Annotated in this window: 50 protein-coding genes and 3 pseudogenes; 39 read left to right on the top strand and 14 right to left on the bottom strand. The window is 47.5% G+C overall.

Translation table 11 applies throughout. The annotated features are described in order from the left end of the window. Positions 1-768 (top strand): MBL fold metallo-hydrolase (locus tag B2751_RS01775; protein ID WP_290772398.1); only part of this gene is annotated, 768 nt, incomplete at its 5' end. 166 nt (positions 769-934) lie between these two features. Here the strand turns inward: B2751_RS01775 and B2751_RS01770 are convergent. Continuing rightward, entirely contained in the window at positions 935-2,173 is a 1,239-nt protein-coding gene (locus tag B2751_RS01770) for a purine/pyrimidine permease (protein WP_290772396.1), read from the bottom strand. A gap of 107 nt (positions 2,174-2,280) precedes the next feature. On the opposite strand from B2751_RS01770, the gene B2751_RS01765 reads away from it, so the two are divergent. The 3 genes from B2751_RS01765 to B2751_RS01755 are packed head-to-tail and all read left to right on the top strand — an operon-like array spanning position 2,281 to position 4,950. Then, positions 2,281-3,102, top strand: a complete 822-nt coding sequence (locus tag B2751_RS01765) for a LysR family transcriptional regulator (protein WP_035408665.1) — start codon at positions 2,281-2,283, stop codon at positions 3,100-3,102. A gap of 27 nt (positions 3,103-3,129) precedes the next feature. After that, the gene (locus B2751_RS01760; protein ID WP_035408663.1) at positions 3,130-4,314 is read left to right on the top strand and encodes an RtcB family protein; all 1,185 of its coding nucleotides are present in this window, start codon (positions 3,130-3,132) and stop codon (positions 4,312-4,314) included. Between the two features lie 33 nt (positions 4,315-4,347). Further along, positions 4,348-4,950: a hypothetical protein gene (locus B2751_RS01755; protein ID WP_290772392.1), complete on the top strand. Its 603-nt coding sequence runs from the start codon at positions 4,348-4,350 to the stop codon at positions 4,948-4,950. Between the two features lie 32 nt (positions 4,951-4,982). Here B2751_RS01755 and B2751_RS01750 read toward each other — a convergent pair whose 3' ends face one another. After that, the gene (locus tag B2751_RS01750) at positions 4,983-5,477 is read right to left on the bottom strand and encodes a hypothetical protein (protein ID WP_035408657.1); all 495 of its coding nucleotides are present in this window, start codon (positions 5,475-5,477) and stop codon (positions 4,983-4,985) included. Between the two features lie 257 nt (positions 5,478-5,734). On the opposite strand from B2751_RS01750, the gene acnA reads away from it, so the two are divergent. The 10 genes from acnA to B2751_RS01700 all read left to right on the top strand — a co-directional run bounded on the left by acnA (position 5,735) and on the right by B2751_RS01700 (position 17,021). Beyond that, on the top strand, positions 5,735-8,461 hold the full coding sequence (gene acnA / locus B2751_RS01745) for an aconitate hydratase AcnA (protein ID WP_035408655.1): 2,727 nt from the start codon (positions 5,735-5,737) through the stop codon (positions 8,459-8,461). 57 nt (positions 8,462-8,518) lie between these two features. After that, a complete protein-coding gene (locus B2751_RS01740; protein ID WP_035408653.1) occupies positions 8,519-8,983 on the top strand; it encodes a DUF3939 domain-containing protein in 465 nt (154 codons plus the stop codon). Positions 8,984-9,173: 190 nt separating this feature from the next. After that, positions 9,174-9,881 carry a hypothetical protein gene (locus B2751_RS01735; RefSeq protein ID WP_214855415.1) on the top strand — a complete coding sequence of 236 codons (708 nt, stop codon included), beginning with the start codon at positions 9,174-9,176 and terminating at the stop codon, positions 9,879-9,881. A gap of 76 nt (positions 9,882-9,957) precedes the next feature. Continuing rightward, on the top strand, positions 9,958-12,201 hold the full coding sequence (locus tag B2751_RS01730) for an AAA family ATPase (protein WP_290772388.1): 2,244 nt from the start codon (positions 9,958-9,960) through the stop codon (positions 12,199-12,201). A 12-nt stretch (positions 12,202-12,213) separates the two neighbouring features. After that, positions 12,214-12,651 carry an acyl-CoA thioesterase gene (locus B2751_RS01725; RefSeq protein ID WP_035408645.1) on the top strand — a complete coding sequence of 146 codons (438 nt, stop codon included), beginning with the start codon at positions 12,214-12,216 and terminating at the stop codon, positions 12,649-12,651. Positions 12,652-12,869: 218 nt separating this feature from the next. Continuing rightward, the gene (locus tag B2751_RS01720; protein ID WP_290772385.1) at positions 12,870-13,928 is read left to right on the top strand and encodes a D-alanyl-D-alanine carboxypeptidase family protein; all 1,059 of its coding nucleotides are present in this window, start codon (positions 12,870-12,872) and stop codon (positions 13,926-13,928) included. Between the two features lie 17 nt (positions 13,929-13,945). Then, positions 13,946-14,560 carry a glycerol-3-phosphate 1-O-acyltransferase PlsY gene (plsY, locus tag B2751_RS01715; RefSeq protein WP_035408639.1) on the top strand — a complete coding sequence of 205 codons (615 nt, stop codon included), beginning with the start codon at positions 13,946-13,948 and terminating at the stop codon, positions 14,558-14,560. A gap of 192 nt (positions 14,561-14,752) precedes the next feature. Next, the gene (locus B2751_RS01710) at positions 14,753-15,517 is read left to right on the top strand and encodes a DeoR/GlpR family DNA-binding transcription regulator (protein WP_056060593.1); all 765 of its coding nucleotides are present in this window, start codon (positions 14,753-14,755) and stop codon (positions 15,515-15,517) included. Between the two features lie 25 nt (positions 15,518-15,542). Beyond that, positions 15,543-16,205 (top strand): copper homeostasis protein CutC, encoded by a 663-nt coding sequence (locus B2751_RS01705; RefSeq protein WP_035408634.1) that lies wholly within the window; start codon positions 15,543-15,545, stop codon positions 16,203-16,205. A gap of 186 nt (positions 16,206-16,391) precedes the next feature. Next, a complete protein-coding gene (locus B2751_RS01700) occupies positions 16,392-17,021 on the top strand; it encodes a DUF975 family protein (protein ID WP_035408632.1) in 630 nt (209 codons plus the stop codon). A gap of 52 nt (positions 17,022-17,073) precedes the next feature. Here B2751_RS01700 and B2751_RS01695 read toward each other — a convergent pair whose 3' ends face one another. Beyond that, positions 17,074-17,955, bottom strand: coding sequence for an NAD(P)-dependent oxidoreductase (locus B2751_RS01695; RefSeq protein WP_290772382.1), 882 nt, complete (start codon positions 17,953-17,955; stop codon positions 17,074-17,076). Then, positions 17,952-19,697: an ABC transporter ATP-binding protein gene (locus B2751_RS01690; RefSeq protein ID WP_290772378.1), complete on the bottom strand. Its 1,746-nt coding sequence runs from the start codon at positions 19,695-19,697 to the stop codon at positions 17,952-17,954. The genes B2751_RS01695 and B2751_RS01690 overlap by 4 nt, the downstream gene beginning before the upstream one ends. 124 nt (positions 19,698-19,821) lie before the next feature. Between B2751_RS01690 and B2751_RS01685 the strand changes: the two genes are divergently transcribed. The 4 genes from B2751_RS01685 to B2751_RS01670 all read left to right on the top strand — a co-directional run bounded on the left by B2751_RS01685 (position 19,822) and on the right by B2751_RS01670 (position 24,089). Beyond that, positions 19,822-20,253: a YaiI/YqxD family protein gene (locus B2751_RS01685; RefSeq protein WP_290772375.1), complete on the top strand. Its 432-nt coding sequence runs from the start codon at positions 19,822-19,824 to the stop codon at positions 20,251-20,253. 83 nt (positions 20,254-20,336) lie between these two features. Then, positions 20,337-21,971, top strand: coding sequence for a sensor histidine kinase (locus B2751_RS01680; RefSeq protein ID WP_231496873.1), 1,635 nt, complete (start codon positions 20,337-20,339; stop codon positions 21,969-21,971). Positions 21,972-22,003: 32 nt separating this feature from the next. Next, complete coding sequence (locus B2751_RS01675) at positions 22,004-23,758, top strand: EAL domain-containing protein (protein ID WP_235513991.1); 1,755 nt, start codon at positions 22,004-22,006, stop codon at positions 23,756-23,758. 61 nt (positions 23,759-23,819) lie between these two features. Further along, positions 23,820-24,089 (top strand): hypothetical protein, encoded by a 270-nt coding sequence (locus B2751_RS01670; RefSeq protein ID WP_035408622.1) that lies wholly within the window; start codon positions 23,820-23,822, stop codon positions 24,087-24,089. Between the two features lie 83 nt (positions 24,090-24,172). On the opposite strand, the gene B2751_RS01665 is transcribed toward B2751_RS01670, so the two are convergent. Together B2751_RS01665 and B2751_RS01660 are read right to left on the bottom strand one after the other, a co-directional pair. Further along, entirely contained in the window at positions 24,173-25,138 is a 966-nt protein-coding gene (locus B2751_RS01665; protein WP_035408619.1) for a DUF4003 family protein, read from the bottom strand. A 54-nt stretch (positions 25,139-25,192) separates the two neighbouring features. Further along, positions 25,193-25,708, bottom strand: a complete 516-nt coding sequence (locus tag B2751_RS01660) for a DUF1836 domain-containing protein (RefSeq protein WP_035408615.1) — start codon at positions 25,706-25,708, stop codon at positions 25,193-25,195. A 112-nt stretch (positions 25,709-25,820) separates the two neighbouring features. On the opposite strand from B2751_RS01660, the gene trhA reads away from it, so the two are divergent. The 5 genes and pseudogenes from trhA to B2751_RS01635 all read left to right on the top strand — a co-directional run bounded on the left by trhA (position 25,821) and on the right by B2751_RS01635 (position 30,652). After that, positions 25,821-26,468 carry a PAQR family membrane homeostasis protein TrhA gene (trhA, locus tag B2751_RS01655; protein WP_053453003.1) on the top strand — a complete coding sequence of 216 codons (648 nt, stop codon included), beginning with the start codon at positions 25,821-25,823 and terminating at the stop codon, positions 26,466-26,468. Positions 26,469-26,588: 120 nt separating this feature from the next. Further along, entirely contained in the window at positions 26,589-28,313 is a 1,725-nt protein-coding gene (locus tag B2751_RS01650) for a M3 family oligoendopeptidase (protein WP_290772370.1), read from the top strand. Positions 28,314-28,349: 36 nt separating this feature from the next. Then, positions 28,350-28,983: pseudogene (gene rpiA / locus B2751_RS01645) on the top strand (ribose 5-phosphate isomerase A). A gap of 21 nt (positions 28,984-29,004) precedes the next feature. Then, positions 29,005-29,265 (top strand): hypothetical protein, encoded by a 261-nt coding sequence (locus B2751_RS01640; protein WP_290772368.1) that lies wholly within the window; start codon positions 29,005-29,007, stop codon positions 29,263-29,265. 832 nt (positions 29,266-30,097) lie between these two features. Beyond that, positions 30,098-30,652: a hypothetical protein gene (locus tag B2751_RS01635; RefSeq protein ID WP_290772365.1), complete on the top strand. Its 555-nt coding sequence runs from the start codon at positions 30,098-30,100 to the stop codon at positions 30,650-30,652. A gap of 143 nt (positions 30,653-30,795) precedes the next feature. Here B2751_RS01635 and B2751_RS01630 read toward each other — a convergent pair whose 3' ends face one another. The 3 genes from B2751_RS01630 to B2751_RS01620 are packed head-to-tail and all read right to left on the bottom strand — an operon-like array spanning position 30,796 to position 32,552. Next, a complete protein-coding gene (locus B2751_RS01630) occupies positions 30,796-31,200 on the bottom strand; it encodes a DUF350 domain-containing protein (RefSeq protein WP_214729562.1) in 405 nt (134 codons plus the stop codon). Positions 31,201-31,213: 13 nt separating this feature from the next. Continuing rightward, positions 31,214-31,381, bottom strand: a complete 168-nt coding sequence (locus tag B2751_RS01625) for a hypothetical protein (RefSeq protein WP_197026221.1) — start codon at positions 31,379-31,381, stop codon at positions 31,214-31,216. Positions 31,382-31,436: 55 nt separating this feature from the next. Beyond that, a complete protein-coding gene (locus tag B2751_RS01620; protein WP_056060621.1) occupies positions 31,437-32,552 on the bottom strand; it encodes a GGDEF domain-containing protein in 1,116 nt (371 codons plus the stop codon). A 240-nt stretch (positions 32,553-32,792) separates the two neighbouring features. On the opposite strand from B2751_RS01620, the pseudogene B2751_RS15255 reads away from it, so the two are divergent. The 6 genes and pseudogenes from B2751_RS15255 to B2751_RS01595 form a co-directional block, all read left to right on the top strand. Next, a pseudogene (locus B2751_RS15255) lies at positions 32,793-33,438 on the top strand (GntP family permease); the annotation flags it as partial. Between the two features lie 86 nt (positions 33,439-33,524). Beyond that, positions 33,525-34,232, top strand: a pseudogene (locus B2751_RS15250) (GntP family permease); the annotation flags it as partial. Between the two features lie 24 nt (positions 34,233-34,256). Beyond that, positions 34,257-34,967 (top strand): CoA transferase subunit A, encoded by a 711-nt coding sequence (locus tag B2751_RS01610; RefSeq protein ID WP_290772355.1) that lies wholly within the window; start codon positions 34,257-34,259, stop codon positions 34,965-34,967. 13 nt (positions 34,968-34,980) lie between these two features. After that, positions 34,981-35,643: a 3-oxoacid CoA-transferase subunit B gene (locus B2751_RS01605; protein WP_290772352.1), complete on the top strand. Its 663-nt coding sequence runs from the start codon at positions 34,981-34,983 to the stop codon at positions 35,641-35,643. Between the two features lie 5 nt (positions 35,644-35,648). Then, positions 35,649-36,425, top strand: a complete 777-nt coding sequence (locus B2751_RS01600; protein ID WP_290772350.1) for a 3-hydroxybutyrate dehydrogenase — start codon at positions 35,649-35,651, stop codon at positions 36,423-36,425. 13 nt (positions 36,426-36,438) lie between these two features. Continuing rightward, positions 36,439-37,629 (top strand): acetyl-CoA C-acetyltransferase, encoded by a 1,191-nt coding sequence (locus B2751_RS01595; RefSeq protein ID WP_290772349.1) that lies wholly within the window; start codon positions 36,439-36,441, stop codon positions 37,627-37,629. 58 nt (positions 37,630-37,687) lie between these two features. On the opposite strand, the gene B2751_RS01590 is transcribed toward B2751_RS01595, so the two are convergent. Continuing rightward, a complete protein-coding gene (locus tag B2751_RS01590; RefSeq protein ID WP_290772345.1) occupies positions 37,688-38,620 on the bottom strand; it encodes a DUF2268 domain-containing protein in 933 nt (310 codons plus the stop codon). 279 nt (positions 38,621-38,899) lie between these two features. Here B2751_RS01590 and brnQ point away from each other — a divergent pair, with 279 nt between their 5' ends. Both brnQ and B2751_RS01580 read left to right on the top strand, forming a co-directional pair. Then, on the top strand, positions 38,900-40,240 hold the full coding sequence (gene brnQ, locus B2751_RS01585; protein WP_290772342.1) for a branched-chain amino acid transport system II carrier protein: 1,341 nt from the start codon (positions 38,900-38,902) through the stop codon (positions 40,238-40,240). 154 nt (positions 40,241-40,394) lie between these two features. Beyond that, positions 40,395-41,504 (top strand): glycerol dehydrogenase, encoded by a 1,110-nt coding sequence (locus tag B2751_RS01580; RefSeq protein ID WP_290772339.1) that lies wholly within the window; start codon positions 40,395-40,397, stop codon positions 41,502-41,504. A 42-nt stretch (positions 41,505-41,546) separates the two neighbouring features. Here B2751_RS01580 and B2751_RS01575 read toward each other — a convergent pair whose 3' ends face one another. Both B2751_RS01575 and B2751_RS01570 read right to left on the bottom strand, forming a co-directional pair. Further along, positions 41,547-42,491, bottom strand: a complete 945-nt coding sequence (locus B2751_RS01575; RefSeq protein ID WP_035408580.1) for a peptidoglycan DD-metalloendopeptidase family protein — start codon at positions 42,489-42,491, stop codon at positions 41,547-41,549. Between the two features lie 256 nt (positions 42,492-42,747). Continuing rightward, positions 42,748-43,488 carry a peptidoglycan DD-metalloendopeptidase family protein gene (locus B2751_RS01570; protein WP_035408577.1) on the bottom strand — a complete coding sequence of 247 codons (741 nt, stop codon included), beginning with the start codon at positions 43,486-43,488 and terminating at the stop codon, positions 42,748-42,750. Positions 43,489-43,804: 316 nt separating this feature from the next. On the opposite strand from B2751_RS01570, the gene B2751_RS01565 reads away from it, so the two are divergent. From B2751_RS01565 to B2751_RS01530, 8 genes are all read left to right on the top strand, one after another. Then, entirely contained in the window at positions 43,805-44,284 is a 480-nt protein-coding gene (locus B2751_RS01565; protein ID WP_290749430.1) for an NUDIX hydrolase, read from the top strand. Between the two features lie 87 nt (positions 44,285-44,371). Continuing rightward, a complete protein-coding gene (locus B2751_RS01560) occupies positions 44,372-45,247 on the top strand; it encodes an SDR family oxidoreductase (RefSeq protein WP_290772335.1) in 876 nt (291 codons plus the stop codon). 13 nt (positions 45,248-45,260) lie between these two features. Next, positions 45,261-45,449 (top strand): hypothetical protein, encoded by a 189-nt coding sequence (locus B2751_RS01555; protein ID WP_035408570.1) that lies wholly within the window; start codon positions 45,261-45,263, stop codon positions 45,447-45,449. 155 nt (positions 45,450-45,604) lie between these two features. Continuing rightward, the gene (locus tag B2751_RS01550; protein ID WP_290772332.1) at positions 45,605-45,982 is read left to right on the top strand and encodes a GntR family transcriptional regulator; all 378 of its coding nucleotides are present in this window, start codon (positions 45,605-45,607) and stop codon (positions 45,980-45,982) included. Next, complete coding sequence (locus B2751_RS01545; RefSeq protein WP_290772329.1) at positions 45,975-46,652, top strand: ABC transporter ATP-binding protein; 678 nt, start codon at positions 45,975-45,977, stop codon at positions 46,650-46,652. The genes B2751_RS01550 and B2751_RS01545 overlap by 8 nt, the downstream gene beginning before the upstream one ends. Then, positions 46,649-47,464 carry a hypothetical protein gene (locus B2751_RS01540; RefSeq protein ID WP_290772328.1) on the top strand — a complete coding sequence of 272 codons (816 nt, stop codon included), beginning with the start codon at positions 46,649-46,651 and terminating at the stop codon, positions 47,462-47,464. The genes B2751_RS01545 and B2751_RS01540 overlap by 4 nt, the downstream gene beginning before the upstream one ends. Before the next feature lie 10 nt (positions 47,465-47,474). Next, entirely contained in the window at positions 47,475-48,569 is a 1,095-nt protein-coding gene (locus B2751_RS01535; RefSeq protein ID WP_290772327.1) for a hypothetical protein, read from the top strand. Between the two features lie 82 nt (positions 48,570-48,651). Next, positions 48,652-48,945: a hypothetical protein gene (locus B2751_RS01530; RefSeq protein ID WP_056060657.1), complete on the top strand. Its 294-nt coding sequence runs from the start codon at positions 48,652-48,654 to the stop codon at positions 48,943-48,945. Positions 48,946-48,973: 28 nt separating this feature from the next. Here the strand turns inward: B2751_RS01530 and B2751_RS01525 are convergent, their stop codons facing one another. Both B2751_RS01525 and B2751_RS01520 read right to left on the bottom strand, forming a co-directional pair. Further along, positions 48,974-49,462 (bottom strand): DoxX family membrane protein, encoded by a 489-nt coding sequence (locus B2751_RS01525; protein ID WP_290772326.1) that lies wholly within the window; start codon positions 49,460-49,462, stop codon positions 48,974-48,976. A gap of 126 nt (positions 49,463-49,588) precedes the next feature. Next, the coding region (locus tag B2751_RS01520) for an MFS transporter (protein WP_290772324.1) at positions 49,589-50,513 on the bottom strand (925 nt) is incomplete at its 5' end.

Below are 50,513 nucleotides of genomic sequence, written 5' to 3'. Positions count from 1 at the left end.
TTTTTACTTGAACTCGATGGACAAACGATTTTCTTTGACCCGATGCTCGGGCGCGCACCATCACCGTTCCCGAAACTGGGGGGAGGACGTTTTCAAACGACGCAGACCGTTGATCTCGAACGCTTGCCGTTGATCGATGTCGTCGTCTATTCGCACGACCATTATGATCACCTGGATTATCCATCCGTCCTTGCCTTAAAAAATCGAGTCGGTCGCTTCATCGTGCCACTCGGGGTCGGGAGTCGTCTCCGTGGATGGGGCGTCTCGGCGGAGCGAATCACGGAACTCGACTGGCATGAATCGACGCAAGTCGGTGGCATTAAGCTGACAGCGGCTCCGTCGCGCCATTATTCAGGGCGAAATGGTCTTGATCAATTTTCAACGCTGTGGGCGTCATGGGTCATTGAAGGCTCGCAAAAAGTTTTCTTTAGTGGTGATAGTGGGTATGGTCCGCATTTCAAAGCAATTGGTGAACAATATGGTCCGTTTGATTTAACGATGATGGAATGTGGGCAGTATGATGTCCGGTGGTCCAATTCGCACATGTTACCGGAACAAACAGTTCAAGCACATCGTGATGTCAAAGGTCGCGTCTTGATGCCGATTCACTGGTCTGCCTTCATCCTCGCGTTTCATGCCTGGTTCGAACCGGTCGAACGGTTGCTCAAGGAAGCAAAACGCGATGAGATTCCAGTTTTGACACCAATGATTGGGGAGAGTGTGACACCCGAGAGCACGACACGGAAATGGTGGCGAGAAGTGCGTTAAATGATACAGCTTTTTGATTTTAATTAAATATGATGATAAAAAAAGTAGCCATTTCGATTTGACTCGAAATGGCTACTTTTTTAGATGAATAAACGGACGAGATGTTCATCATCGACTCCTACAGGAAAGCGAGGATGATGACATCGTCTGGATCGTACAATACTCTTTAGCTCGCCAATCGATCCGCTTGTTTTGCACGACGTGAACGAACCTTTTCGACAATTTCGAAACCGAGCACAAGCATCGTTCCGACGAGCAATCCATTACTGAGAAACGGACGAAGCGTCAAAGGCAGGACTTCCGCGATGACGGTCGATTGCAACAAGATACTGATGCCGATGACGGCACTGATTGCAAACGCATGGCGACGACGGCTGTTCTCCATGTTACTTTCCGCTGACTGCCAGGCAATCAGAAACATATGCGGCAATGTCGCAAGCAACGCTGCACTCGCGACGCTCCGCGGCAATGTTGCGATGATCCCGATCAAGCTTGGGAAGAAACCAATCAGTGCGATGACGAGTGAGGCAATCAAGAACGGACGACGTTTCCGGCTATCTGTTTGTGCGATGAATCCACTCGTGATGGGTAAAGGCACCGGTACGAGCGTCGAGAACGTAGCAGCGAGTAAATGAATGACACCTTCGATCGACAAGCCTTGGTGCAGACGTCCTTGTTTTTGAAGCGTTGCTTCGACGGCGCTTAAGGCAGCGATCAAATTGACGACGAGCAAGATCGCGAACGGAATCGCGACAAGGAATGCACTGCCGTCAAACTGTGGCCATCCGAACGGTAACGCTTGCGGTGGTGCAAACAAACTAGACGACGTAGGAAGTGACGGACGGCTGACGAGCCAACCGACGAGAATTCCGATCATCAAGGCGAACGGACGTAAGCGACTCGGTCCGAATTGGCTGAGTCCGAGCACAAGTAAGAACGTGATGATACCAGCGAGACGTGTTGCTTCGACGGCGAGGACGGCACCAAGCATGACGCCTGTTAATTGAATACATAATAAAAGCAAAAATGTTCCGCTGACGAGCGGTGTGAAGACGGGTAATAAGTATTTCGTCCATCCTGTCAAACCGAGAATGATAAGGACGATACCGGCAATTACGACGGCTGCCATCGCAATCGTAAAGGCTGTTTTTGAATCGACCGGTAGTGCGGCGATGACAACGAAGATACTGACCCATGATCCGGCAGGTCCCGATACGATTGGAAGCCGGTGGCCGAAAGCGCCGTGTAGGAAACAGGCAATCCCGCCTACAAAGAACGACCGTTGGACAAGGGCAGCTGTTTCGACTGAGGAGAGGTCGAACAGACTAGCGACGACGATCGGTAAGGCAATCGTGTTCGCAAGTAAGAAGACGATCCACTGGAAAGTAGAAGTCGTTTGTTTCATGAAAAAGCTCCTTTCTTAAACTGAAGATATTCCTGCATCATAGCATATGATTGATGTTATGATTCATATATCTTTATACATGAAAACATATGAAAGAGATGATGAGTATGGATTTACGTCAGTACCGCTATTTTTGTGCGGTCGTCGAGGAACAATCTGTCACACGAGCAGCGGAGCGCTTAAGAATGGCACAACCTGCCTTGACGCAACAAATCCGACGAATGGAAGAAGAGTTAAGCGTTCGTCTAATCGAGCGGGCAGGGCGCGGAATCCGGATCACACCAAGCGGCAACCGCTTATATGAAAGGGCGGTTTCATTGCTACAGTTTGAGCAGGAGACACGAATGGAATTAAGCGACATCGAAGCCGGACGAACAGGAATTTTGCGGATTGGTGTCAACACGTTATCAGCCAGTCGGCTTGTTGACTGGATCGAACAGATGAAACGACGACATCCTGGTATTATCTTACAAGTCCACCAAGGAGAATCGAGTGCGCTCATCGAACGGTTAAAAGAGCGGTCGCTTGATGCAGCGTTGGTCCGTTTGCCGATTGATGCGCAAGGCGTCTCGATTGAATGGATGGAAGAAGAACCGTTTCATCAAGTCTGGCACCCGGATCACCCAACTGCGGACCTCATCATTCCGAGTCAAGAAGGACTCGGTGTCTTTCAGACGTTAAGTCAACGGCTCGGCGTCGTATCGCAAGAGACGTGTTCTGACGTCTTGACGCTAATCGGACTCGTCCGAAAGGGGAAGGCGGTGACTGTATTGCCGGAGAGTACGTTGCGGGAACTGGACACGGCAGGACTGCATCAGACATACCTGTCAGGTGCCGCGAGTACGACAGCCTTTGTCTGGTTGACGGAGACGGGACCGACGACACTGACGAAACAATTCATTGAAATCATGCAAGAAACAGCAAAATAATTAAATGGATAAGAAAGGAACAATCGAATGAAAACGATTCAAGGCACATATGGGGAAGCAAAGATTTTCACGGACAACGTCGACGAACTGACGATTAAGCAAGTAACAGCCATGTTGGAGGAACAATTTGCGACAGATAGTCGCGTTCGGATCATGCCGGATTGTCACGCTGGAAAAGGGTCCGTCATCGGAACGACGATGCATGTGACGGACGAGGTCGTACCGAATCTCGTCGGTGTCGATATCGGTTGCGGCATGTTATGTACACGACTTGCTGGACAGGGACCAATCGACTTTGCAGAGCTTGACGCAACGATCCAGCATCTCATTCCAAGTGGCATGTCGGTGCGTCAGCAAGCCCATCCATTGTCAGAACAGGTACCGTTTGATCAAGTACTTGCACCGTTCAACGAGACACGGGCACGGTTGTCGATCGGGACGCTCGGTGGAGGGAATCATTTCATCGAACTGAACCAGGATGCAGCAGGACAGCGCTATCTCGTGATTCATTCCGGCAGTCGCAACCTTGGGAAGACGATCGCTGAACATTATCAGGCAGAAGCCGAGACGGCACGCTTCCAATTTGATGCGGGTCAAATCATTGAGGAATTAAAGCAGCAGGGGCGCGAATCGGATATTCAGGCGACCTTGCAGCAATTGAAGGAAAAACGATCTACGTTTAACAAAGATTTAGCATCTGTTTCCGGAGAAACGATGGAGCGTTACCTCCATGATCTTAAGATCGCCCAACGATACGCAGCATTAAACCGTCAAGCGATGACCGAAGTCATTTTCGAGGCGATGGGATGGACGGTAGTGGATCAGTTCGATACGATCCACAACTACATTGATCTTGATGCGATGATTTTAAGAAAAGGTGCCATCTCTGCGAAAGCCGGCGAGCGGGCAATCATTCCGATGAACATGCGCGATGGCTCCTTGATCGTCGTCGGAAAAGGAAACCCTGATTGGAATTATTCCGCGCCACACGGAGCAGGACGCATCATGTCACGATCTAAAGCGTTCAAAACAGTTGAACTCGATGCATTCGAAAAGACGATGACCGATGTCTGGTCAAGTTCTGTCGTCGCGTCGACGCGTGACGAGTCGCCTTTCGTCTATAAACCGATGGACGAAATCATTCGCAATACGAAAGAAACGGTCGATGTCGTCGAGATCATTAAACCGCTATACAACTTTAAGGCAAAGTGATGTCAGGGTGTTTTCAAAAGGGGAGGATAGTGTATGCGCTATAAGAGAAACATGGCGATCCTATTTTCGAGTGTATTTTTAAGTGTAGGATGTACGGATGAGGCGGTCACGACGGAACAGAAAAAAGTAGAAGTCAAAACTACTACTCATACGAATCAGAAGACAAAACATCCTATCTTACATCCTGTTCAGTATGAAAAGCTGTTCAAGTATATGGATGAACACCTGAAGATGGATCAATTTCAGTTGCAGGCAAGTACGATAGGTTCAGATTTCACGGCTTTAGATCGATCATTGAGTTTTGGGAAGAGACGTTGGTTAACCGTTGACGGAACGATAGACACACCGTCGACACAAGAGACACTTTATTTTGAAAATCAAAAACAAGATACGCGGTTAGCGATCCATTTTACTTATACAGATCGATACATAGGCAATGACGTGATGCAGTATCAATCAAGTGATGGCTACAAAGGGCTTAATCAAAAGCTATCGAATCAGTCTGATCTTATCATCATCAGCTACAAAAACATCCTCATATCCGTGCAACAAAATGCTTTATATAAAGTCGATCCTGACACGACGCAGGAGGCAGCAAAACAGGTGATTCACGAATTAAAAAACGCTCCCGTTTAAACGAGAACGTAAAGATGACAACTTTGATTTGATTAGACGGCACCATCCGGCAATGTCTCACCTGTCCGGCGAATCGTCGCTCCGAGTTCAGCGGCAATCGCATTGACGGCTTCTGAATCTTCGTTGACTTCACTGATCAAGATGACACCGTAATGATTGGGATTGATCTGATTCAGTGTCCGGTTAAACAAATCAAACGAATCTCGTTCGTTTTTCTCATCCCGATTCGCACCAATCAAGTAGCCAGCGACGGAACCGACGAGCATCCCGAACGGACCACCGATGACACCGATCGCCATGCCGATCAATGAACCCTTGAACGATTGATCCTGTTGCGTGAAGTCGATCGCATCGATGAAAGAGAACCCCTCTGCTTCGTCGCGTTTTGCGAGAACCATCTGGTCCATGTCGATTTCCTTGATCGCTTCGAGGTCTTTGATCATCGCGAAGCCTGTTTGCGCTTTTTCTAAATCATTGAAAATAATCGTCGTAATGACGTGCGTTGCATCGCTTTTATATTTCGCCATAATAAACGCCTCCACAAGAATCGGATATCATACTACACTTTTTAAGTACCCTGAACATTCTAAATGGAAACGCATGACTGGAAATATGGCAAGAACAGGACAACAGAATAATTTTCTAATATCGGCAATAAGTAAAACTTATCGAAAGTCTTTTGTTCTTTCAAATTGTAACGGAATCCATATTATACTATGATAGAACTGTACAAGTAAGCGGTATCAGGGGCTTGATGTCGTGAACACTTAAAGGGGGAATCACCATGAAGCAAACAGATGTGTCGCAAGATGTCTTTGGCGCACGCCGTTCGTTTGAAGCAAACGGTAAGAATTATCAGTACTACAGTCTTGAAAAATTGGAAGAACTCGGATTGACGGAAGTCAAACGCCTTCCATATTCGATTCGTGTCCTACTCGAGTCAGTACTTCGTCAACAAGATGGTCGTTCGATCACACGTGAACACGTCGAGAACTTGGCGAAATGGGGAACAGCTCAAGTTTCGAATGATGTCGACGTTCCGTTCAAACCGTCACGCGTCATCCTTCAAGACTTCACAGGTGTTCCAACGGTCGTTGACCTCGCATCACTTCGTAAAGCGATGCAAGATCTCGGTGGAGACCCATCGGTCATCAACCCAGAAGTACCAGTAGACCTCGTCGTTGACCACTCGGTTCAAGTCGATGCCTACGGTTTTGCTGGTGCACTTGCAGAAAACATGGATCTCGAATTCGAGCGTAACGAAGAGCGTTACAAATTGCTTCGCTGGGCAACGTCAGCATTTGACAACTACCGTGCCGTACCACCAGCAACAGGAATCGTTCACCAAGTCAACCTCGAGTACTTGGCATCTGTCGTCCTTGAAAAGGAAACAGCAGACGGTACAGTTGATGTCTATCCGGACACACTCGTCGGAACAGACTCACACACGACGATGATCAACGGTCTCGGCGTCCTCGGTTGGGGAGTCGGTGGGATTGAAGCGGAAGCGGGCATGCTCGGACAGCCGTCATTCTTCCCAGTACCTGAAGTCATCGGTGTTCGTATTACAGGTGAGATGCACCCAGGAACGACAGCAACAGACGTTGCCCTTCGTGTAACGGAAATGCTCCGTCAAGAGAACGTCGTTGGTAAATTCGTCGAGTTCTTCGGTCCATCACTCCACTTAATGTCACTTTCTGACCGGGCAACAATCGCAAACATGGCGCCAGAATACGGTGCAACATGTGGATTCTTCCCAGTTGATACAGAGACATTGACGTACCTTCGTTTGACAGGTCGCGATGAAGCATTGATCGAAAAAGTCGAGAACTATTCGAAAGCAAACGGTTTGTTCTACACGCCACAAAACGAAGATCCAACATTCACGAAAACGGTCGAACTCGATCTTTCAACGATCGTTCCTGCGCTTGCTGGACCAAAACGTCCACAAGACCGGATTGATTTGACGGATGTCCATACATCATTCAAAAAAGCGTTGACGGCTCCACAAGGAAACGCTGGATTTGGTCTTGCAGAAGAAGAAGCAAACAAAGTCGCTGTCGTTCAGTTCGAAGACGAAGCGGTTGAGATGCGTACGGGTGATGTGGCAATCGCTGCGATCACGAGCTGTACGAACACATCAAACCCATACGTCATGATTGGTGCGGGACTCGTCGCGAAAAAAGCGATCGAACTCGGTCTTTCAGTTCCGAAATACGTCAAAACATCGCTTGCGCCAGGATCGAAGGTCGTTACGGATTACCTCGAGAAATCAGGACTCCAAACGTATCTCGACGAACTCGGCTTCAACACAGTCGGTTACGGCTGTACGACATGTATCGGTAACTCGGGTCCACTTGACCGCGCTGTTGAAGATGCGATCCTCGGTTCAGACTTGCTCGTTTCGTCTGTCCTCTCAGGAAACCGTAACTTCGAAGGTCGTGTCCACCCGCTCGTCAAAGCGAACTACTTGGCTTCACCGCCACTCGTCGTCGCGTATGCACTTGCAGGAACAGTCGACGTCGATATTATGAACGCGTCACTCGGGACAGGCAAAGACGGACAAGAAGTCTTCTTCGCTGACATCTGGCCTTCACGTGATGAGATCCAAACGATCATCAACACGGTCGTCACACCAGAAAGCTTCCGTGCAGAATACGATTCAGTCTTCACAGGAAACGAACGCTGGAACAACCTTGACGTGCCAACAGGCGATCAGTATGACTTCGACGGTGAGTCGACATACATCCAAAACCCACCATTCTTCGAGAACTTGGCGAAGGAAGCGGGTCAAGTCGAAGCACTCAACGGACTCCGTGTCTTCGGTAAGTTCGCTGACTCGGTCACGACGGACCACATCTCACCAGCTGGTTCATTCTCGAAAACGACACCAGCCGGTCAATACCTCGTCAACAAAGGGGTTGCACCAAAAGACTTCAACTCGTACGGTTCACGTCGTGGTAACCACGAAATCATGATGCGCGGAACGTTCGCGAACATCCGCATCCGTAACCAAGTAGCACCAGGTACAGAAGGTGGCTTCACGACGTACTGGCCAACAGGCGAAACGATGGCGATGTACGATGCTGCGATGAAGTACAAAGAAGATGGTACAGGTCTCGTCATCCTCGCTGGTAAAGACTACGGTATGGGTTCTTCACGTGACTGGGCAGCAAAAGGAACGAACTTACTCGGCGTCAAAGCCGTCATCGCGGAGAGCTTCGAGCGGATTCACCGTTCAAACCTCGTCATGATGGGTGTTCTTCCACTTCAATACGTGGCAGGCACAACAGCTGAAACACTTGGTCTAACAGGTGAAGAAGCGATCAGTATCGCAATCGATGAGTCTGTTCGTCCACGTGACATCGTTAAAGTCACGGCAACAGCGGCAGATGGAAAAGTCACTGAATTCGAAGCGATTGCTCGTTTCGACTCAGAAGTCGACATCGATTACTATCGTCACGGCGGGATCTTACCAATGGTCCTTCGTGAGCGTCTCCAACAAGCATAAGTTGTCTAATCAAAGGTGGGGGAAACCCCACCTTTTTTTGACGAGAGGAGGAATTCGATGAATCGATTCAAGAAGTGGTTTCAACCGAAGGAAGACCGACCGTTGCCGATGCGTGACGTGACGCTTGATGAAGTCAAACAAGCGACGCATGCGTTTGAATCTGAACTACCGAAAGGGACGAATCGGACAGTGCTTCTGGATAATGAGCAACGGATCGACCTGAAACAGCTGGAGCCGTATTTGAAAGCACGCTCGACACAAGTGTTTTACATGTCGCGTGAGACATTCACCATCATGGAAGCAAAAGACCGGGAACTCGTCTATGAGATGGATCATGTCCAGGTTGCTGTCGATCGCTATTTTGACCGGGTGAAAAAACTTCCTTTAAAACCGTATAGCAAAACGTTTCAAGTCGACTGTGCGATGTTGTTTCAGGATGGTTATTTACGTGAAATGCCACATCATAGTTATTACTTGGTCGATGAGTCGATGATCGTCTCGCTGACGCCGAAGGAAGCGTAAACGTAATTAAGGGTGGACCGAATTCATTCGGTTCGCCTTTTTCTGTCGTCCTGAACGTTTTCTGATTTGTTCAAAAGTCTGACGAATTTACTCAGAAATCGTGAAATCTTGGACAAACCCTTTGTATTTCCCCTTTAAAACCGATACGATGATAGGGAATAGAGACTTGAGCTAGGAAGGTGTACATGGCATGACGAAACGAACGAGCACGTGGATTGCAGTAGCAATCGTGGCAATGGCGATCCTCCTTGCCTACAATTTTTATCTCTTGAACAAGACGCAGACCGCAAGCGATGAAAAAGCCGCAACGGTCAAACCGTTTTATACGATGACACGCATTCAATATGTCGAGAAGAAACTCGCAACGAAAAAAGATGAGCTCGAAGCCCGGACATATGAAGTCGTGTTTGACGACAAAGGGCATTTTCGGACAGAAGTCGTAGACGGACCGTCAAAAGGATCGCTTGCGATCTGGAACGGCACAATGTTCCGTGAGTATGATGCGACAGGGAAGTTAGTCAATGAGACGAAAGCAGGCAAAAGCGTCAGTGCGCCGCGTCCATTCCTCTCTCGTGGATTCAATGAACAGATTCTCGCCTTCATTAAAAAAGGGGACTTTGGACAAGTCGAGGGAGAAGCAGACATTGCAGGGATGGCTGCGGACGTTTACGTGAAAAAAGAACCATCGAGCACGGTTCCTGAAGAATGGATCAAACAGTATCCATCGATCTTCGATAAAGAAAACAACCAGGAACAAGCGACGTATTATGTCGCATCTGACCGTTCGAAAGTCCTCGGTGCCGAATCACGCAATAATGGTAAATTGTTCTACTCTGTCAAGATGAAGAGTTTTGAGACAATTGATACGTTCGATAAGGAATGGCTAAAAGCAAAATAAACAAGAAACGACCGGCGATGACGCTACGAAACGGTAGCGGACAAAGTCGGTTTTTTCGAGACGCAGGAGGTTCAACATGGAAGCATTCTCGAAAGAGGAGATGTTCAATCAAATCAAGGCGTGGGAAGAGGGCGCGAAAGTTGAGGAGGTGCTTGCGCTACGTTATGCCCAAAGTAGTCGGCTACTTGGAGAAACGGAAGCACTCGTCCGTATCTTAGCGTTACTTGTCGAGCATCGCTATATCATGACAGGACGACTGGACGCCTTAGCTGAGAGCTGGATGCAAGAAATCCGTCAGCATGGTCGCTTGCCAGCACGTCTTGAGCAGTTATTAACGGAGCAACAACTACAAAGTACGTATCAGCGTCTCGTCGCGCATACGTTCCCGACGATTCGTGAGACGGACAATGCAAACGCGAAACGATCTGCGACAAAGGAACTGATTCTCCAAGCGAGCCAAATCGTCGAGGAGACGGATCAAATCGTCGAACTGACAGAACGACTTCGTCGGCTAGATGCCGAACGCTGGACGGAACTGTTCGATGCTGGAACGGCATTGCTACGTTCGAGTGCAACGCTCGAGCAGACGGCGCAGACATTCGTCGATAGCTTACAAGAACGCTTCTATTCCCGAGAAGCGTTCCGTGAGATGACGGAATTGAAGGCGACGACGATTCAGGATCTTAAGCGTGTCGTTGCCTTACTTCCCGTCGAAAGCAAACAAGTTGAACGATCAGCACTCGAGGAACTCGACGCGATGATTGGTCTCGAAGACATTAAACAACGGGTCCACCACATGTATCGTTTTTTGAAGTACCAACAAAAACGGTCGGAAGACGGCTATCGTTCAAGTGATCAACCATCGCTACACATGATCTTCATGGGGAACCCAGGAACCGGGAAGACGACGCTTGCTCGTTTGATGGCGAAGATCTACCATGAACTCGGACTACTCGAACGACCAGAAGTCGTCGAGACGGATCGTTCGTCGCTCGTCGGAGCCTTCGTCGGACAAACGGAAGAACAAGTCATGAGCAAGGTCCGGGAAGCTGTCGGAGGTGTACTCTTCATCGATGAAGCCTACGCCTTAAAGCGCGCCGGACAAAGTGGGAACGACTATGGGCAGGCAGCGATCGATACGCTCGTCGCTGCGATGACGAGTGGGGAATATGCGGGACGGTTTGCAGTCGTCCTCGCTGGTTATCCGGAAGAGATGCGTGATTTCCTGAAGGCGAACCCCGGATTACGAAGCCGTTTCCCGGAATCGAATCATTATCTGCTTGCAGACTATACGGATCAAGAGCTGCTCGCGATCGGACGCTCGATCGCGACGGCAAATGATTACGTCTTGACGGAACAAGCAGAGCGGGCGTTGCTCGGTCGGCTCGAGCGGGAGCGCGTCGACGCGAGTTTCGGAAACGGACGGGCGGTTCGCAATATCGTGCTTGATGCGATCTTCAAGAAGGGAGCAAGCCTTGGAGAGAGTGCCAGTCACGAAGACTTTGCCTTACTCGAACAAGAAGATTTCGAGATGGTGCAAGAACCGGACGCGACGGTGGAAGAACGGATCGCTTCGCTCGTCGGATTGTCTGATCTAAAGGATGAATTGAAACAGATCGAAGCCTTATTATCAATGCAAAAACGCCGTCGTGAAGCCGGTTATAAGGTATTACCGGTCGAACTGCATGCGGTCTTTAGCGGCAATAGTGGAACCGGTAAGACGACTGTCGCTCAGCTTTATGCCGATGTCTTACGACAATGCGGCTATTTAAAACGCGGACACTTGAAAGTCGTCAGCCGAGCTGACCTCGTCTCCGGATATGTCGGACAGACGGCGCAAAAGACACGCGACGCGATTCGAGATGCGCTGGGTGGTGTCTTATTCATTGATGAAGCCTATGCGTTAAACGGTGGAGCAAATGACTTCGGGAAGGAAGCCATCGATACGCTTGTGGATGAGATGACGAAACATCAAGACAATCTCGTTGTTGTTCTTGCTGGTTACGAGCAACAAATGAACGCCTTGCTCGCGAGTAATCCGGGATTGAAGTCGCGCTTCAAGCGGTCGTTCTACTTCCCAAATTATTCGCCAGACGAGTTGATTCAAATCATTGAAGGATATGCGGCACGATTCGGATATGAGCTGACGGAGGACGCGCGACAGACGCTTACCGAGAAAATCGATGTCGTTCCGAACGGAAACGCACGGGCGGCGATCACGATTGTCGAACAGGCGATCGCGAAACAATCGATGCGATTAATTGACAAAGTTAGCTTATCCGGTTCAGAATGGTCCTATCTTGAAAAAGAGGATTTTTAAGGGGGAAGCTACATGCATACGATTGAAATACCTGTTCGGTACGCCGAGACGGACATGATGGGCATCGTCTATCATTCGAACTATCTCGTCTATCTGGAACTGGCACGGACAGAATTAATCCAGTCCTTGGGTCTTAATTACAAGGAGATGGAAGATGCGGGTTATGTCTCCCCGGTTACGAATGTCAATCTCGATTATAAGCGCTCGTTGACGTACGGTGATACGGCGGTCGTCACGGTCTGGATTGATCATTACGATGGCTTACGGACGATTTATGGTTATACCGTCAAGCATCCAGACGGAAAACTTGCGGTATCGGCAAAGACGACACATGTCGTCGTCAAGAAGGAAAACTTCCGACCGATTCGTTTGCCGAAGGTGTTCCCAAACTGGCACGACATCTACGAGAAGATGAGTGAGACGGACGCAGCACTCTTAACGGAAGCGTGAAGATGTACAACAATAGCGGGATCGATTTTATTGAATCGGTTCCGCTTTTTTTATTTNNAGCACTTGGTACTAACGACCGATGACAAAGTCAGAATCATTTGCGAAAATAAAGAAGCTGAAGTAAGGTAGGGTCTTAGTCCATCTGTTGGAAGTAGGCTCGACGGATGGAACAATTAGCGGTAACATAGAGAAGCATAAAAAGAAGAGGGGTCTTACTCATGAAAAAAATCGTAACCGTTAGTACGTTAGCGCTTCTCCTTGCAGGATGTAATCCTGGGGATCAACAAGCGGACGATACGACGAAAACTGAACAGAAATCAGATGAGACAACACAATCAAAAGACGAAACGAAAAAAGAAGACACAGCAAAAGACACGAACAAAGAAGAAACAAGCAAAACAGACAAAACAGAAGAAACAACGAAAGACGATACGTCAGAAGATGCAAAACAAGAAGACAAGTCATCTGAAGACAAATCATCCGATGAGACGACACAAGAGGACCAAGGATCTTCGGATGAGGCAACGAAGGATGAAACAGAAAAGAAAGATGATACACCTGCAGCAGAGAACAAAACAGAAGACAAAAAGGACGAATCGACGGATAAACCGGATAGTTCGTCTCAGGATCCAGAGCAGGAAAAACCATCGAAACCAGAAGATGAGACGCCAGACGTCGATAAATCAGCAGATGCCAAAGCCGATCTTTCGCTTGGAATGCTCGTCGTCGTCAACAAGAAGTATAGCTTGCCAATCGACTACAAGCCGTCGGATCTCGTCGTTCCAAACGTCAGCTTCTCCTATTCGGGTGTACTTGAACAAAGCTACATGCGAGCACCAGCTGCGAAACAGATGGAAAAAATGTTCGCTGCTGCTAAAAAAGAAGGCGTGACATTGAACGCTGTCAGCGGATTCCGTTCCGGCGCACGTCAAAAAGTATTGTATAATAATTATGTCGCACGTGACGGCAAGGCAGCTGCTGATCAATATTCAGCACGCCCTGGTCACAGTGAACACCAGACAGGTCTCACTTTTGATATTTCGGCACCAAGTGTAGGTAATGGATTAACAGACGCTCTTGGTGATACGAAAGAAGGAAAATGGATCGCGAATAACGCAGCGAAGTTCGGCTTCATCGTTCGTTACGACCGTGGTTTCCAGTCGCGGACGGGTTATACGTATGAGCCATGGCACATTCGTTATGTCGGAGTCGATGTCGCGACACAAATTAAAAATAACGGACAGACTCTTGAGGAATATATGAAAGTCGGTCACTAAGAGGTTGGAGGTTGACTATGATTGAAATCATAGGGATTTTGGTTCTTGGCTATCTGCTTGGTTCGATTCCGTTCGCATTACTTGTCGGGAAATGGGGACACGGAATCGATATTCGTCAACAAGGTAGCGGGAATCTCGGAACGACGAATACGTTCCGTGTCTTGGGGAAAAAGGCAGGAATCATCGTCTTGATCGGTGATCTTGGAAAAGGAGCCGTCGCGAGCCTTGTTCCGATCTTGATGGGCGCGGATGTGCATCCGCTGTTTGCTGGATTAGCGGCTGTCGTCGGTCATATCTATCCGATTTTCGCAAAGTTCAAGGGCGGAAAGGCAGTCGCGACGTCTGGTGGGATGTTGCTCGTGACGAGTCCGATTCTCTTCATCTTTCTGCTCGTATCCTTTTTGACGACACTTCGCCTGAGCCGGATGGTCTCGCTCAGTTCGATCGTCGCAGCAAGTGTCGGGATTGTCGTGTCGATCACGATCGGCGTCTTGACGAACGATTGGATCGTTCCGACGTTCTTTACGGTTCTTGCGTTGTTCGTCATCTTCAAGCACCGTGATAACATCCAACGGATTCGCCAAGGAACAGAGTCTAAGATTCCACTCTTTGCAAAGAAATCATCTGAATGAACGACTAATGACGCGTCTGCATCTCACTCATTGAGAGGCAGGCGCGTCTTTCGTTTGATGAAAGAGTCGGATAACGGACGAATTCAACGACATTTCATAGGAACTACACGTTTATTTACATCGGATTTACAAGACCTTTACAGACGTTCGCTACACTAGAACTAGAACTGGTCTGTAAAGGGGGAAGCGCACGTGTCGTTGTTAGGAGAAGAGCGGAAATCACGCATCATGGAATGGCTGGAAGAGGAAGGGAAAGTCATGACGAAGGATTTGATCGAACGTCTCGATGTCTCGGGAGAAACGGTACGACGCTACTTAGAGGAGTTGGAACGCGAACGTCAATTGAAGCGTGTCTATGGCGGTGCTATCTATCAAGGAGGAAAACGGGAGACGCCGATCTCACGGCGAACGGATCAGCTATCCCGCCGTTTAGCGCGCTATGCGAAAGGGTGGCTCAGTGACTATTCCTGTATCTTTCTCGGACGGGGAGAACCGGTCGAGCATTTGTTACCTTATTTAACGGGAAACGCGACGATTGTCACGAATTCACTGATCGTCGCCAGTCACTTGGAGCAGTGCCGTAAGACGGGACCGTTCACTGGGGAAATTCGATTGTTAGGCGGAACAGTCGATGCATACGGACAGACGGTCGGGGTCGAGGTATTGCAAGCGCTGGATGCCTATGCTTTTGATGCCTGTTTCCTATCGTTTGATGGTGCTGAGATTGAGCGAGGCTTCGTCAGTGATGATATCGAATCGTCACTTATCCAAAAAGCGGTCATTAGTTGCACAAAAGATGTCTACGCCTTCTTAGCCAATGACGAGTTCCAAGGAAACCGAAAATATAAAGTGGCAGAGTTCCGGCGCGCGAAAATCGTCCTCAGCCCAGCTTCCTATCCGCCATCATGGGAGATGAAACTGTTCAACGAACGCGTGAACTGGATGGTCGTCTCATGATACACTGATGCGGGAGGGATGTATCATGTTAGAAATCATTGCATCGACCGTAGAAGAAGCGGTCGCAGCAGAACAAGCCGGAGCGGACCGGATCGAGCTCGTTTCCGCATTATCCGAAGGGGGATTGACGCCGAGCTACGGACTGATCCGTCAAGTCGTCTCGACGGTTGAGATTCCGGTTCACGTCCTCGTGCGACCACATAGCAAATCGTTCGTCTACTCGAAATCAGATGAGGAGACAATCATCACGGATATTGACTTGATCCGTGAACTCGGTGCAGCCGGGATCGTCGTCGGCTCATTGACAGCAGACGGTCGTGTCGACGAAGGTTTCCTCGGTCGCATCATCAAACATAAAGGGGAACTGTCATTGACGTTCCACCGAGCAATCGACAGTAGTCGTGATATTCTTGAAGCGGCAGAAGTACTCGCTGATTTTCCGGAAGTCGACCGGATCTTGACGTCAGGTGGTCAAGCAACGGCACTAGAAGGTAAAGAGACGATCGCACGTTTGATTGTAGACTATCCGGACTTGATCATCTTACCAGGATCCGGCATCACACTTGAAAATGCAGAGGCACTTCTTGAAGCAACGAAGGCGTCCGAACTGCATGTAGGATCGGCGGTCTTACAAGACGGTGCCATTCAAAAAGAACGCGTTGAGGCGTTGACACGACTCCTAGGATGATCATCGAGTGAATCAATCCATTTTTCTGATCTGTTGAGATGAGGGAAATGGATTTTTTTCATGCGCTCGTGACGACTTTTCGACGATTCGCTTCAAGCAGATGAAAAGCAGAGTGGGAGAACTAGGTTTTTCAAAGGAACTGGGCTAAAATCAAAAGTGGAAATAGTGGATATAAAGGAGTACGACATGAACCCTAAACAATTGAAACAAGCTGCTCTTGGTACGTTAAAAGGACAATGGTTGGTCGGATTAAGCATCTCGATCATCTACTTCCTTATTTTTGCGCTCGCTGCAAGCCGGATGTCATTTGATCAAGATGACATTGATAGTATGGTTCGATTCATCGCACTGAACATGGTCGTCACGATTGTCCTGGCTCCAGTGACAGTTGGTCGAACGATTGCTTACTTACGTTTCACCCGCGGGGAGTCTGCCGGAATCGGAACACTGTTCGAAGGGTTCTCTTCGTTTCGACGTGCTTTCCGGACAATTGCCGCATATGCGATCGTAACGGTATTGGTCTATGTTGGATCATTTTTGATCTTACCGGCACTATACTTTTACCTAGCATATCGTCTCGTTCCGTATATTTTAGTCGATCGACCGGAATTATCGTTTTGGCAAGTACTTGGTGAAAGCCGCCGGATGATGAAAGGGCATAAGCGTGAACTGATCATGCTTTACTTGAGTTTCATCGGCTGGGGGATCCTCGCACTACTCAGTACAGTGGGTGTCATCTTCTTGACGCCATACTTCGATACGACGATGGCACACTTCTATGAACGCTTGAAACCAACACGTTCCGTTAAGGGATGAACGTAAAAAAGCCTGTACATTACGTCAGTAGACGTAGCGTACAGGCTTTTGCTTATTCCACCGAAGCGCGTGAACGCTCAGCGAGCAATAGATAAAGCGCTTGTGTACCGGAATCGGCGTGACCCAGCTCAGCAAGTTGTTCGTATAAGTCTTTTGTGAGTGCGAGACCAGGTGTCGCGATACCCATCTCAGCGCCGCGTTCGAGGGCAAGGCGCATATCCTTGATGAAGTGTTTGACGAAGAAACCAGGTGAGTAGTTTTCGGCGATGACGCGCGGGATCAAGTTCTCAAGACTCCAGCTACCGGCAGAACCAGATTTGATCGTCTCGATGAACTGTGTCGGATCGATTCCGGATCGTGTGACGAACAACAACATCTCCGCTGTTCCAATCATCGATCCGGCGATTGCGATTTGGTTCGCGAGCTTCGCCGATTGTCCTTTACCAGGACCACCGAAGAGTGAAATCGATTTCCCCATCGCCTCGAATAATGGCTTCGCTTGTGCGAAAGCCGCTTCTTCACCACCGACGAGAATCGCGAGTGTTCCGTTCTTCGCACCGAGATCACCGCCCGTGACAGGTGCGTCAAGTGCCTGAAGACCGCGTGCTGTCGCTTCCTGCGCGATTCGTTCAGCAAGAGCCGGACTAGACGTCGTCATATCAATCAGAATCGTTCCTGGTGTCGCATGATCGAGTATGCCGTCTTCGAAGTAGATCTGCTCGACGTCTTGCGGATAACCGACGATCGAGATGACGACGTCGACATCCGTGACGACATCTTGAATCGTATCGACGATTTTGACACCATCTGCTTCAAGGACGAGTCCTTTCTCTTTCGTACGATTGTATCCTTTGACTGTAAAACCTGCCTTACGCAGATTGCGGACCATGCCTTGTCCCATGACACCTAATCCGATGAAACCGACTGTCTTCATACGTGATTCCCCCTTGCACGTTCCGTGCCGATGAATTGTTGCGTTACGAGCTTATTATACAATGGATTGTCGACGACAAGTCGATCATGTGTCCCGATACCTGAAATCTGACCATCTTCAAGAACGATGATTTGATCGGCATGACGGACCGTCGCGAGACGATGGGCGATGACAAACGTTGTCCGTCCGACCATTAATCGCTCGAGTGCTTCTTGAACGACACGTTCCGACTCGGAGTCGAGACTGGATGTCGCTTCGTCAAGCAACAGAATTTCCGGATCACGGAGGAGTGCACGTGCAATCGCAATTCGTTGGCGTTGACCACCAGACAGTTTGACACCCCGTTCTCCAATCTCAGTCGCATAACCTTCCGGGAATCGTTCGATAAACGTATCGGCATTCGCCATCCGTGCAGCCGCACAGATTTTGTCTTCACTGATGTCATCTGTCAGACCGTAGACGAGATTGTCACGAATCGTTCCTGATAAGACGGGGGAATCCTGCGCGACATATCCGATTGCCTGTCGCCAAGACGATAACGTCAAATCAGAAATGGGTTGATCTCCGAGACGGATTTGTCCTGACGTCGGTTGATAAAATCGCTCAAGTAACGCAAATAATGTTGTTTTACCGGAGCCACTCGGACCGACGATTGCTGTCGTCTTGCCGCGTGGTAACGTAAAGCTGACATTCTGTAAGATCGACGTCTCATTGTATCCAAATGACAGGTGTTCGACCGTCACGTCCGTAAACGGACGAGATGCTACAAGCGTTCCAGGTGCTTCCGGTGATTCATCGAGAAGCTCGATGATTCGCTCTGTCGCACCGCGTGCTTTCTGTAACTTCGTGATGAATTCAGTCATCGTCACGAGTGGTGTCATGATTTGGAACAAATAGAGCGAAAAGGCGACGAGTTCACCCGCCGTGATCTGGTTCGTCGCAACGCGGTAGGCACCAAAACCGATGATCAAGATCAGCATCGTCGTTAGAGTGACGTTAAAGATCGGCAACAAGAGGGCTTGAATTCGTCCTTCCTTCACACCATATCCGTATAAGTTCTCAATCCGCGTTTTTCCTCGTCCCAGCTCATAGTCTTCTGTTGCTTGTGATTTGACGAGTCGGACCTCACCGAGCATCTCGGCAAAAAAACCGGATAATCCTGCAAGTTCCTTCTGAGTCCCACGAGAAATCTTGTGTAATTTGCGGACGAGCGGAATGATGATCAACAAGGTCACGGGGACAGCGATGACCATAACGAGCGTCATTTGCCAATCGAGGAAGAATAGGATCGTGATTGCTCCGATGATTGAGACGAGTGACGTCAGCAAACGGACGAGTTGTTCCGATAGCAATTGCTGAAGTGTCGTTGCGTCACTATTGAGTCGTGAGACGAGCTCACCGGATTTTGTCTCATCATAGAACGGAATCGATAGCGTTAATAGATGCTTCCATAGAAGCGTTCGTAAATTGGCGACGATCCGTTGACCGACGATCTGTAACCAATAGATCGATAAAGCGTTCGCGACGACTTGGACGAGGAAAACGATCACAAATAGACTGATCAATTGTGGTGTCAGTCGATCGACAGTAAAACCATCAATCAACGTCTTTAAGAACCAAGGAATGGCGAGCGCAGCCAGCGCTTGGATGACGGAGACGGAAACGGCGGCAGATAATAAACCGACCGGTGGTTTCGTTTTTTTTAATAACAGGTAAAAAGATTGGAACGTCGCAGCGTTCATTTCAACACATCCTCTCTTTTCTATTGTCCGGAAGAACGAAGAGACGGTCAAATGGGAAGCGCGACTTGACAAAAAATCTTTCGATTTGTGACACTGATAGTGGAAACAATAAGGGAGGATTCAAATGTCTATTTTCGTAGATGCGGACGGATGTCCCGTTGTCGATCTTGTCATTCGACACCGACAGGGACGTGACGTCTTTTTAGTTTGTGATACGGCACACCAGATGATCCGAGAAGGAGCGACGACGATTACCGTCGGACAAGGACCAGATGCCGTCGACTATGCGATCGTCAATCGGATGAAACGTGGCGATCTCGTTGTGACCCAGGATTTTGGTCTGGCAGCACTCGTCTTAGCGCGAGGGGGACTCGCAATTGATCAAAATGGTCGCCAGTTCACGAACGATAATATCGATTTATTGCTCCACACTCGCCATGTCGGACAACAAATCCGACGAGCAGGCGGGCGTACGAAGGGACCGAAAAAACGGACGCGAGATGCGGACCGTTCCTTTGAAGAATCATTTCGTACATTAGTGCAAATCAGCATGTAAGGAAGACAGTGCTGGAACTGTTGATACGGTACGGACCGTGATATAATTTGAAGCATGAATGAATTCAGAAAGGAGGATACACGTTGAAACGAATTTTACGCGACCACTCGAAGGATCGCCCTTACCGATTGCGCCAAGGAACGGTTCCGGCATCAACTGAGGCACGATTCACATCACTCGATCAACGTGAAATCAATCGATTACAACAGAATTTACGAAACGTCGAAGTGAAATTGAAGCAACGCAATGAAATCATGGAAGCGTTGGCGACACAAAATGTTGAAGCAGCCTGTGAGACTGTCTTGATGATCTTGTTGCAACTGCTTGAGGTAGAAGAAGGAGCTATCCTCTTGTACCGGCGGGAGCAGTTAAATCATTTCGTCGCACAAGGGATCGACGATATGGAGCTGATCGAAAAAGATCTCGATCAATATTCGGTCTTGCGTCGCGCATTCGTCATGCGTAAATCGGTCCAATTGCCACTCGGCGACCAGTTCGAGTCAGCAATTCCCGTGCAGTCTCCAAGCAACGGACAAGTCGTCGGACTGCTATACATCCGCCATGCCTTCGCCCAGTTCAATTTAGAACAAGTCGGGGATTTACTTGATCTATCACGAAAACTTGGAATGACGCTTGAACGCCATCTCCTGTTCCATCAAATGGAGCATGAAAAAATCAAGACGTATCAGCTACTCGATTCGATTCGGGAAGCTGTCCTATATATCGAGAGTAGCGGGGAGCAGATTTATGCGAACCAGGCCTTATTGAATATGTTTCCACCAAAGCTCGTCAATCAGGCGCAAGGGTTCCGTCACGCGTATGAACGGGCGACGTCGCTGTTTGAACATGTCGATCAGCCGGAAGCACTTCATGATTACATCGGTCAACTGATGAACGGGGATATTCCGGGAGAAACGATCGAGTTATCGGCATTCAGGGGGAACTTGTTGCTCAGTGCCTACGCTGAACGGATTGCGATTGCGAACGTTGAATGGGGGATGATGCTTGTCTTACGTGACGTGACGAAAGACAAGGAGCTCGACCTTAAGCAGGCAGAGTTCGTCTCGATCGTTTCGCACGAGTTGCGGACACCGCTTTCTTCGATCATGGGCTTCACGGAGTTATTGATGAAACGAGAAGTCGATCCGAAGCGGCAGAAACGCTATTTGCAAACGATTCATTCGGAAACCGTTCGATTGGCGGAATTGATCAATGACATCTTGGAAATTCAAAAAGGGGAAGACTCGACACACGGAACACAAAAAGAATTACTTGATTTAAAACAATTGATGTTCGAGATGAAGCCGATGTTCGATCTTGCGAGTCGCGCACATCGCATCAGTGTCCAATTTAGTCCGGGATCCTATACGATTTCAGCCAGCAGTGAGAAGATGAAACAACTGTTTACGAACTTGATCATGAACGCGATTAAATATTCGCCCGAAGGCGGCGCGATTCGGATCAAAGGATCAAATCAGTCAGATCAATTACGAATTGAGATTTCAGATGAAGGGCTTGGTATTCCAGAAAAAGCGCTCCCTTACATCTTTGATAAGTTTTACCGAGCAGATAACTCGGATACGCGCAAAATTGGCGGAACGGGCTTAGGACTCGCGATTTGTCGGATGATCGTCCTCGATCATGGCGGAGCAATCTCCGTCCAATCGACGGAAGGGGAAGGCAGTACCTTCATCATTCAACTTCCGATCGGCGTATGACCGACGACAGACTCAGAAAGGAGGAAGACACGGTGAATAACTCACATATTCGTTATGAAGCATTACATCCACTCGTTGAGGAAATTCTTGAAAAGCTGAGTGAACGAATTGGCGTCAATACGTTATTTTTTGCATTGAACGACTCATACAGCAACTTTGTCGTCAAGGCAATCAATCAAGAACGTCAGTTGATCGAAGAAGGCTCGACCCATGTCTTCCAACATGTCCTCTGTAAGCTGGTCGTCGATGAGATGGACGGGAAGGTCTCGATCAATGAATTGCTCAACGATCCATTGACCGTCAATCATCCGGTCACGAAAGCTCTTGGGAACGGTAGCTTTTTAGGAGTAGCGATCAAAAATGCGGAAAATGAAAAAATCGGGACATTATGTGCCTTTGATGATCAACCATTCGACTTCAAGGAGCAGGATATCGCACTCGTCGAGCGGTATGCGGATATCATTAGTAAATCGATCAACGTCGAAACGTATGTCATCAAGGATGCGCTAACCGATGTCTATAACGAACGATACATGAATCGACTGATCTCGAGTGTGACGATTCATCCTGCTTTCTTAATGGTGTTGAACCTCGACCGTTTCCATGCGATTAATGCGACGCATGGGTACCGGGCAGGGAACGAAGTGCTACGCGAAATCGCGAATCGGCTGAAATATGTTCCTTTACCGAATCATGTCGTCGGTCGAATGGATGGGAATGAATTCGTCGTCTTAGCAGCACTCGAACAGGAACAGGAATTCGAACAATATGCGGAAGATTACGCTCGCATCGTCACGGAAGCGATTGAGCAACCGATCGTTGGTGTTGCAGCCGAACCGATTCAGGTGACGGCATCATCTGGCGTCAGTCTTCTGACCGGTGATATGGCAAGTCGCCAGACACAAATCTACGCAGCAGAAGCCTTGATGCAACAAGTCAAACACGAGGGGAAACAGCGAACCTCATTTGTCAATCCAAATCGGAATGCGGAACAGCATCCATTTGCATCAGTTCTTGAATCAGAGCTTTCGCATGCACTAGAACGGGGACAATTCGAGCTCTACTATCAATGGATCGTTGATGCGAAACAAGAACGCTACGTCGCGGTCGAAGCGCTTCTACGCTGGAATCATCCTGTGCTTGGGTTCGTCAGTCCGACGGATTTTATTCCGATTGCCGAGAAGATGGAGATTTTCCCAGACATCGGTCGATTTACGATCTGTCAGGCGATCCTGGATCAACGGCGCTTGGAGGAGACATTTGGACGTAAGATTTCCGTCGCCGTCAATCTATCGGCAAGTCAGTTCGAGTCGGATCAACTCTTTTCAGAATTACTGAGACTGACAGAAGAATCGTATTTCCCGGGCGAACGACTCATTCTTGAAATCCGGGAGGAAGTATTGCAGACGCGTCGTCGTTTTGCAATCAAACGTTTGGAGCAGCTGCGCCAAGCAGGCTACCGTCTGACGGTCGATCATTTCGGTAGTCACTACGCGTCACTTAATTCGTTATTGCGTTTACCAGTCCAAGCAGTCAAGCTCGATCCAATCTTTACACGTCGACTCGTGCAAAATCAGTTAGAGCGTTCGATGATTCGCTCTGTTCATTCCTTGACTTCGACGTTAAACATCGCGCTCGTGATTCAGGAAGTCGAGACCGCGTCGCAATTGCAACAGATTCAAGTGTTGGATGAGCAACTTTATATGCAAGGCTACGAGGTCCATCACCCTCAGCCGATTGAACAATTACTCATCGAGGACATCGTTCGAGGGCGTGCTGAGGTTTAACCGTTCTTCAGTCGGGAATACATTAAAATGTGGAACAAGTACATTTTAAGGGGGATGCCAAATGGCTGATCAACATGATAAAGAGACGGACCCGATTACTTCAGGAAACCGGATGACGAAGGATGAGATTGCCGGACGTGACCCGCAAGACAATACGGAGGTTCCGGAAAAATCGAAGGATGAAAAAGAAACGAAGCATCAAGATCAAGAAGCTGAGAAAACAGAACGACCAGATGACGAAGCTTCAAGTGAAGAGGCACCGGATTTGTCGCATGCTTCTGATGAAGATGGCGATGTCGAGCCATCCGATGAAGAGAACCAACAAGGTTAAGAATGACTAAAATAAAGGGCAATCGATGTCCGGCAGAAATGCCACACGTCGATTGCCCTTTTTAATGTATTATTTTTAAACGGTTACTCGCCACTCCCACCGCCATCACTTCCACCATCGAATCCACCGTCAATTCCGCCATCTGTCGCATGTGACGTATCGGTCAAATCAACAGGGAAGAGCAAGAACGGAGTCGCATCGGCGCTATCCGGCGGAAGAATCGAAGATGGGAAGAGTTGTTGCAGGATCGTTTGTTGACTCAAGTATAATCGGATCGCCGTCAAATAGACCAAGTCCCTCCGGTACTTAAAACGTAAATCGGAGCGTAACGTCTCTGCCATCTGTTGGAGTGCCGAAGCATGAATGTTGGGGTCGCCGAGTAGTGCAAGCATTCCGTGGAATGACAGCGGGACATGATGCTTACGATGTAATTTACGGGACGACTCCAATTGCGCGATATAACGATCCCAATCGTCCTCTGGTAATAAAGAGAATAACAAGGCGACGATATACGTCTGTTGAGCGCGACCGAAACGTCGTTTCAGTCGTTGATAGACTGCTTCAATACGCGAAGCGAGTTCGTCTAAATCACCGCGTGTCGCAGCGTGAAAATAGACGAAGGAGGTCAACAGCGGTGATACGATGAAACGATGCTGTTTTTTAAGAAGAGTGTATAACTGAACGGTCCGCTCGAGTACCATGTCTTGTGGAGAAATACGACTAATGAACAGCGCAGTGGAGTAGGCATTCAGGGGATGCGACAAACGATGGGATTTAAAATAGCCGTGAAGCGACATCATCTCGGCGATGCGGCTCGGTGCATGAGCGTCAAAAGCATGGATTTTTGAAGCGAGCAGCAAAGCCTGCGTAGTTTGCGTGCGCAATCGTGTCGTTAAATCGTCTGCTGTCTCAAGTAACGTGCTTGCGGATACCTGCTCCGTTCCGATCGTCCGGTCAAATGCCAATTCGATGAGAATACCGTCCTGATATGTTCTGAATTCTGGTGCGATATGATCCAGTTGTCGCAAGAAAGTCGTCGCCATCTCCATGACTGTTCCTCCTCTGCTTTTTCTTATAGTGTATCACGCAGTGAAAGCGTTATCTTATTTTTTTAGTTGGGTATCGATCAACTGTTCCGCTGCGCGCCGGTACAGATTACTCATATGAGCCAGCGCTAAAATCTGTTCCAGTGGATCGGTCGTCGAGGCGGTAAGAGCATCTTGTTCGGTGATGAAACGGGCTGTATTTCGTTCTGTCAGTTCAAGGTAAGTGCGATAAAAGTCTTCCAGATCGAGTTGATTCTGTTCGATGCCTTCGTTCAAGGGCGTTAGGATCGTCTTGATATCGTTAATCGAAAACGAACTTTTCAACTGATAAATCAAGCTAATTAAAATCAAATGCTCCTTCGTATACTTTTTATTCGTAACCGGAAAAAATAATTTTTTTTTGGCATAATTGTTGATCATCGTCTTCGTCAGGATTGTCTCATCCGCATTCCGCGTCGTTTCCTCGAATGTTCGCTCAAACAGTTGGATGACTTGATCCATATAAAGATCAATGTTCGGGATATCTGCGAGCTGTAATTGACGATCATGTCTCGTGTCGTCAGAACGTGTCATAAAAAAACCTCCAAAATCGTTAAAATAGGACTTTCTACTTCTTCATCATATGATAGAATATGTATATAACGCCATGTAGTATTCAAAACTACATATCAGGGGAGGAACAAAAGTGAAAGCTTATATGAGAGAACCGATTAATGGATTAACACATTTGGGAGGGGCTGTCTTTGCTTTTGTCGGATTACTCGCACTCGTCATTAAAGCATCATTAGAACGCGGAGCATCACTCGCCATCGTCGCAGCGATTATTTTTGGGGTCAGCATGATGGCACTCTATGCTGTTTCGGCAACGTATCATATGGTCCTTGCGAGCGACCGGGCGATTGCGATCTGGCGACGATTGGATCACTCGATGATTTATTTGTTGATTGCCGGTTCCTACGCACCGTTTTGTCTTGTCAGTCTGAATGGTCCGACGGGTTGGGTCTTGTTTAGCATCGTCATGTTGATTGCTGTTTCCGGAATTACCTTCAAATTAGTCTGGTTCAACAGTCCACGCTGGTTATCGACGACGCTCTACATCGGAATGGGCTGGATCATGGTGTTTGCGATCACACCACTCGCGCAAGTCTTATCACCGCTCGGCATCGGTCTATTGTTCCTTGGTGGTATCTTCTATACGATCGGTGGCATCATCTATGGATTAAAGCCGCGTGTCTTATCGTTTAAACATCTCGGATTCCATGAAATCTTCCACATCTTCGTACTACTCGGTAGTCTAGCACATTTCCTATGTGTCTACTTCTTCGTGTTATGATGATGTCCTCCTTTAGTCAATGACTGAAGGAGTTTTTTTGTATCTATATGGAAAATACAGGAGAAGTCGAGTGTCCTCACGAATGAAAGAACGGAAAGATCACGAAGAGGGGGAAATCACATGCAACACACACGATGGCAATTAGAAACACTCTATACGATTGATGACGTCAAAGCAGGCATCGCTTCCATACAAACAGCATTGTCGAATCGGCCGATTGATGTGGCAGAACAGGTCGAGCGTTATCAGCAAGTCGCGCGCGACGTCGAGGAATGGAGCGACTTCATTTATTGCCTGTACGCTGAAGGTGTCACGCGTGTTGAAGTCCATCCATTGCTTGAAGAGATCGAAGTCGTCCAAGCGATGGTACGCAGTGAAGTGGCAGCACTCGATACAAAGATCGCAGCACTGTCTCAAGAAGAGTGGGAAGCGCTCGTTACGGATTCACCGTACGCCTTTTTCTTAAACGAACGCCGTGACATCCAGTCCCGTCGTGCACCACTGATTCAAGAACAATTGTTACAGGATCTCGGTGTGGATGGATTCCAGGGCTGGGGACAACTCTACGATCAGCGCTTCATGGCGTTACGGGTCGACTTGAACGGAAAGCAGGTCACGATCGGTCAAGGATTGCATGAAGCGATGTTCGCGCCTGATCGTTCGGCTCGTCTAGCGGCAGCAATTGCAGTTGACGCCGCTTGTGCCAAAGAGGCTGACTTGTTTGCGACGATCTTGAACCGGATCTCCGGCTTCAGATTGCAATCCTACAAGATGCGGAACTGGGAGCAACCATTGACAGAGTTGCTTGAGCAGAACCGGATCTCAGAAGCGAGCTTAAAAGCGATGATCGAAGCACTCGATCAGCACCGAGACCTCTTTCACGCCTATTATGCCCGCAAGATTGCCCAGGCAGAGCAGGTGACGGGAGAATGGCATGATTTTGAGACGAATACGTATCGTTCCGCGCGGCATGTTCCGTTTGAGACGGCACAGGCAATCGTAAGCAAACAATTCAAACAGTTGAATCCAAAGCTCGGTGCTTTTGCTGAAAACGTGTTTAACGAGGGATGGGTCGATGCGGAGAATCGTCCCGGAAAAGCGGAAGGCGGATTCTGCGCTGCCTTTCCGATTGCAAAAGAGAGCCGGATTTTCATGACGTACCGTGACAGTTATCCAGACGTCGCGACACTTGCTCATGAATTCGGTCATGCCTATCATAATTATGTTCTGCAAGATGAACCGTATTTAAACCAAGTCAAAGGAACGAGTATCGCGGAGACGGCTTCAACGTTCATGGAGAATCTCGTCCTCGATGCTGCGATCAAAGAGACGACGGAGCGCGAGGAAGTACTTGCTCTCCTAGAGGTCAAGATTCGAGAGGGGCTGAAATATGCCAGCATCGTTCCCGGAATGTTCCGTTTCGAGCAACGTTTTTATGCGGAACGTCAGCATGGTACGATCAATGCTGAAAGGTTGAGTGAACTTTTACAAGAGGAAGAGCGCTTAGCTTATGGTCCAGTGCTGCCTGAACCAGCGCGCTACAAATGGATGTACATCAGTCATCTGTTTAATCCGAACCTTGCGTTCTACAACATTCCGTATACGATCGGTTATCTGCTTAGCAATAGTCTTTATCAGACGGTTCAAGCGGATCCGAGTCAATTTTCGACAGTTTTTGATGCCGTCATGCACGATTCCGGTCAAGCGACGATCGATGAAATCGTTAAACGTCACCTCGACGCCGATCCAACATCTATCGCGTTTTGGGTCGAAGCTCAGCAACCGCTCGTCCAGGCAATTGAGCAGTACCTGACGTTAACGGAATCCTCTCTCTCCGTCGATTGAAGACGAATCGAAACGGGAACAGAAATGTAGGGAGGGATGCGGATGTATGAACAGGAGAAACAATTAGTCGCTGAGGCAGCACTAACTTACGTGAAGGATGGAATGATAGTGGGTCTTGGAACGGGTTCGACGACGGAACGGTTTATCAAGGCGCTTGGTCCACTCGTACAGGCTGGATTACAGATTCGTGGCGTGGCGACGTCGCTTGCGACGGTAAAGCTCGCTGATCAGTTACAAATCCCATTGATTGATCTGGAAGAGGGAATGGAAATCGATGTGACAGTTGACGGAATTGATCAAATCGATGGTCAGTTTCAAACCATTAAAGGCGGTGGCGGTGCACTATTTCGTGAAAAAATTGTCGCTCTGAAGAGTCGCGAATTGCTCTATCTGACAGATTCCTCGAAGTTCGTCCATCATTTAAGTGGACCGTTACCTGTCGAACTGGATTCGTTTGCCTTACCNNACAGATGGAGGTCACGTGATTCTTGACGTTGATGTATCAGCCATTTCGGACGTTCGATTATTCGCAAAAGAAGTGAAGAGCTGGTCTGGAGTGCTTGAGACCGGTTACTTTGAGCGACAACCCGATCATGTCCTGACGGTCGAAGAGGGAAAGGTCAAACGCATCGCGCATCCTCGCCTGCGTGACGGTGGTGGGTTGGTTTAAGAAAAGAAAGAAGGAAACCGTATGGGCTTGAAAAAACGGTATTTATTCGGAGCAGGTGTCATTGCCGGTGCGAGTCTACTGTTGTTCAGGAAGCGGGAACAGGGCACACAAACAGATGCACTACGTGAATATTTAGCGCATCTCGATCAGGATCCGAGTCCAGATGCTACGAAGGACCCGGATGAGGTCGGATTGACGAAACTCGATTCCATCTATCGAGCTGAGTGGCAAGCGAATGGGTTCCCGCGTTCGCGGACAGAGCTAGAAGAGCTGGAAAAATAGTGGCAGTCAACTATGAGTAATTAAAACGGCTAAAATCCGGATTTGAACGGACTTTAGCCGTTTAGTTNNAGAAGTATTTAAACGGCTTGAGTCCAAGATTTGAACGGGCTTTAGCCGTTTTAATTATAATTGAAGTTTTTTAATAATATATCATTGTCATCTCATGAACCTCTAAGAACTCTAGTCTATGTAACGACTGATCTGGGTCTCATCATTCAGTAGAGGTGCAAAGTAAGAGTCATGACTATTATGGAAAATAGAACTATTTTACTTCACACATTGAACAAAAGTGAAAAACAACTCTCAAACCCTCTTTTCCTAAACTGCTTTCTGATAAGATGTGGATTATATCCAATGCGATTCGAGAGGAGATTCATTGAGTGAAGACGTTTTTTAACATCAACATATCGAGCTTTTTGTATGCCGTCGCATTATTCGTTCCGTTGCAAATCATGCTAAATATCAATCGAATCATGAGACTTACGAATATGTCTTCAGGTATGTTTTGGACTTTGAATATCATGATTGGATGGATCACTTTAATCAGTATTCCTTTTTTGATTAGACAGATCACCTTCAAATCCACTCTACATAAGTCGTTTGAACGAATCATCTGCCTCTCCTGGTTCGTCTACTATGTGCTATTCACATACATCACTAGCCGAATCATTCCAATCAAAAATGGGGGAGATACGCCAAGCCCTGTTCTTGGCCTCATCTTAATCCTGGTATTGTCAACCTATCCTCTCTATATAATAATTTCGAAATGGCTCATCGTGGATCGAGAGTCGAAATAAGGTATGAAAAATCCGTAACATCAAGGAGGCATATTTTGAAAAAACGCTATTTATACTTTTATTCGACAGCGATTATACTGATCGGGGGAGGCATCTATTCATATAAATCAGGATACATCCCTCGCACAACTCCCTATATAGAACGAAAGCATGAAGTGCTGATGGATGCTAAGACCGTCAATTCAGTCAATCGAAAAGACTACATCGAGAGATCGATGCGATATATGGCTAGCTTTGCACCTTATTCAACGGGAGATTCCATCACAAAGAAGTCGACAATGAGCGAATTGAGGGCAAAGATTGATACGATGCACGATATCGAACAGTCCTTCCAATTCAAGTCGGATGATCCAGAATCAGAATCTTTACGGAAAGTAGCAAAGAACTATACTTCTTATATCGAGGCGCTCGAATATGTTGCGAGCAACATGCATGGTAAGGAGTCGATGAACATCGATCAAGTAAACTACTTGAAGAGCGTTTGGAATGAGGTCGTCACACCTGCATGTCATATAAAAGATGAGGTCGGGCGTTCACAAGAAGGCGAAGCCGTCATGTTTGAAAAAGAGATCACCACAGTCTGGTCCTAATATGTTAAGAGCTAATTGATAAGAATGTAGTAATGTATAAGACATGTCTCTATGAGAAATCCCTTCTTTGTAATACGAAATAAGTAGTTGATCATAAACTAAACAGCCCTAGATCAATAGATCCAGGGCTGTTTTCATGCGTTTTAATATGTAAGCGACCCAGCAATGATCAAACCGATCGAAATCGATAAGAAGAGGAGCAGCAAGCCGACTGCTTCGTTGTTCGCATCAATCTCTTTTGTCATGCTTAAACGTGGGATTAGTAAATCCGCGAGATAGAACAAGACGATTTGTAAGACGATTGCGAGTGCACCCCATAAGACCATATCGAGAATGCTGACGGAGTTCGAGATACTCGAATAGAGGACGATGGCAAGACCGAGAATACGTCCACCGAATGCATAAACGGCTGCTTTCTTACCATTACGGATTAATTCCAGTTCCTTTGATTTCGTCGTTACCTCGAACAGGACGACACCAATGGCAAGGAGTACGGTCGCGACACCGATATACGTAAGGGTCGAGAGGAATAAGTCACTGAATGTCATGTTGGTACCTCCATCATGATTTTTTATTTTTTTTGCGTTGTTCGTATGCGACATACAATTCAAGCAGTGCTCCGACGAGAATGCCTGCTGATACATACAAATAGAAGTTGTCACCAATGAATCCGAACACGAGTCCTAAGAGAAGACCGATCAGGATATAAGGACCTTTTGTTAACTTCATATCAATCACCTGCCTCTACTTTAAAGGTAGCGGATTTCAGAGGTGACGTCCATCGTTATTCTTGGAAGCTGACGGCGGATTCTGCATTAGGAGAAAACAGGACGACTTGATTCCGTCCTTGTTGTTTTGCTTGATAAAGCGCAGCATCCGCATCCGGTAAGAGATGGTCGATTTGAGATGTCGTCTCATCATACGCGGCTAAACCAAATGATGCTGTAAGTGGCAGATCGGTCGTCGCTAGTCGGAACGGGCTGCAGGCGATACGTTCACGTAATTGCTCTGCTAAAGGAATCACTTCAGCGAGCGGAACGCCTTCAAACAAGACGGAGAACTCTTCACCGCCGTTACGAGATAAATACCCGCTCTCTGCGACGCCATCACGCAGTCGGCTGGCAAACTGACGTAGCACTTCGTCACCCGCTTCATGTCCATACGTATCGTTGATCTGTTTAAAATGATCAATATCGATCGTCAATAACACGATGGACTGTTTGTTCAAGATCAATCGTTGTTTGAGATCCGTGAAATATTCGTTAAAAGCACGTGAATTATTCAATCCCGTCAAAAAGTCGAGTTGTGCTTTCTGCCGAAGCACCCGTAACGACTGTTTCGTCAGGCGGATATCACGAATGATCAAAAGGGCGAGCCAACTGCTAACGAAAGAAGCGGGAATGACGACCGACATGACCTCGAGTAAGAGGATTTGTTTCGGTAAGACGATCCATAAGACAAGGGCGTGCAAAGCCGTCGCATAGAGCGTCACGAGTGTAAAGGTCCGTTTTGCGTAAGGCGGCATTTCACGAACAATCAGACTCGTTCCGAGGGCGACAGCGACGATGAAACCAAATGCAGTGAATGCAGCCAAGTTCGTTCCCAGACTAAAGCGATAAACAATGATCGCGACCGTCACGATCGTTGTTGGAATAACGCCTCCAAAGTAGGCGGCGACAATGACAGGAACATGGCGCAAATCAATCATGACGCCGGGGGCTGCTTCGATTGTCATCTGCATGAGCAGTAAGGAGATCATGCTCAGGGCAAGACCATACAGTACGCGGGTGAGACGTGGAGATTCTCGCGTGATCGGAAGCGGTGATAATTTTCCAAGTAGATAAAAACCAGCCATTAATAGCGTCACGTTATGTAAGACGTCAAAAAGGATGCTTTTCATGAATCGTCCATCCTTTCGAAAAAAGTACGTTATTTAAGAAATATACGCCATAAACGGACTAACTCCTGTTTATCGAAAAAATAAACTCTTCCTATCAATTGTGTCTATAATGTGAACTTATGATTTCTATAAGCTGTACTTATGGTTTTAGGGAATTTGATTGACCTCCTCGACACTGCATTGTTAAATGATGAAGAAGCGGTATGAAAGCGCTTACTAAATTTGAAGGAGATCTTACTCATGGAACTCGTCATCATTCTTCTTGCCTTATCTTTATTGATGTTCGTTGCCTATCGTGGTTTTTCGGTCATCCTATTTGCACCAATCTGTGCCTTGTTCGCCGTCTTACTGACGAACCCGGACTGGGTGTTACCATTCTTCTCGAATATCTTCATGGAAAAGATGGTCGGCTTCATCAAAGCATACTTCCCGGTCTTCCTCCTCGGAGCGATTTTCGGAAAAGTCGTTGAGATGTCCGGTATCGCGGAGTCGATCGCAAAGACAATCATTCGTATGATTGGTGCGAAGCGCGCTATCCTTGCCATCGTCTTACTCGGCGCCATTCTTACATATAGCGGCGTCAGCTTATTCGTTGTCGTATTTGCTGTCTATCCGTTCGCTGCGAACTTGTTCCGCGAAGCAAACATCCCGAAACGACTCATTCCGGGAACGATCGCACTTGGTGCGTTCACGTTCACGATGGATGCCTTACCAGGAACACCTCAGATTCAAAACGTCATTCCGACGACGTTCTTCAAAACAGATATCTATGCTGCGCCGATCATGGGTTCAGTCGGTGGCTTGTTCATCTTAGTCGTCGGCATGTGGTATCTCGAGTCACGCAAGAAAAAAGCGCATCAAGCGGGTGAAGGGTACGCTGGATTCGAAGCGACAGCGGCAAGTACTGCACCGCAAATGGAGTTAAAGAACGAACCAGAAATGACGCTCGAGACGGATCGTCAACCAGTCTATCGCCAAGTCCTTGCCTTTGTCCCACTCGTCCTTGTTGCCGTCATGAACAAAGTCTTTACACTCTCGATTCCGAAATGGTATCCAGAAGGATTCGATTTTTCAGCAATCGGTCTAGAAGCATTCGGAAAGATCGAGACACCCGCTGTTCTTGCGATCTGGTCCGTTCAAATGGCATTGTTGATCGGAATTCTCGCAGCGATGCTCTATGACTTCCGAAAGATCAAGACGAACTTCCAAGCTGGTCTGAACGTCAGTATCGGTGGTGCGCTCTTAGCGGTCATGAATACAGGTGCTGAGTATGGCTTCGGTGGCGTCATCGCGGCGTTACCAGGATTTAAGTCCGTCTCAAGCGGAATCTCGGAGACATTCACGAATCCGCTCGTCAACGGAGCCGTCACGACGACGACGCTTGCCGGTGTCACCGGTTCCGCATCGGGTGGAATGGGGATTGCGTTAAGTGCGATGTCGGATAAATATACGCAGGCAATCACATCGGGTGGCATACCACCGGAAGTCATGCACCGCGTCATCTCGATGGCGTCCGGCGGAATGGATACGTTACCGCATAACGGTGCCGTCATCACATTACTTGCCGTCACGGGCCTAACGCACCGTCAGTCGTATAAAGACATCTTCATGATTACGATCCTTAAAACAGTGACGGTCTTCTTGATGATTGGATTGTATAGCTTGACTGGTTTGTACTAAGAGTTTAGAAAGGGGCATCATCAGATGAAACAGGGGAAAGTATACGCATCATTCGCGGAAGCGACAGCAGACATTTTTGACGGGGCGACGCTAGTCGTAGGGGGCTTCGGACTCTGCGGAATCCCGGAAAAATCTATTACGGCGTTACAAGAGAAAGGCGTCAANNGCGTCAAGGATTTGACGGTCGTCAGTAACAATTGTGGCGTCGATGATTTTGGACTTGGTCTCCTCTTGCAGACGCGACAAATCAGGAAGATGATTTCGTCGTATGTCGGGGAAAATAAGACGTTTGAACAACAGTACCTCAGTGGCGAGATCGAAGTCGATCTCGTTCCCCAAGGTACGCTAGCGGAACGTATCCGTGCCGGTGGTGCTGGTATTCCTGGTTTCTATACACCAACAGGCGTCGGGACACCGATTGCTGAAGGAAAGGAGCAAAAGGAGTTCGACGGGAAGACCTATCTGCTCGAAGAAGGAATCGTCGGCGATTTTGCGATTGTCAAAGCATGGAAAGCAGATCGTCTCGGGAATCTTGTCTTCCGGAAGACATCACGCAACTTTAACCCGATCGTCGCGACAGCGGGAAAAGTAACGATCGTTGAAGTCGAAGAACTCGTCGAAGTCGGCGAACTCGATCCGAACGAGATCCACACGCCTGCTGTCTACGTCCAGCGCATCGTTGTTGGAACGGATTATGAAAAACGCATCGAACGCCGGACTGTCCGGGAAGCTTGAGGAGGAGATTGATATGAAAACGACACGAGAGATCATCATTGAACGCGCGCTTCAGGAAGTTGAAGACGGGATGTACGTCAACCTCGGGATCGGGATTCCGACATTGATCGCCAATGCGATTCCGGACGATATGCATGTCATGCTGCAATCCGAAAACGGACTTCTTGGCATCGGACCGTATCCACTTGATCATGAAGTTGATGCGGACGAGATCAATGCCGGCAAAGAAACGGTCACGGCACAATCCGGAGCTTCTTACTTCGACAGTGCTGAATCGTTCGCGATGATTCGCGGTGGGCACATCGACCTCGCGATCCTCGGTGGGATGGAAGTCGATCAGAACGGTGACCTCGCGAACTGGATGATTCCGGGCAAGATGGTCAAAGGCATGGGCGGAGCGATGGACCTCGTCAATGGAGCGAAACGCGTCGTCATCATCATGGAGCATGTCAACAAACACGGCGAATCGAAAGTCAAACAGTCGTGTACCTTGCCGTTGACAGGACGCGCCGTCGTCAACCGTCTGATTACGGACCGGGCCGTCTTTGATTTCACGCCGGACGGGATGGTCTTGATCGAGACGCTGAATGGTCATACGGTCGAAGACGTCAAACAAGTCACGGAAGCACGATTCACGGTCAGTCCGGAACTCGAGCGCGTGACGGTAGGGGAGTGAAGCAGATGGTCAAAGGAGATATCGTACTCGTCACAGGTGCAGGAAGCGGAATTGGTCTAGAAATCTCAAAGGCGTTCGCTGAGGCAGGAGCGAAAGTCGTCGTAACGGACGTCCGCGCGGAAGCAGCAGAGGAAGCTGCGGCAGCGATTCGCGGAGCTGGTCATGAAGCAGTCGGGATGACGTTAAACGTCACCGATGAAGCACAGGTCGAAGCCGTCTTGAAGCAGACGGTCGAACAGTTTGGTCGACTTGACGTCTTGATCAACAACGCGGGTCTTCAACACGTCTCACCAATTGAAGAGTTTCCGACAGAGAAGTTCGAATTGATGATTAAGATCATGTTGACGGCACCGTTCATGGCCATCAAACATGCTTTTCCGATCATGAAGGAACAAGGCTACGGACGTATTCTCAACATGGCATCGATCAATGGTTTAATCGGTTTTGCTGGGAAAGCGGCATATAACTCGGCGAAGCATGGATTGCTTGGTCTAACGAAGGTCGCAGCCCTTGAAGGAGCGGAATACGGGATCACCGTCAACGCGATTTGTCCGGGTTACGTCGATACACCACTCGTTCGTAATCAAATGGAAGACTTAGCGAAAACGCGACACGTCGAGCTTGAGAAGGTACTTGAAGAAGTCATCTATCCGCTCGTTCCGCAAAAACGTCTGCTTGCTGTCGAGGAGATTGCAGATTATGCATTGTTCCTTGCGAGCCGCAAAGCAAAAGGCATCACTGGACAAGCGAACGTCCTTGATGGTGGATACACGATTCAATAAGGAGATGGAGCAGATGAGTGAAGCAGTCGTCATCGTCAGTGCGACGCGCACGGCGATCGGGAATTTCAATGGAAGTTTGAAGGACGTCAAAGCAACGGAACTCGGTGCGACAGTCATTCGCGCAGCACTCGAAAAAGTAAGTGTCGCAGGAGATCATGTCGATGAAGTCTTTTTCGGCAACGTCCTCTCAGCAGGACTTGGTCAAAATCCAGCACGGCAGGCAGCCCTCGCTGCCGGGTTACCGGAGACATGCCCCGCGATGACCGTCAATAAGGTCTGTGGATCCGGTCTCTCTGCTGTCCATCTTGCGTATCAGGCGATCAAGTCAGGCGAAGCCGATGTCATCGTTGCTGGTGGGATGGAGAACATGAGTCAAGCACCTTACGTCCTCGCGGGCGCACGGTCTGGACTAAAGATGGGTGACCAACCACTCGTCGATACGATCATCCAGGACGGGCTCGAATGTGCCTTTAATGACTATCATATGGGGGTCACGGCAGAGAATTTAGCAGACGTCTACGAACTCTCCCGCGAAGCGCAGGATCAGTTCGCCGCGACGAGTCAGCAAAAAGCGCAGACGGCATTAGCGGAAGAACGGTTCGTCTCAGAAATCACGCCAGTGTTGATTCCACAACGAAAAGGCGATCCGATCCGTTTTGATCAAGATGAGTTTCCGCGCGCCGGAACGTCCGTCGAAACGCTCAGTCGTTTGCGCCCGGCGTTTAAGAAGAACGGAACGGTCACGGCAGGCAATGCATCTGGCATCAATGACGGGGCTGCGGCGCTCGTCATCATGTCAGAGGCGAAGGCGAAAGAACTCGGCGTGACACCACTCGTTGAGATCGTCGCGAACGGAACGTCCGGTGTCGATCCGAGCATCATGGGAATCGGTCCCGTCCAAGCGGTCCAAAAGGCACTCGATAAAGCGGGACTAACACTTGACGAGATCGATGTCATCGAAGCGAACGAAGCATTCGCGGCACAATCTCTCGCGGTCGATGCGGAGCTACAGTTCCCGCATGAGAAGCTCAACCGCAACGGCGGTGCGATCGCGCTCGGTCATCCGATCGGTGCGAGCGGTGCGCGGATTCTCGTCACGCTGATCCATGAACTCGAGCGGACGGGTGAGACGCATGGTCTTGCGACGTTATGCGTCGGTGGCGGTCAAGGGGTGGCGACGATCGTTAAAAAATACGAAGGTTAACTAATAAAGCACGAGACGAAGGAGATTGATGCTCTCGTTGTCTCGTGCTTTATTGATTTTAGCGAATCGTTAATTTTTTCTTGTAACTGCTTTTTTCAAGAATTTGCACAGAGGACATCCGTGACCATTCCTTCAAGGAGATCTCGGGATGTTGTTTCACGAAGTCGGAGACGATTATGTAGCCGAGTCTGTATTTCGTGAACGATGGAATTTGTTTTTCGTAATTTCCAAAGAACAGATCATCCGTCGTCAATCGTTCCGCATTCAACTCCGAAATCACATGCTCCAAGGAGTGGTCAAGTAAAGGGGCAATCGCTTCCGATGATTCCATTGGATAAAGCTTATGGGCAAAGAATTCCGCTTTTCCTTCGAGAATGATGTAATCGAGCATTGTCGCACGATTCGGCTCATCGAGGGCTACGGTATGATGGTATTCATGCGCCGTCGTATTGAGTAATGACTCTTTCGAAAAATCCTTCAAGAAGAACAGACTCATCGAATTGTTTCCTTGAGCGACACCGCTGACACCACCATAACGTTTGGCATCATCATGTTCGAGTGGTGTCGTTGGGGAGACGAAAACAACGAGCTTCTCATCCCGTGGAAGTTGTTTCATCGAAGTCAGGAGACTGGACTTGATCTGTTTCATGATGTGCTGATGGTGTTTTTTCAAATATGTATTCATCTGTTTTAAGTCCTTGATGTTTTCCGAAGGCTGTTCATAGAGGCTAGGAACAGGCATGGCTTGGAGCTGTTCTTTTTTGATGACGTCATTTTTAGCGCCCAATACATATTTTTTATATAGTGCCTCATTGTCCTCTGGCTGTTTCGAAACCGCTTGAATGTAGTCGTCATACGCCTTATACAAAGGAACGATGTGGATCTCTTGTTTCTCGTGCGTAAACGAAATGTCATACGTCTTTGGTTTCTCGGCAGCCGGGGAACAACTGGCAAGTAAAAGGGTGACGCAAAGAAAATAGATGGATTTCATGAGAATACCTCCTATTTAATTATCCATATATTTACTTTCCGGAAAAAATGTCATTCTCCTACTACGTCAGATGAACTTATGAATCCGGTTTCATACTTTGACGCGAAGACGTACCAGATTCTTTAAACTAAAGTGGAATCAAACTTTCTGCCAAATTTTCAGAATATTCTCCAGATAAACTCCTAGCACGAGCTCCTAAACGTATGTTATCCTTTCGAACGAAGTACTTCATCTGCTTAGGGAGCGGATGAAGTCGGAAATCATCAGTGGGGGTTTATTATGTCTAAAACTGTTCCAACATCATTTATCATCGTCATCGGCATGATGCTCTTCGCCTTGTTCTTTGGGGCAGGAAATCTCATCTTTCCGCCGATGCTCGGACAGCTCGCAGGGGAGCATGTCTGGGTTGCCAATGCCGGATTCCTTGTCACTGGTGTCGGTCTACCATTGCTTGCGATTCTCGCATTCGCGTTTTCAGGGGAACGCGATCTACAAGCGATGGCGTCACGTGTTCATCCTGCTTTCGGAATCGGGTTCTCGGTCATCTTGTATCTTGCGATTGGACCATTCTTCGCAATTCCTCGTGCCGGAACGGTCTCGTATGAGATCGGAATCAAGCCGTTCTTCAGTGAATCGACGAGCCATTTGCCGTTACTGATCTTCACGATTTTGTTTTACACGATTGCTTGTCTATTGTCCTTAAACCCAACAAAGATCGTCGATGTCGTCGGGAAAGTACTGACACCGATTAAAATCACGTTCATCGGTCTCTTGATCATCGTTGCCGTTCTGCATCCAATCGGAAGTTTTCAGAATCCTTTGAAGACATATCGAACAAATGCTTTCTTTAATGGTTTCCAAGAAGGATATATGACACTCGATGCGCTCGGTGCCTTTGTCTTCGGTATCATCATCATCGCAGCGATCAAGGAAAAAGGTGTCACTTCGAAGCGGCAGTTGCTGCTGATTTGTACGAAAGCCTCGTTGATTGCCGCAGCCTTGCTTGCAACCACATACACGGCGCTTGCCTTCATGGGCGCGTCAAGTGTCTCTGAGATCGGACAGCTCGCGAACGGCGCAGAGATTTTGTCTGCTGTGTCGGATCATTACTTCGGTGAGTATGGGGCGATTTTGCTTGGTCTGATGATCACAGTCGCTTGTATGACGACGAGTGTTGGTTTGATCACGGCGTGTGCCGCGTTTTTCTCGGCACTCGTCCCAAAAATCTCATACGTCAAATGGACGATTGGTCTATCGGTCTTCAGCGCACTCGTTGCGAACATCGGTCTGAATCAATTACTCGCTGTCTCTAAACCAGTCTTGATGACACTTTATCCACTCGCGATCTGTCTGATCTTCTTAACGTTCTTGCATCCACTCTTTAAAGGGAAGCCAGCCGTGTATCAAGGGGCGCTATGGATGACGTTCCTCGTCAGCTTGTTTGATGGATTGAAGACAGCAAAAATCAATGTCTCAGCCGTCACGAAAGTGTTTGATGCGGTATTACCGTTTGCTTCTGTCAGTCTCGGTTGGGTCGTTCCAGCTATCATCGGTGGGGTAATCGGAGCGATCGTCGGTAAGAAAAAAGCGGAGACACGATCGTCGTCACGTGTGGCTTAAGTTGTCATGTATAAAGGGAAGCGGATTTTTGATCGTATGATCAAAGTCCGCTTTTTTTGTTCACTCGATTGTGGGTTTAAGTATAAGCGGAAACGGCAATTCCTCTACTGTATATCATTGACCATCGTGTCCCTTACAGAAAGGATGTTGAAACATGTCAGAACGTGTCTTCATTAGTCCCTCGAAGTATGTCCAAGGAAAGGATGTCATTGACCGGCTCGGTACATATGTGAGCCCGTTCGGTGAAAAAGCGCTCGTCATCGCGGACGATGTCGTCTGGAAAATCGTAAAGGAACGTGTCGAGCAGTCGCTGTCCGGCGAAAACGTCAGCATCGAGAAGGCAGACTTTAGTGGTGAAGCCTCACGGCATGAAGTAAAACGAATCGCTGAGCAAGCACAAGCGGCAGATGTCCGGTTCGTCATGGGTGTGGGAGGCGGAAAGACGCTCGATACGGCAAAAGCCGTCTCAGATGAGCTGAACGTCTCCGTCGTCATCGTTCCGACGCTTGCTTCGACTGATGCCCCGACGAGTGCTCTGTCCGTCATCTATTCCGACGAAGGGATTTTCGAAAGCTATCGTTTCTATAAGAAGAATCCCGATCTTGTTCTCGTCGATACGAAACTGATTGCCCAAGCGCCAGCACGTTTCTTCGCGTCCGGAATTGCCGATGCACTCGCGACGTGGGTCGAAGTCCGAAGTGTCGTCGCCTTTGGTGGACAGACGATGGCGGGAGGACGACCGACAATTGCGGCACAAGCGATTGCCAAACGTTGTGAGGAAGTCTTGTTCGAGCACGGACGTCTGGCGTACGAATCCGTTCAGGCACAAGTCGTCACACCAGCACTCGAAGCCGTCGTCGAAGCAAATACCCTGTTAAGTGGGCTCGGCTTTGAAAGTGGGGGACTAGCAGCGGCGCATGCGATTCATAATGGCTTTACGGCACTTGACGGTGAGATTCACCACCTGACGCATGGAGAAAAGGTCGCCTTTGGTACACTTGTCCAGTTGGCGCTCGAAGAACATCCACAAGAAGAAATCGAGCGCTATATCGCGCTTTACACGGATCTTGGTTTACCGGTGACACTCGAGGACGTCAAGCTAAAAGATGCGTCACGTGAAGATATCGTCAAAGTCGGAGAGGCAGCGACCGCTGAAGGTGAGACGATCCACAGCGGATTCAACGTTACGGCTGACGAAGTCGCTGATGCGATCATCGCAGCCGATCGTTATTCAAAAGCGTATCAAGCAAAACGAAAACAATAAGAAAAAATAACCCTTGCCGAGACGGCGAGGGTTATTGTCATTTTACAGATAATCGAGTGGATTGACACTGCTACCAGCAGAAGTTGCGCTGTAGACGTACGATCCTTTATGGAGTTCAAAATGTAAATGTGTTCCGAAAGCGTTACCTGTCTCGCCAACTGTTCCGATCTTTTGACCTTGCGTGACGGTTTGACCGACCGAGACCGAGCGGCTATTCATATGTGCATACAGACTGATGAACGGCGATCCGTTGATCGTATGTGAAACCATGACATAGTTGCCGTACGCGCCTTTGAGCTGAGACGTAATGACTTTACCGCTAGCTGTCGCATAGACTGGTGTACCTTTTGCTGCACCATAATCGATCCCGTTATGGAATGTGTAACCATAAGCACCACTAGAAGGTCCATAACCTTGCGTGATCGGACCGCTCGTTGGCGTCGCGAAGTTCTTTGATGTCGACGTTGACGCTTTTGATGCGCCACTGCTATTCGTCAGTGTCAAAACAGCGTATTTCGAGACATAGTCCGCATGGACGAATCGTTTATCTCCACCGTATAAGAACTTGATCCAATCGCCTGTACGACCGAGGTAGCGGAATGTTTCGCCCTTATCGACACTTCCGACGACTGTACTGCTCGTCGAACTGCTGCTACGAACACGAAGGTTGTCGACATTGACTTTAATCTTATAGATACGTGTTACAGAATATTTTTTAACATATGTAGAAGAAACATAGACTTTTTTTGAACCGTACAGAATTTTCGTCCAGTTGCCTGTCCGTCCGAGATACTTATATGTATCACCTTTTTCAAAGCTCGTGATCGTACCGTATGATGTCGAAGGACCCGTTCGAGCACGCAAACCGTCCTCCATGACTTTCACCTTATAGAACGTCGTTGCTGCATCCGCACGTGGGATGGCAAACGAAGCAAAACTTGCCACGGCGATGGCTGTCGCTGAAACACCTTTCCAAAAACCATGCATGATTCATTCCTCCTGAATATGTAATCTGTGTGACTAAACCGTTATGTAAATTTCATAGATGAGTATAACATTTACGAAAATGTTTAAATGTTACATTCACATTTCGATATTATTTCAATAAATTATATTTAAAGACATTAATTTTGTTTGTTTTCCATTTATCCATAAATTCCTTTGACAAGATTGGATGGAATTGGATATGATGAAATGCCCATTAAAAATAAGAAAGGTACCCCGGTTGAGGTACCTTAAATGCTTATAAAAAGGCGAGTGGATTGACGCTGTTTGCTGCAGAAGTACCGCTATAGACATAGTTACCGCGATGGATTTCGAAGTGAAGATGAGCACCTGTCGAGTTTCCTGTACTGCCGACTGCACCGATCGTTGCGCCTTTCGGGATCGTTTGACCGACGAAGACAGAGCGTTTGCTTAAGTGAGCGTATACCGTTGTGTACGAAATACCGTGCACTTTATGTTTGACCATGACATGGTTTCCATATGCTCCTTGGTAAGACGATGTGACAACTTTACCTGCCGCTGCTGCATGAACGGGCGTTCCGATTGGTGCACCAAAGTCGACGCCGTTATGGAACGTGTAGCCGAAGATGCCGCTAGTTTTTCCATAACCTTGTGTTACTGGACCGCTTGTCGGACGCGAGAAGCCATTTGATGAAGTCGAGAATGAGGCTTTCTTCGCTGTATGACCAGAAACGCGATATTTTTTCACATAACCTGAGTAGACGTAACGCTTATGTCCTTTATGAAGAATTTTTGTCCAGTTTCCGCGATGACCCAAGTATTTGAAAGTCTGTCCCGAATTGACGCCGTCGACGATCCGGTATTTAAGAGATGGGCCAGTACGAACGCGAAGTCCGTCTGCTTTGATTTTTACTTTGTACGTAGATTTCGTAGCTGCGTCAACCTTACCTGTACCCGTAGCTGCAAAACCTGAAACAACGAGCGCGCTCATTGCAAGTGTCGTGATTGTTCTTTTCATGAATGTTCCTCCTTGATGTAAATCGAGATCTTGTCGGAAATGACATGTATATAGAATGTGTGTGGTGTAAAGTGTGGTGAATTGAAGTAGATGATGCTGTCGTCATTTGACTAACGAGAGTATAGCATTGAAAAGTCAGACGTTTGTATTTCAATTCGATTGCTTAAATATATTCTAATAACAAATGTTGTAATATTGAATACATATTCAATCTCAGAATCCCTTAAAATCAAGATGAATCCGTGTTACAACGAGATGAATTTGATGACAAAACGCAATCGTGGGAAATGATGAGAAAGTATGGGAGCCTAATAAAATGAGAGTAGGTAATGAGATGGATTTGACGTTTGCAGTAAATCAAAAAAAGCTTAACATTCGCGCAGTGGCGCTGTTGATTCAAGATGGACATCTTTTGATCCATCGGCAAGGAGAAGATGATTTTTGGTCATTACCGGGAGGACGGGTACAATTTGGTGAAAGTGGTGCTAAAGCGATTGAACGTGAATTATTAGAAGAATTAGGACAGTCAATCGAGCCACCGGTCTTCCGTTTCCTGCATGAAAATTTCTTTAATTACGCAGACCATCAGTTTCATGAACTGGGGATGTTTTATGAAGTGACATGTCGAGAACCACTACCACTTTCAACGGAAGACTTCTATGGTCCCGAAGGTGAAGAATTGACGTACCGGTTCGTTCCGTTCGATAAACTGGATCAATATACATTGTATCCAAGCGAATTATCAAAAATGCTTCAAACCAATGTATTTCCAACGCTATTGACGAATGACATCTGACTTTTTCGGAAAAACGTTTATAGATGTATCGCAAGGGAATGGTTAATCATGTAGTTCATTCCGCAATGATAAGGGAGTTGATCGTTCATGAGAGAAGAGCAGTTCGAAGCGATGCATCAAGAAGCACGAGGGCAGACGCAGGAACAACAACCCGGTGTCGAGTACGCCATGAAACCGGAACCGATCTACGATGATCCGGATTATGTCGGTTCAGGAAAACTGACGGGTAAGGTTGCACTGATCACAGGTGGAGACAGTGGAATCGGTCGAGCCGTTGCTGTCGCTTATGCGAAAGAAGGGGCAAATGTCGCAATCGTATACTTAAATGAGGGAAAAGACGCAGAAAAGACGAAATCGTTGATTGAAGGCTACGGGGTCAAAGCCTTAAAAATCGCGAAAGATGTCAGTCAGCCAGAAAATGCGCAAGCGATCATGGATACTGTCATTGCAGAATTCGGTCAATTGAACATTCTCGTTAACAATGCCGGAAAACAATTCCCGCAAGATGATTTCCTTGCGATCACACCAGATCAATTGAAGGAAACGTTCGAGACGAATGTTTTTTCGATGTTCTATTTGATTCAGGCTGCGCTTCCACATTTGCATAAAGAAGATGCAATCATCAATACCTCATCGGTGACAGCGTATCGTGGAGCACCGTCGCTGATCGACTACTCAGCGACGAAAGGCGCTATTACGACATTGACGCGCTCGCTTGCTTCAAGCTTGATTGAGAAAGGAATCCGCGTTAATGCCGTCGCACCGGGACCGATTTGGACGCCTCTCATTCCAGCGACGTTCTCGAAGGAGAAAGTCGAGTCGCATGGGGAAGACACATTAATGAAGCGTCGGGGACAACCGTCAGAAAATGCACCGGCTTATGTCTATTTGGCTTCTCGTGATTCGAGTTACATCACGGGTCAGACGATTCATATCAACGGCGGCGATTACATCACGTCTTAAGGGGGAAAACATGATGAAGAAAAATCCGAATGAAGTGCCTGAACGTGAACCGGATCATCAACCGGACGAAGTTCCGCAAGCACCACCGAGCGAGGTGCCAGATACACCACAGGAAGATCCTGTCCGTCAACCGGAACCGGATACGTTCCCGGAACCAACTGAGATTCCCGATACACCGCAGGAAGACCCAAATCCCTATTAATATGTTGACCGTAGTCACCATCCAAGAATCGGATGGTGACTTTTTCGTGATTAAGAAGACAAACCAGCTTGACAGACAAACTGTATGGTGAGTATGATACAGAAGAGAAGTGTATTAATGTTTTAATACATTACACAGGAAAGGGAGGTCTACCGATGCAGTTCGACCAAAGAAGCCCGGTGTACCTGCAGGTCGTCCGTTGGTTCAAACAACGAATCGCGACCGAGGAATTGCAAAGCGGGCAAGAGATCCCGTCCCGCCGCGAAATCGCCGCACAGCTCGGAATCAATCCGAATACCGCACAAAAAGCATATAAAGAGATGGAGGAGCAGCAATTGATTACGACAGAACGGAATGTCCCGAGTAAGATTACACGCGATCCACAAGTCGTCCAAAAAGTACGGACCGAGATGCTTGAAGAAGCAGTCTCTGAATTCATCGATGCCGTCAAGGCGATTCAANNACTTGATGAGGTCGTCTCGAAAGTTGAGACCGTCTATCAGGAAACGGAACGGAGGAAGATCGATGCTTGAAGTTCATGGCTTACAAAAGAAGTACGGAAAAAACCCAGTCCTTCAAGGCGTCTCGTTCTCGGTTCCGATGGATCAATTGACATGTCTGATCGGTTTGAACGGTGAGGGGAAATCGACGATCCTGAAAGCAATCGCAGGACTTGTTCCAGTCAACGCAGGAACGATTCTCGTCGATGGCGAGATCAACCGAAATAAGATCGCCTTCGTTCCAGATATTCAGACGATGCCCGGCTACATGACGGTCGGTGACGCACTGACGTATATGGCGGATTATTATTCTGATTGGAACCAAGAGACTGCGAATGAATTGATGCGAATTTTCCAACTACTTTCAACAGATAAGATTACCGACTTATCAAAAGGAAACCAGGCGAAGGTCAGCTTAATTCTTGGATTTGCTCTCGATCGTCCGTACTTATTACTCGACGAACCGTTCGCAGGAATTGATTTGTTTACGAAAGAACAGATTGCAGGATTATTCTCAAGCCACTTCATGGAAGGGCGCGGTATCCTGATGACGACACACGAAATTCAGGAAATCGAGCATTTGATCGACCGGGTCGTCTTCTTACAGGACGGACGAATCATCGATGAACATGAGACAGAAGAGATGCGAGAACTGTACGGGAAGTCGGTTCAGGACCGGATGCGGGAGGTCTATCAGCGATGAAACAATACATACAATTGACGAATGAAGAGATTAAGCGGAGTTTTAAGTTATATGTAATTGCCGTGCTTGTGATGGCGGCGATTGAGCTGGTGTCGATCGTTGTAAACGTCAAATTACATGAGCGCAGAATCGAAGATTACTTGAAGTCAAATACTGCTACACTGTATGAAGCATTCAATGATATTGGGAAAATAACATTTGTAGATGCTGCTTCATTATTTAGTTATATTACAATGATTGGCATGGTGTTAGTCCTAATTTATACTCTCCAGATTTGGTACCGGGATTGGATTGGTGAAACAAAGTATATCTATCGTTTATTAATGCTTCCGGGAAATCGTGCAAGTATTTTCTTCTCGAAATTGACAACGGTTTTTTTAATCATCATGAGTTTTCTAGGTATCCAGTGGTGTTTGATTCAATTCGGAAATCAATTATTTAATTGGTTGGTTCGAGAAGATTACAAGGACATAAGTAACTTACGTTCTATAGGGAGTACGTTAGGTGAACTATTTTCGCTGAATTTGACGAATTTATTTGTAATTCTTGCGGTATCGATGTTTATCGTAAGTTTTATGTTCTTGCTTGTTTTAATTGAACGCTCTTATCGTAAATGGAGTGGATTCATTCGAGTGGGAGTCGAGATTTTCATCATAGTCATTTGTTCAATATCGAGTATATATTTTCTAGAGCAGACTAAGCTGTTATTGAACTCAGAAAAGGCGTATGTATTGACAGGCTTGTTTGTTTTCTATTTTGCTTATGTCATTTGGAGAAGCCTTCGTTTATTAAAATGGAAAATTGCTGTTTAAGGAGGACACTATGCGTTCAATAAAATATGTATTACTTTTAGGCGTCATCTGTATCGTGTCTTTAGGGTTCTATGTTGGACATGTACTCTCATTCGATAAAATAAAATTCGTTGTCGACACAAAAAAAGGCGATCCAAATGAAGAAGTTGTTCAGAAAATGGAGGTTCGTCTCAGTGAATGGGGACAAAACCCGAATGAATACGGTATTTCGATGAATGGAAACGTTAGGCAATACAGCAAATCAAAACTTTCATTCATTTTCAGTGATGAATCTAGTTGGAGTGATGCCCCACGATCGTTCCAACAATTTATTTGGAAAAACAATACCTATTTTTTTACTAAAGATTCGGTTACATATGGTCTTAATAAGTTGAACAATGAGGAGCTGGAATTGAAGTATTGGAATGCTTTGGATAACAAATTGACAAGTATGACAATTAAATTGCCGGCAACTCAAATTAAGGAAAAATTACGTTTTTCTCCGTTTCAACGAACATCAGACATGTTATTGATTGATTCTACTACTCTTAGTAAACAAATTGAAAGAGAACATATCTATCAAATCGATTTAAAAAAGAAATCGATGAAAAAAATCAAATTACCTGACCGTCTAGGAAAAGGGGATGCGATTCGTTCATTTTATGATGGAAAAATGATTGTTGATCAAGAAAGAGAATTAGAATCTCCTGATCATTTTTTGAGCGAGACTGTCGTAAAAGATGGTAAGCAGACGAAAACACTAAAAGAATTTGATAAAGTCTACGCATCATATGTCATAAACGATGGAAAATACATCATAGGTCTTGAAGATTCTATTGAAGAACCATCGGATGAGAAAAAACTAGAATGGAAAGTCTACGATCTCGAATCGAACCAGTTATCCGCCAAATCGATTCAGTTTGATTCGATAGCATCAGATGAGGACTTTGGGTATACAAACATCAGTGTAGGTCATGATCACATCTATTTCGCTTATAAAACGAAAAAGGATGAAGTAAAATCAGTCGTAATTGATCCGCTGACATCTGAGATTATTTACGAAGCTAATATTCAGAAACTAGGTTCGAAAAATAACATTTATCTAAACGAAGTCGTAACAAATTAATAAAATTAACCAATTTCCACTCTTAATTTGAAACCTCCCGTTTTCTTCCAACGTATAAAGACTATACAAAGGGGGAACTCACATGCAATTCTTGATTTTTGTCATCTTCGCAGGTGCTCTGTATTGGTTCTACTACAGCTTCTTACTGGGGTATCGTAAGAAAAACATCACGCTGACGTTTGACGATCGGTTTTATTCACTCGACGAACATGTCGCAGCAATCGAACAAAAGCTTGCAATGGATGGACGTTCAGCGCGTTATCTCGGTGACCGTCGCTTTGAAGTCGATGGCAAACCTTATCTGTTCCTCGAGCGGACAGTCCCAGTCGGCGGGGTTCCGACACAGCAGACGATTCTCGAGCAACAAAAAAAATAACTCTCCCGCGTTTGGGAGAGTTTTTTCGTTAGACCGGAATCCGGTCGAGGGGATGTGGTTGTTGCGACGAACGATACCAGTGTATGATCCAATGATCAATACCGATTTGATACGCAAAGCGTCCTGCAGCAAGTAAGACGATTGAGGCTGCTAAGAACAACGGGTTTAACGCAATCGTCCCAGCAAGTAAGTAATTAAGATTCATGATGCTCCCGACGACCAGTGCAGGAACAGTCAACAGACTGAGAATCAACAAGATCCCGACGACGAGTTCTGCGAACGGAATCAAGACGTTGATCAGCCCGACGTTTGGTAAGGCGAGTTGCTCGATACACGTCGCGTACCACGAACTGACGAGTGCGTCTTCGCCTATCGCTTTCGTTAGCGCCCCTTCAAGAAACGGTTTTGCATCAAAGCCATTGATGTACTTGCCGATCCCGGCGATGAACCACTGAATTCCGAGCCAGAGCCGGATGATCGTCAATAAACTGATGCCAATGATGTGTAATGCTTTCACTTTCAGACACTCCTCTACTACAACATAGTCCCCATCATACTGAAAAATCATCAGTAAGATAGGGACTATCATCATAACGTCATCGAACCGTCATCGACCTGTTACAAAAAAGGGTAAGGTAGCCATTCATGACCGCTGATCGAGACAATGACTGATTGCAGTTAATAAAGCAGCGACAAGCGCAACAAGCCCACCGACCAGTGCCGTGTTCATCATCGGACCGTTCGCATAAACGATGCCACCGAGTGCCGAACCGAAGGCAATCCCGACATTACTCGCAACCGGCATCAAGGAAGCGGCGAGTCCTTTTGCTTCCGGATTGAACTTTTCGGCGAGGTCAATCAAGTAGATTTGTGTCGAAGTCGTCAATAAAATCGACATCAATGACATCAAGGCGATGTTAAACAGACCAAGTGAAAGGGATACTGTCGTGAAGTATAATGCAGCAAGGACGATTGCTTGCACGACGAAGACGAACCGTAAGCGACCCATCGGATTTTTACTTGCAATCTTGCCGGCAAGGATGTTACTGAAGATCGAGACGACACCGTAAGCGAGCAGGATCGGACTAATCCATGTCTTCGCGATGCCGAGTTCCGTTTGCAGGATCGGCACGAGGTACGTGTAGACGACGTAAGTTGCTCCGAAGCCGAACGACGGAATGAAGAAGGCAATCAGGATCCGTGGATTAGCGAGCAATCCAAGCTGCTCCTTGATTGAACCGGAACCCGTCGATTGCTGGACGGGAATGATCTTCCACACAGCGAGAAACTCAATCATTCCCATGACTGTCGTCAGCCAGAACGTGGCTGCGAAGCCAGCGTGTTGACCGATGAACGTACCGATCGGAACACCGAGGACGTTCGCAAGTGTAAAACCCCCGAAAATGAATGAGACGGCGACACCGCGCTTCGCGACAGGCACGCCATCGCTTGCGACGACCATTGCGAGCGAGATCAAGACACCGGTCAGGATGGCAGTCAGGATGCGGGTGGCGAGCAATACTTCGTAACTTGGAGCAAAACTACTGGCAAGGTTCAGTAAGACCCAA

This window comes from Exiguobacterium sp. UBA6282 (assembly GCF_002440475.1).
Taxonomy (GTDB): domain Bacteria; phylum Bacillota; class Bacilli; order Exiguobacteriales; family Exiguobacteriaceae; genus Exiguobacterium_A.
Note: the sequence above shows the minus strand (reverse complement) of the source record. Positions and strands in the feature narration are given on the sequence as shown.

Bases quoted from the DNA above. Each gene is read 5' to 3' on its own strand.
- B2751_RS01725 (WP_035408645.1), top strand. From the start codon at position 12,214: ATGCATACGATTGAAATACCTGTTCGGTACGCCGAGACGGACATGATG.
- B2751_RS01760 (WP_035408663.1), top strand. From the start codon at position 3,130: ATGAAAACGATTCAAGGCACATATGGGGAAGCAAAGATTTTCACGGAC.
- B2751_RS01765 (WP_035408665.1), top strand. From the start codon at position 2,281: ATGGATTTACGTCAGTACCGCTATTTTTGTGCGGTCGTCGAGGAACAA.
- B2751_RS01660 (WP_035408615.1), bottom strand. From the start codon at position 25,708: ATGACACGTTCTGACGACACGAGACATGATCGTCAATTACAGCTCGCA.
- brnQ (WP_290772342.1), top strand. From the start codon at position 38,900: ATGTCTAAAACTGTTCCAACATCATTTATCATCGTCATCGGCATGATG.
- B2751_RS01605 (WP_290772352.1), top strand. From the start codon at position 34,981: ATGAAAACGACACGAGAGATCATCATTGAACGCGCGCTTCAGGAAGTT.
- B2751_RS01720 (WP_290772385.1), top strand. From the start codon at position 12,870: ATGAAAAAAATCGTAACCGTTAGTACGTTAGCGCTTCTCCTTGCAGGA.
- B2751_RS01540 (WP_290772328.1), top strand. From the start codon at position 46,649: ATGAAACAATACATACAATTGACGAATGAAGAGATTAAGCGGAGTTTT.
- B2751_RS01620 (WP_056060621.1), bottom strand. From the start codon at position 32,552: ATGAAAAGCATCCTTTTTGACGTCTTACATAACGTGACGCTATTAATG.
- plsY (WP_035408639.1), top strand. From the start codon at position 13,946: ATGATTGAAATCATAGGGATTTTGGTTCTTGGCTATCTGCTTGGTTCG.
- B2751_RS01700 (WP_035408632.1), top strand. From the start codon at position 16,392: ATGAACCCTAAACAATTGAAACAAGCTGCTCTTGGTACGTTAAAAGGA.
- B2751_RS01695 (WP_290772382.1), bottom strand. From the start codon at position 17,955: ATGAAGACAGTCGGTTTCATCGGATTAGGTGTCATGGGACAAGGCATG.
- B2751_RS01740 (WP_035408653.1), top strand. From the start codon at position 8,519: ATGAATCGATTCAAGAAGTGGTTTCAACCGAAGGAAGACCGACCGTTG.
- B2751_RS01535 (WP_290772327.1), top strand. From the start codon at position 47,475: ATGCGTTCAATAAAATATGTATTACTTTTAGGCGTCATCTGTATCGTG.
- B2751_RS01735 (WP_214855415.1), top strand. From the start codon at position 9,174: ATGACGAAACGAACGAGCACGTGGATTGCAGTAGCAATCGTGGCAATG.
- B2751_RS01630 (WP_214729562.1), bottom strand. From the start codon at position 31,200: ATGACATTCAGTGACTTATTCCTCTCGACCCTTACGTATATCGGTGTC.
- B2751_RS01575 (WP_035408580.1), bottom strand. From the start codon at position 42,491: ATGCATGGTTTTTGGAAAGGTGTTTCAGCGACAGCCATCGCCGTGGCA.
- B2751_RS01650 (WP_290772370.1), top strand. From the start codon at position 26,589: ATGCAACACACACGATGGCAATTAGAAACACTCTATACGATTGATGAC.
- acnA (WP_035408655.1), top strand. From the start codon at position 5,735: ATGAAGCAAACAGATGTGTCGCAAGATGTCTTTGGCGCACGCCGTTCG.
- B2751_RS01685 (WP_290772375.1), top strand. From the start codon at position 19,822: ATGTCTATTTTCGTAGATGCGGACGGATGTCCCGTTGTCGATCTTGTC.
- B2751_RS01640 (WP_290772368.1), top strand. From the start codon at position 29,005: ATGGGCTTGAAAAAACGGTATTTATTCGGAGCAGGTGTCATTGCCGGT.
- B2751_RS01770 (WP_290772396.1), bottom strand. From the start codon at position 2,173: ATGAAACAAACGACTTCTACTTTCCAGTGGATCGTCTTCTTACTTGCG.
- B2751_RS01730 (WP_290772388.1), top strand. From the start codon at position 9,958: ATGGAAGCATTCTCGAAAGAGGAGATGTTCAATCAAATCAAGGCGTGG.
- B2751_RS01625 (WP_197026221.1), bottom strand. From the start codon at position 31,381: ATGAAGTTAACAAAAGGTCCTTATATCCTGATCGGTCTTCTCTTAGGA.
- B2751_RS01565 (WP_290749430.1), top strand. From the start codon at position 43,805: ATGAGAGTAGGTAATGAGATGGATTTGACGTTTGCAGTAAATCAAAAA.
- B2751_RS01570 (WP_035408577.1), bottom strand. From the start codon at position 43,488: ATGAAAAGAACAATCACGACACTTGCAATGAGCGCGCTCGTTGTTTCA.
- B2751_RS01670 (WP_035408622.1), top strand. From the start codon at position 23,820: ATGGCTGATCAACATGATAAAGAGACGGACCCGATTACTTCAGGAAAC.
- B2751_RS01590 (WP_290772345.1), bottom strand. From the start codon at position 38,620: ATGAAATCCATCTATTTTCTTTGCGTCACCCTTTTACTTGCCAGTTGT.
- B2751_RS01665 (WP_035408619.1), bottom strand. From the start codon at position 25,138: ATGGAGATGGCGACGACTTTCTTGCGACAACTGGATCATATCGCACCA.
- B2751_RS01750 (WP_035408657.1), bottom strand. From the start codon at position 5,477: ATGGCGAAATATAAAAGCGATGCAACGCACGTCATTACGACGATTATT.
- B2751_RS01530 (WP_056060657.1), top strand. From the start codon at position 48,652: ATGCAATTCTTGATTTTTGTCATCTTCGCAGGTGCTCTGTATTGGTTC.
- B2751_RS01705 (WP_035408634.1), top strand. From the start codon at position 15,543: ATGTTAGAAATCATTGCATCGACCGTAGAAGAAGCGGTCGCAGCAGAA.
- B2751_RS01555 (WP_035408570.1), top strand. From the start codon at position 45,261: ATGAAGAAAAATCCGAATGAAGTGCCTGAACGTGAACCGGATCATCAA.
- B2751_RS01545 (WP_290772329.1), top strand. From the start codon at position 45,975: ATGCTTGAAGTTCATGGCTTACAAAAGAAGTACGGAAAAAACCCAGTC.
- B2751_RS01755 (WP_290772392.1), top strand. From the start codon at position 4,348: ATGCGCTATAAGAGAAACATGGCGATCCTATTTTCGAGTGTATTTTTA.
- B2751_RS01560 (WP_290772335.1), top strand. From the start codon at position 44,372: ATGAGAGAAGAGCAGTTCGAAGCGATGCATCAAGAAGCACGAGGGCAG.
- B2751_RS01600 (WP_290772350.1), top strand. From the start codon at position 35,649: ATGGTCAAAGGAGATATCGTACTCGTCACAGGTGCAGGAAGCGGAATT.
- B2751_RS01690 (WP_290772378.1), bottom strand. From the start codon at position 19,697: ATGAACGCTGCGACGTTCCAATCTTTTTACCTGTTATTAAAAAAAACG.
- B2751_RS01595 (WP_290772349.1), top strand. From the start codon at position 36,439: ATGAGTGAAGCAGTCGTCATCGTCAGTGCGACGCGCACGGCGATCGGG.
- B2751_RS01580 (WP_290772339.1), top strand. From the start codon at position 40,395: ATGTCAGAACGTGTCTTCATTAGTCCCTCGAAGTATGTCCAAGGAAAG.